The organism is Bacillus cereus, assembly GCF_002564555.1.
GTDB lineage: Bacteria > Bacillota > Bacilli > Bacillales > Bacillaceae_G > Bacillus_A > Bacillus_A cereus_K.
This window is the reverse complement of the sequence record NZ_NUVD01000013.1, coordinates 1-48395: the sequence shown is the minus strand read 5'-3', so window position 1 is coordinate 48395 and position 48395 is coordinate 1. Positions and strand designations below refer to the sequence as shown.

Here is a 48395-nt window from a genome sequence, read left to right as displayed (position 1 = left end):
GTTTTCAAAGAACTTGTCTGTCGCTCAGAAGCGACTTTATCAATATAACATTTCGTTATATTTTCGTCAACAACTTTTTTCAATAAGTTGTTTTTCGTTTGTTTCGTTTGTTACCTTTCGTGGCAACGAATATAAATATACCAGTTTGATTATTAAAATGCAATAGTTTTTCTAATAAAATTTTCAACTTAGTAAAAAAGCATAAAAACGGTACATTTCTTCTATATAAATATAATTTCCCACACTATCAAGGTCCACTCTCTCCAAGTAACTCAAATAAAAAAGCTTTGGAGAAATCTCCAAAGCTTAGTCTTGCTTATGACGCATAGCAGGGAATAATAGTACATCGCGAATAGATGGTGCATTTGTTAATAACATAACTAAACGATCAATACCGATTCCTAATCCGCCCGTAGGAGGCATACCGTACTCAAGAGCTTCGATATAATCATCATCCATCATGTGAGCTTCGTCATTACCTTGCTCGCGTTCTTTTAATTGAGCTTCAAAACGTTCTTTTTGATCGATTGGATCGTTTAACTCAGTGAATGCATTTGCATGTTCACGTGCAACGATAAATAACTCGAAACGATCTGTGAATCGTGGATCTTCGTCATTCTTTTTCGCAAGTGGCGAAATTTCTACCGGATGACCATAAATAAATGTTGGTTGGATTAATTTATCTTCTACCTTTTGTTCGAAGAACTCATTAATAATATGACCAACTTCCATTGTATCCTTAATTTCTACATTATGCTCTTTCGCAAGTTCACGCGCTTCTTCTACACTCATTGGATTCCAGAAATCCGCTCCAGAGTGTTGCTTAATTGCATCTACCATATGAAGACGTGTCCATGCTGGTTCTAGATTAATTTCATAATCACCATATTGGATTGTTGTTGTACCCAATACTTTTTTCGCAATATGAGCAACCATATTTTCTGTTAGTTTCATAATATCATTATAATCAGCATACGCTTCATATAATTCAATCATCGTAAACTCAGGGTTATGACGAGTTGATACACCCTCATTACGGAATACACGGCCAATCTCATAAACTTTTTCTAATCCACCAACAATAAGACGTTTTAAATGAAGTTCAATTGCGATACGCATGTATAATTCCATATCTAACGCATTATGGTGCGTTGTGAAAGGACGAGCAGATGCCCCACCTGCAATCGCGTGCATCATAGGCGTTTCTACTTCAAGATAACCGTTGTCATCTAAATATCTTCTCATCTCACGAATGATTTTACTACGAGTAACAAATGTTTCACGACTTTCCATACTTGTAATTAAATCTAAGTAACGTTGACGGTAGCGTTGTTCAACATCTTTTAATCCATGGTATTTATCCGGTAATGGACGAAGAGATTTCGTTAAAAGTGTAAACCCTGTTGCTTTTACCGAAAGTTCTCCAACGTTCGTTTTGAACACTTTACCTTCAATACCTACTAAGTCACCTAAATCTGCTGTCGTAAATAACTCGTACTCTTCATCTCCAACAGTATCTTTACGAACGTAAATTTGAACTTGTCCGTGTAAATCTTGAATGTGCGCGAATCCAGCTTTTCCTTTACCGCGTTTTGTCATAATACGACCAGCGATAGAAACAGTGATTTCTTTCTCTTCTAATTCTTCTTTAGAGAATTCTCCATATAGACTTACTAAGTCCGTTGTTGAATTTGTGCGTTCAAAACGTTTACCAAACGGATCGATTCCTTGCTCACGTAAGTTATGTAATTTTTCACGACGAACAAGCAATTGGTCATTTAATTCTTCGTGGTTCATGTTATCCATGATATTGATATCACTCCAGCTCTATTTAATTTTATAATATATACAGTATAGCATTTTCTATCCAACTAGAAAAACTGCCAGTTACTAACTGGCAGTTCTTCTTTCTTTCACGTAATTATAGGAAGTGAATAGAAGAATGTCAATCTTCTCTATCTACTATTAACCAACGTGAATTGTTTGTTGTTTTGCTTCGACTTCTTCTACAAATGCACCTAATACATTCGCAAGGTCTTCACGTGTGTTACAAGTATTGATACCATTACGCACACTCGCATTACCACGAACACCTTTTAAATACCAAGCTGCATGCTTTCTCATCTCTCTTACAGCAACATTTTCATTCTTTAAATCAATAAGGCGATCTAAATGCAACATACATACATCAATTTTCTCACGCACTGTTGGTTCCGGCATTAATTCACCTGTCTCTAAATACTTTACCGTACGATAAATCATCCACGGATCCCCAAGAGCAGCGCGACCAATCATAACACCATCTACACCGATTTCATCCAGCATACGTTTGGCATCTTGCGGCGTTTCGACATCACCATTTCCGATAACCGGGATATTTACAGCTTGTTTCACTTGTTTAATAATATCCCAATCCGCTTTCCCTTCATACATTTGCACTCTCGTACGGCCGTGAACCGCTACCGCTTGTCCACCAGCACGCTCTACAGCTCTAGCATTCTCAATCGCGAAAATATGATCTTCATCCCAACCAATACGCATTTTAACTGTAACTGGCTTTTCAACAGCGTCTACAACTGCCGCTACCATTTCATATATTTTATTTGGGTCTAAAAGCCACTTTGCTCCCGCATCACATTTAGTGATCTTCGGTACTGGACACCCCATATTAATATCAATAATGTCTGCTGTCGTATATTTATCTACGTATTTTGCAGCATCTACAAGAGTTTCTTTCTCTCCACCAAAAATTTGTAAACTTAATGGTTTTTCCCTCTCGTCGATATATAACATATCTAATGTTCTTTTGTTATTAAGTAATATCGCCTTATCACTTACCATTTCAGCACAAACTAAACCTGCACCAAATTCTTTGACTGTCAAACGGAATGCAGAGTTACACACTCCCGCCATCGGTGCTAATACAACCGGATTTTTCATCTCAATATTTGCAATCTTTAACAATCAACCTACTCCTTCCTTTACAGTCACTTTGGCATTAATTCATCGATCGAGATATTTAACGCTTTAGCAACTTCTATTACAAAATCTTGAGAAGGCGACCGATTCCCTCTCTCAACCTCACCTAAAACAGATACAGATACCCCTAATTCTTTTGCAAAACCTTCTTGTGTATAGCCTTTCAGCTTTCGAAAAGCACGAATGCGTCTTCCCCATTTTTCTGCTTCCATACCGTTACTCCCTCTCGCCTTTTCATTTCTTCTACTTGTGAACGTGAAATGTTTTGTTTTATATTTTGATTAATCTCTAACAACGGAACGATAACAAAAGCCCTTTCGAACATCCGTGGATGCGGAACAATAAGATTCTCTGCTTCAATATTCTCTTGATTATACAGTAAAATGTCAAGGTCGATAGTCCTCGGCCCCCACCTGATTTCCCTTTTTCTTCCTAAATCATTTTCTACTTTTTGTGTTACTTTCAATAATTCTTGTGGTGATAAATTGGTAGAAATTTTTATAACTAAATTTAAAAAACAACTTTGGTCAGTATAACCAACCGGTTCAGTTTCATATACCGATGAAATATCCTCAACTCGAATATAAGGTTTTTTGTTTAAAAACTGAATTGCTTCGGTTAGATACGTATAACGCTCTCCAATATTTGATCCTAATGCAATATACGCTATATTATTCATGGTCGTTCTCTCGTAATTTCTACTGCTACAGCACGATAGTGCCCCGGTATCGGTGGATCCGGTTTAATCACCTTAATTGTACATCGTGAAATACTCTCATATTGTTTCAATATATCTGTGGCAATATTTTCAGCGATACTCTCTACAAGCTTATACGTTCTATCCTCAACAACTTTTCTACATAGTTCGAAAAGCTCTCCATAATTGACCGAATGCTCTAAGTCATCACTTTCTCCTGCCTGTTTCAAATCCAATTCTACCGTTAAATCGACTTTAAATCTTTGACCTAATTTATTTTCCTCTGGGAATACACCATGATAACCGTAAAACTCCATATCATGGATATAAATTTTATCCAATTACTTTGCCCCCTTACCAATCATCGCATCCATCATTTTAGCCATACGCGCCATTTCCTTCACATCATGAACACGGACAAATTCACAGCCCTTTTCAATACCAAGACAAACGGTAGCTCCAGTTCCTTCAAGACGTTCCTCCACCGGTAAATCTAGCACATGTCCAATAAAGGACTTTCTTGAAGTACCTAAAAGAACCGGATAACCTAGTACATTTAACTGTTCTAAATTACGCATCGCTTCTAAGTTTTGTTCAGGCGTTTTAGCAAAACCAACGCCTGGGTCTAAAATAATATTCTCATCTCGCACACCAGCAGCTTTAGCAATTTTAATACTGTCATATAAATCAGCAATCATATCCGCCATTAAATTACGATAATTCATATTGTCGCGGTTATGCATTAAGATGATAGGTACATCATAATGCGCTGCAACTTCAGCAATTTTCGGTTCCGCCTTCGCTCCCCAAACATCATTAATAATATGAGCACCAGCCTCAATTGCTTGTTTTGCAACTTCAGCTTTATATGTATCGATAGATATAGGCAATTTTACTTCTTTTGACACTGCCTGAATCATGGGAACAACTCGTTTTATTTCTTCTTCTACTGATACTTTAGCAAAACCTGGGCGAGTAGACTCACCACCTATATCAATAATATGAGCACCTTCACCTTGCATTTCTTTTGCGTGACGTATCGCAGCATCTACCTCGTTGTAACTCCCACCATCCGAAAACGAATCTGGTGTTACATTTAAAATCCCCATAATTAATGTCTTTTCATTTAAATTCAATGTATATTCGCCGCAGCGTAAATCATAATCCCACTTCAAGCTACACATCTCCTCTTCGTAATTCATTTTTGCTCCACAATTTCTCTCTCTGCATTCCATAAAGATACATCAATCTTTTAGTAACCATCCCCTCTTTACCCGGGAAATCTCGCCCTTCTATACGATAAAGTGGAACAACTTCTTGAATGGAGTTTGTTACGAAGACTTCATCTGCTGCAAGTAATTCATCTTTGGTAAAGAAACCTTCCTTTACTTCTATACGAAGTTTCTCAGCAACCTTTATAATAAACGCACGAGTAATACCATTTAAAATCCCCGTTTTTAGCGAAGGCGTATACAAAACATTATCTTTCACAAAAAAGAGATTTGAAACAATACCCTCTGCAACATAACCTACCTCAGTAAGGAAAATACCTTCCTTATTCACAACATTTCCAATTTCGCGTTTCCCTAAAATGTTATTTAAATAATGATGGGACTTCAAGCGAAACGCACCCTCTGGTGTATTACGCACTTGTTTTAAAATAACCCCTTCTTTTTCCACTATATCCCCCGGGGCTGCTAAAGGTTTTATAAAAACAATAACAGATGGCTCTTCATACATTTCCGTTTGCAATCCTACTTCATCTATGCCCGCCGATACATTAAAGCGTACATATGCATGCTCCAATTCATTCTTAACGAGTAGATTTTTCAAAATAAACATTACATCATCTTTTGTCATTGTCCATTTGATTTGCAGCGTATCCAGCGCATCTGTTAAACGAGCATAATGATCATCCAACAAGAAAGGATGACCATTATAAATACGAAACGTCTCAAAAACTCCAAGACCATATAAATAGCCATGGTCATAAGGAGAAATTTTCGCTTCATTCGCTTCTACATACTCACCATTTACGTAAATTAACATGATGTCACACTTGGACTATATTTACGAATGAAATTCTGTAATAACTCTTTCCCATGAGAAGTCATAATAGATTCCGGATGGAACTGTACACCTTCAATCGGTAATGTTTTATGACGAAGCGCCATAATTTCCCCTTCCTCTGTCCAAGATGTTACCTCTAAGCAATCTGGTAACGTCTCTTTCTTAACAATAAGGGAATGATAACGCGTTGCAGTAAATGGATTCGGAATGTCCGAAAAAATCGTCTTTCCATCATGATGCATTGGCGACGTTTTCCCATGCATTAATCGCTCTGCTCGAACAACTTCTCCACCAAACACTTGCGCAATGGATTGATGCCCAAGACAAACTCCAAAAATCGGAATCTTTCCTGCGAAGTATTTAATAGCTTCCATACTAATTCCCGCTTCATTCGGACTACATGGACCTGGTGAAATCATTAAAAAATCTGGTTTCATATTCTCAATATCTGAAATAGTCATTTCATCATTACGCTTAATAACAAGCTCTTGTCCAAGTTCTCCAAGAAACTGTACTAAATTAAATGTAAAAGAATCATAATTATCAATCATTAATATCATTTCTCTCACCTAACCGTTTCTTCGCTACTTTCTTTTGCACGCCATAAAGCAATTGCCTTTTTTAACGACTCTTTATATTCATTTTCCGGATTTGAATCAATTACAATTCCCGCTCCTGCTTGCACATGTGCTCGTCCATCTTTGGCAAGAAGCGTTCTAATGACAATGTTCAATTCCGTATCTCCAGAATAACCAATCCAACCAATTGAACCCGTATAAATCCCTCGGCGAACAGGCTCTAATTCTTCAATAATCTCCATCGTACGTATTTTCGGAGCACCCGTAATTGTTCCACCAGGGAATACCGCCTTCACTAAGTCGAAAGCATCTTTATCTTCTTCTACCTCACCACGTACATTAGAAACAATATGCATAACATGTGAGTATTTTTCAATTACCATAAATTCATCCACTTCTACAGTGCCATATTTACAAACGCGCCCTAAATCATTTCGTTCTAAATCTACAAGCATTACATGCTCTGCTCTTTCCTTTTCGTTCTCAATTAATTCCCTTGCTAACTCTTCATCCTCTCGCTCATTCGCCCCGCGAGACCTTGTACCAGCAATTGGTCTTGTACTTACTTCTTGTCCTTGTTTTTTAATTAGCAATTCAGGCGAACCACTAACAATTTGAAAATCTCCAAGTTCCAAGTACCCCATATATGGAGATGGATTAATTTTACGAAGACTTGTATATATTTCTAGCGGATGTGTTTGCAAAGTTCTTTCTTGCCTTGTAGACAAGTTTACTTGAAACACATCACCCGCCCCAATATATTCTTGAATATGTTCAACAGCCTTCATAAAGCTTTCTTCTGTAAAAGCAACTGCTTCATTTTTCTTTTCAGGACGTTCAAACGGCATAGTCACTTCAGGCACTTCCTTCACCCAAAGATTCCTCCATTCATTTAATCGTTCTTCCGCCTCTTCAGGCTTATCTACATAATGTGTAATAATCCATAATACCTGTTCCTTTTGATCATACACAAACACATCGTCAAATAATAAAAAGAATATGTCAGGTATATTAATATCATCCTTCGCAAGAGAAGGGAGCTTTTCAATATAACGGATACAATCATAGCTAAAGTAGCCAATTGCTCCACCTTGAAAAGGCGGATACTCTGGATTATGGTCTGTTTTCCATTTCTCCATATATTCTTGCATTAAATCTAATGGATTCCCTCGCTTTATTGTTTCCTTACCACTTTCACTTATATGTAACGTTTCATCCTTCCCTCGGATTATCGCCACCGGGTCCAGTCCCACAATGTTATAACGGCCGCCACGCCCACTTTCTAATAAAATATGTTGTGGCTTATTCTGAGAAAGAAATTTATATTGCTTAAAAAAATCTAACTGATATGGAATAGAAAGCGCTAAAGATTTTCTTCGTTGCATATCAACACCCCGTCTTCTTTTATCCCACCCTCTTAGATTAACCACCTCAAACTACATACGTTCTTTATATAGAGAATGATTATACTCGAAGGCTAGTGAAAATAAATTAATTATACTACCTCTTATTTTACATGAAGTTTTCTAGTCATTCACTCTTTTCCTATTTCCAATCCAAAAAGAAAAAGCATCCTTTTTTCAAGGATGCTTTTTCACTTGCATTCAATTATGATTCAAATTGGTAAAGTGGTGTACTTAAATAACGTTCACCGTTACTTGGGATAATAACAAGTACCTTTTTCCCCTTACCTAATTTTTTCGCAACTTCTGTTGCTGCATAAACAACTGCTCCTGAAGAGATACCAACTAAAATACCTTCCTCTTTAGCCACTCTTCTCGCATATTCAAACGCTTGTTCTGTTTTTACTTGAATGATTTCATCATATACTTCTACATCCAATGTCTCTGGAACAAATCCCGCCCCAATTCCTTGGATTTTATGTGGACCTGGCTTTCCACCAGATAACACTGGTGAATCTGCAGGTTCTACTGCATAAATTTTAATATCTTTATACGCTTCCTTCAACACTTCACCAGCACCGGTAATTGTTCCACCTGTACCAATACCCGCAATAAATGCATCTAGTTGATCACCCATTTGTTCAACAATTTCTGGACCCGTTGTTAAACGATGAATTTCCGGATTCGATTGGTTTTTGAACTGTTGCGGTATAAAGTAGCCATGCTCTTTTGCTAATTCAGTAGCTTGACGAATCGCTCCGCCCATTCCTTCAGGCCCTGGAGTCAATACTAATTCAGCACCGTAAGCACGTAATAAGTTACGACGCTCAACACTCATTGTTTCTGGCATTACTAAAATTGCCTTATATCCTTTAGCAGCCGCTACCATCGCTAAACCAATTCCTGTGTTACCACTTGTTGGCTCAATGATTGTATCGCCTTCTTTTAATAATCCTTTCTTTTCAGCATCTTCAATCATAGCTAATGCAATACGATCTTTAACACTGCTTCCCGGATTCATAAATTCTAACTTTAAGTATATATCTGCGCTGTCTGATTCTACGATGCGGTTCAACTTAACGATCGGCGTTTTCCCGATTAATTCTGAAACTGATTGTGCCACTCGCATTCCTGTCACTCCTAACACCGAGTATTTTTATTGGTTTTATCTATATTTAGATTTTGTCAGAAAATTCCCTGTTTGTCAATCTGTTTAGAGAATCGTTTTCCTTAATCCCCTTATTATAAATTCTCAATTAAATTTGTAATATCTTCTTTAGAGAACTTATGTCGTTCATTACAGAAATGGCAATGAACTTCTGTCTCTTCTTCTTCTTCACGAATTTGCTCTAACTCTGTTTTACCTAAACTAATTAATACGCTCTCAATACGTTCGCGTGAGCACGTACAATTAAATTGAACATCCATCGTTTCTAATACTTTTACTTTATCTTCCCCAAGGACTGCATATAGTACCTCTTCTGGAGAAAGTCCCTGTTCAATCAATGTTGATACAGGAGGGATTTTTTGCAAACGATCTTCAATGAATGAGATTGTTTCCTCCTGTGCACCTGGCATAATTTGAAGAATAAATCCACCTGCTGCTAATATGCTGTCATCTCCATTTACAAGAACACCAACACCTACAGAAGAAGGTGTCTGCTCAGAAACTGCGAAATAATACGTGAAGTCTTCCCCTAATTCTCCTGAAACAATTGGAGATTGACCGATAAATGGTTCGCGCATACCAATATCTTTAATTACTGTTACAAACCCTTCTGTACCTACCGCTTGATATACACGTAATTTCCCTTGTTCTGTCCCCTCAAAGTCAACATGTGGATTTGTTACATAACCACGTACATCCCCATTTGCATGAGCATCTACTAAGATCGGGCCAATCGGACCGTTACCTTCTACCTTAATTGTTAACTTTTGGTCACCTTTTAACATCGCTCCCATTATTGTTCCGGCAGTTAACGAGCGACCAAGTGCTGCTGAAGCCGTTCTCCATGTATCATGACGTTTTTGCGCCTCACTTACCGTGTTTGTTGTACGCACACTATACGCACGTACTTCTCCATCAAATGCTAACGCTTTTACTAAATAATCTTTCATACTTGTTTATTCACCTTTCTCATGCTGCAAATTTGCATTACGTTCATATAACATATATAAACCTTTTAACGTTAAAAATGGATCTACAACATCAATCACATTCGATTCCTCTGAAATTAATTTCGCCAATCCACCTGTTGCAATAACTTTCGGTTCTTGTTTAGCTTCCTCTTTCATACGCTTAACAATACCTTCCACTTGTCCAACATACCCATAAAGGATACCAGATTGCATCGCACTTACTGTATTCTTTCCAACAACACTACTTGGTTTTGTAATTTCAATACGAGGAAGTTTTGCCGCTCTACTATATAAGGCCTCCGCTGAAATCATAATTCCCGGTGTAATAACGCCGCCCATGTAATGCTTCTCTTCATTAATATAACAATATGTAGTAGCCGTACCAAAATCGACAATAATAAGCGGACTTCCATATAAGTGGATTCCTGCTACTGCATTTACAATTCGGTCTGCGCCTACTTCACGTGGATTTTCATATTTAATATTTAGCCCTGTTTTTATTCCAGGCCCTACTACAAGCGGTTTAATTTTAAAATATTTTTCACACATACGCTCTAAAGCGAACATAATTGGCGGTACGACTGAAGACACAATAATGCCTTTCACATCTTCAAACGAAAGACCCTCATGCTCAAGCAACTGCTTTACAAGCATCCCATACTCATCTTCTGTCTTATGACGATCTGTTTCCATGCGCCAATGCTGACGAAGTTTCCCCTCTTCAAACACACCTAATACCGCATTTGTGTTCCCTACATCCAATACAAAAATCATATTCTCACCACTTATCTTATTTAATCTATATCTGTGCAGTATGTATACAACTTATAAAAACATCATATCACACATACTTATATAATCAGTTTTTCTATACTCATCATTGTACAAAAAGATTACTCTCTATTTCAATTTTTAATAATAGTTTTATTTAAATTCTTTTACCATTAAATTTATTCTACAAATAAAAAAGGAGTGACTATCGTCACCCCTTCATCTCTTACTTATCTTCTTTATCTTCATCGTCCTTCTTCATGTTGATGTTTACTTTCACATCATCTGAAGATGTTGGGCGCTCTGGTAATCTGCCGTAATCATATAAATGATTGATTTGCTCTGCATCTAACGTTTCTACTTCAAGTAACGTTTTCGCAATAATATCTAGCTTATCACGTTTTTCAGTAAGAATTTGTTTCGCACGAGCATAACAGTCTTTCATAATAGTTTGCATTTCCACATCGATTTCATGTGCAATTGCATCACTGTAATTTTGCTCTGAATGGAAGTCTCTTCCTAAGAACACTTGACCACCTTGCGAGCTACCGAATTGCATTGGTCCAAGCTTATCACTCATACCAAATTCTGTAACCATACGTCTCGCAATACCAGTCGCACGTTGGAAGTCGTTGTGAGCACCTGTACTTACTTCACCAAATACAATCTCCTCAGCTACTCGACCACCAAGTAAACCAGTGATTTTATCAAGTAACTCTGGTTTTGTCATGAAGTAACGATCTTCCTTCGGAAGCATTACCGCATATCCACCAGCTTGGCCACGAGGGACAATTGTTACTTTATGAACGATATCTGCTTCATCAAGGACAACACCAATTACAGTATGGCCAGCTTCATGGAATGCAACGATATTACGTTCTTTTTCAGAGATAACACGACTTTTCTTAGCTGGACCTGCAATAACACGATCCGTTGCTTCATCGATGTCACTCATATCAATTTTCTTCTTATCTTGACGCGCAGCTACTAATGCAGCTTCGTTTAATAAGTTTTCAAGATCGGCACCAGAGAATCCTGGTGTACGAGTTGCAATTGCTCTTAAATTGACATTCTCATCAAGCGGTTTATTACGAGCATGTACTTTCAGTACAGCTTCACGACCATTTACATCTGGACGATCTACTGTAATTTGACGGTCAAAACGACCTGGACGTAATAATGCTGGATCAAGAATATCAGGACGGTTTGTCGCAGCGATGATAATAATACCTTCGTTTGCACCGAATCCATCCATTTCAACAAGCAATTGGTTCAACGTTTGTTCACGCTCATCATGACCACCGCCAAGACCCGCGCCACGTTGACGTCCTACCGCATCAATTTCATCAATGAAAATGATACAAGGAGCATTTTTCTTTGCATTTTCAAATAAGTCACGTACACGGGATGCACCAACACCGACAAACATCTCTACGAAGTCAGAACCACTAATAGAGAAGAACGGAACGCCTGCTTCACCTGCAACAGCACGTGCTAATAAAGTTTTACCTGTACCTGGAGGTCCCACTAACAGAACACCCTTTGGAATACGGGCACCAACTTCAGCGAACTTACGAGGGTCTTTCAAGAATTCAACTACCTCAACAAGTTCTTGTTTCTCTTCATCCGCTCCAGCAACATCTCTGAAACGAATTTTTTTCTTTTCATCATTGTATAGCTTCGCCTTACTTTTCCCGAAGTTCATAACACGGCTACCGCCGCCCTGCGCTTGGTTTAATAAGAAGAAGAATAAAATGAAGATAATGACAAACGGAATGATTGAAGTAAAGAATGTTACCCAAGCACTTGTTTCTTCTGCTGGTTGATACTTAACTTCAGCACCTTGCGCTTTATCATTAATTTTCTTTTGTAATTCCTCAGTATTTGGTGCATAAGTAACAAATTGTTCTCCCTGGCTAGAGTTATTAAATTGTCCTTTTACTTCAAATACACCATTTTTCGGTTGAAGTTGCACATTACGCACTTCACCCTTTTCTAGTTTAGTAATGAATTTATCGTAGCTAACTGATGTCGTTTTTTGTGTCGAACCATTAAAATAGCTCACGATTCCAATTACTACTAAGAATATCAGTAAATAAAAGATGGTATTACGGAAGATACGATTCATTCCTAACCTCCTCTCACGGCATAAACACTATAGTAAATCGTAACATAGAAAAACTTTCCTATACAATTGTAACGCCTGTATTTAATTAATTTGAGTAAACACTTGGTTTTAATACACCTACATAAGGAAGATTACGGTACTGCTCTTTATAATCTAATCCATATCCTACAACAAATTCATGTGGAACAGTAAATCCAACATAATTCGCTTTCAGATCAACCTTACGGCCTGTAGGCTTATCTAATAACGTAACAATTTTTACAGACTTCGCTTTACGATACTTGAATAGGTCCACTAAGTAGCTTAGCGTAAGACCGCTATCAATAATATCTTCAACGATTAAAATATCGCGACCTTCTACAGAAGTATCAAGATCTTTTAAAATTTTCACTTCGCCTGTTGAAACTGTAGAGTGACCGTAGCTAGATACAGCCATAAAATCCATTTCAAGATATGTATCTGTTCTCTTTAATAAATCTGCCATGAATGGCATTGCGCCCTTTAATACACCAATTGCAAGAGGTACTGTGTTTTTATAATCCTCTGCAATAATTGCACCTAGTTCGCGCACCTTTTCTTGTATTTGTTCTTCAGAAATTAATACTTTTTCGATATCTTGATTCATCATTTCATTATCCTCCCGGAAGACTCCTTGCTTTTGTAGTGAATAATCATATATTTATCCTTCTTTGCTACTTCTTTCGAAATAGCAAATGCAGATCGCTTCAACAAGGGTACCCAAATAATGTTCCCACTTGCATCACAAACGACCGGCCATTCTTCCCTTTTTTCTTTTGGTACTTTCGCTTCGATAAAAATAGCTTTTATCTTTTTTGTGCCATCCATACCTTGTATTGACATGCGATCTCCATTTTTTCTAGAACGAATACGAAGTGGATAGGATATATCATTATACTTAGCAACAAATACTGTTTCATTCATGTTACTTGGTATATCTTCGCTCACCTCTGTTACAAGCTTATCTCCGTTCGACAATATAATGGTCCCGGGTACTGATAAATCTTGCGCCAAAGGAGAAACAATTTCTTGTTTAAATCTAAAGCTACACTCCTCGTATGTACGAACAATTTTCAAATCACCTGGGAAATCAAGTGAACCTGAAGGTTGTGTCCGCTTAAAAAACTCAATCACTTTGTCAATATGTATAGAAGAAAGAGAAGACGGAATCTTATATTCATAAAGATAGTTTAATATTAGTTGAATCCCTCTCCTTTGTAAAGGCATAGACATGGATTCAAAGGCAGGAATTGATAAGCTAATTTGTTTATCACTTTTTTTTGTAATTACTTTATTCATTTTCTCAAAAGCTAATTCCTGCAAATAAGCCTCATCCTCTTGCATTTGCACGCTAAATTTTTGAAATTTCTCATGCACCTGCGGATTTTCTTCTTTCAAATGAGGAAGGACATATTTACGCAATCGATTCCTTGTATATACTTCCTTTTTATTACTCGGATCGATACGCGGAATTACATTTAGCTTATTACAGTAATCAACAATTTCTTCCTTCGTCACTCCAAGTAACGGCCTAATTAAATACCCATTATGAAAAGGACGCTTCACTGCAATTCCTGCATATCCTTTCGGAGTACTCCCTCGTACAAGACGCATTAAAATCGTCTCTACTTGATCATCTCCATGATGTCCAAGAGCTACATATCTCGCATCATATTTCTTCATTATTCTTTCCAAAAATGCATATCTGCATTCCCTAGCAGCAACCTGTGCATTCATCCCGTATTGCTGTTGATATTGCGATACATTAATCCTTATCGTTTCACAAATAACTCCCAGCCTTTTACAAAGATCCTGCACAAACTGTAGATCCTCATGAGATTCATCGCCTCTAAACATATGATCTACATGTGCCACTACAATTTTCAACTGTTTTTCCGCTCTTTTTTCTAGCAAATAATATAAAAGAGCTAAAGAGTCAGGACCACCAGAAACTCCTGCAACAATTGTTGAACGTTCCTTTAATACATCATGCTGCTTTACAAAGTCATCTACCTTTTCAACAAATGTATCTTTCAACTTCGCAATCACCTTTCATTAAACAAGAACAGCAACGTTAGTTACCTTGTCTATAATGGTACAACTTTTACAAACATTGTGCAAAAAAAAGATATACAAAAATTACATTTTTATCTTACATCTTTCGTGCATATTCACAAAAATAATATTATTACCTTTTAAGGCAAAAAAACCTAGGCATCCACCTAGGTTTTTTTGTCGGAAATAGACCATATTAATCAGTGGCGGATGAATAGCCACTGATTAAATTAAAACTTTATTGTGCCTGCATTCCTACAATCGGAATCGTAGCCCACTTTGGCATATTTTTCTTTACTTTCGCTACAACAATGGTCATATCGTCATTTATATAACCATCACCAGAGCGAATCACTTCCTCCATAATAATATCTGCTATTTCTTGTGGGTCTTCGGTTTGTAATTCTTTAATTTTTCGTTTCATCCATAATTCATGATTCTCCACATGTTGCGCTCCCTCAAAAATTCCATCACTCATCATAATAAGAATATCTCCCGTTTTTAATTGCTCACCCACTACATCAACTTCCACATCTTCAATGATTCCCATCGGTAAATTACTTGCCTCAATTTTCAAAATATTATTCCCGCGTTTTACAAAACTTGGTGTTGATCCAATCTTTAAAAACTTAGCACTTGCATCACGTAAATCTACCATCGCTAAGTCCAGCGTCGTAAACATCTCTTCCGTTGTTCTTAAAGAAAGAATTGAATTGATCGACTTAATTGCTATTTCCTCATCAATACCTGATTGAAGTATCTTTTGTAATAATTTCACTGTTTCCTTACTCTCTATATGAGCTCTTTGCCCATTTCCCATACCGTCACTAATCGCAAGTGCATATTTACCAACACTTAAATCCATCATTGCATAAGAATCCCCCGAAACAAATCCTCCACCTTTTGCCGCCGTGGCCAAGCCCGTATCAAGAGAATATGTCTTCGCTGAACCAAATGATATTAAACTGTGACCATTCGGATAAGAAGATTTCTCTTCATGTTTAACAATAATATTTTCTTTTAGAATGTCTGAAAGCATTGGTGCAACCAACTTCTCGCATTCACCATGCTCATTAGACGCAGCTGGAATCAACATTTCAATATCAATGCTTCCTCTATCTAAACAATAAATATCAACATGCTCTACTTCGACACCAAAATCACGAAACGCTTGCAAAATCTGTTCTTCCTGTACTTGATGATTTTCTCGCTCTTTTTGTATTTCCTTAGCAAAATCCTCCATAACTTTTGATACACCTAATAATTGTTCGGCTACTATTCTACGATTTTCCTTCATTTGTTTTCGTAATTTCTGTCCCTCATAGAAGTGATCTAATTCACCTGCTACTAAATCCGTCACTTTTTTTCCTCTTACACAATGCTTGTCCCATTCACGAACTAACTTCCGATTATGTTGCAATGTCCCTTCTTCTGTTTCACTCATTATTTGTTTCATATAGTCGTACGTTTTGTCGAAATTAACCACCCAGCATTGGTCCTTTTTAAAACACGTTTGACATGTTTTTGCAGTAATTGTACTTAAGAACAAATCTGCTTCTGTCTCTTTATCTTCCTCTTCCACGTACCCATATACAGAAAAACTATTAGATAAAGCAGCAAACACATTTGCAAATTGATTGATTTTAGTCGCTGTAACATCACGCATTCTTCTTAAATATTGCTGTTGATCTTGCGAATGTTCCTGTGTACCTGGCATAAATTTAGCAATACGATCCATAACAAGTTTCGGTGTTAATAAGAAGAACACAATCGCCACACCAGATTCGATTAAAGTTGTTACAATATTTGTTTGCTTGTCTACATATAGCGTAATCAAACTTGTCCCAATTAATAAACCTAAACTAACGCCTAGACGTTTCCCTTCTTTTAACAACCCACCAAGCAATCCAGAAAAGGCAAGCAAACTGAGCTGAGACAAACTGGACACATTTGCTAAACTTAATATTAATCCAGTAACGACTCCTACTGTAGATCCTGTAGCAGCACCTGCAATAAATGCAAACACTAGCACCAAATACCTAGTAAAAATATGTTGGATAGAAGCATCATATACAAACCAATCTGTTGTACCTGTTAAAACAGATGCTAGTAATATAATCAAACAAACAATTTCTTCTGTCTCTAATGCTTGCTGTTTCCCTTTCCTTTCTACTAATAGCGGAACACTTTGTAAAAATATCATCGTTAATACGAAGCTAAGTCCTGCCTCAATCGTACTAACGAGCAAATCATACATGGTGACAGTTTGCTGTGCAAAATATACAACAACTAAATGTGCGGTTAATGCGGAGATAAATACTTGGAATGGAACAAGTCCAACAGTTTTACGTGTAAATCGACTAAAGAAGATATTATAAATGAAGAAAGTAAAAATAGATGCAAAAGTAAAAAATAAATTATCTATCGAAACTGAAAGTGCTCCCCCCATTAGAGCCAAGAACGCGAGCGGCATTTTATCCCGCTTCATAACATAAACAGCAGCAAAAAACGGCAGTGCAAACGGTAAAATGTTTGTTAATATATATGCTCGTCCCAAAAGAAAACCTATAACAACAATAATAAATCCCCATCTAAAGAAAACTTGCTCAAACTTCATTCGCAACTTACTCGTCCACTTTATTGCTCCAAGCTGACTTTCATTCATCGCCAATGCACTTGTATTCATAGTATTCCTTCCTGCTTTAGGCATATTTTTAACACCACCTGCATAGTTTAATTACTGTCATTATAAAAGATAATTATTGGGATTTTTGTCAAAACAACAGTTTTCACTTTTATAATCGTTCGACTTTTTATTCGAAATAACTCTACATATATACATGGTATGTAAGTTATTTCCGCTATTTTAATTGAACATTCAGAAAATATAGGGTATTTTTGTAGAAGTATTGTATGTTTTAATTTTTATTTAACAAAAAAAGATCATGCTAAGTTGCATGATCTTTTTAGATGACCCGTACGGGATTCGAACCCGTGTTACCGCCGTGAAAGGGCGGTGTCTTAACCACTTGACCAACGGGCCGTTAAATTAAATATAGCGGCGGAGGGGATCGAACCCCCGACCTCACGGGTATGAACCGTACGCTCTAGCCAGCTGAGCTACACCGCCATGTCGTCTTATTTAACGGACAATTAGTATCTTACATCAGATACAATTTAAAGTCAACACATCTTGAAAACTTTTTTAAAAATATATTTTAACATATAAAAAAGCACCCCGAGTCATTACTCTGGGTACCTCTCTATATGTTAAAAATTAAACGGCCTTATTATCCGCGACGTGCGCCACGGCCACCACGTTTAGACTCTGTGTTACGCTTTAAAGAAGTTAAACGATCTTCACTATCCTTTAAGAATCGTGCCATTTTTTGCTCAAATGTTTCTTTTGGAGCTCGGTCATTACCGCCACCGCGGTTATCTCTGTTGAAAGAACGATTATTACGTTGTGGACGTCCAGAACGTTGTTGATCGCCACCACGTTGTTGGTATTCACCACGCGGACGGTCTCCTTCTGTCTTCTCACGCTCTTTCGCTTTCTTAATAGATAGACCAATCTTGCCATCTTTTTCAACATTAATAACTTTTACTTCTACTTGGTCGCCCACTTTTAAGTGATCGTTAATATCTTTTACATAGTTATCAGCAACTTCACTAATATGAACAAGACCCGTTAATCCTTCTGGCAGCTCAACAAAAGCCCCAAAATTTGTAATACCTGTTACTTTACCCTGTAACTTGCTGCCTACCTCGATTGACATAAAAAAAATGCTCCTCCTTAGTGGTTAAAAAGTCAAATTTTACTTTATTATATATAATCCTAAAATATAGTGTCAATAAGACATACTCTACTTAGAAACAGGAAAAATTATCTCCCCTTTTCCAGAGAAGAAATAATCCCTTCTAGCAATCTTTAATACGTACTCTTCATCATTTAACTTTTGAACTTCGTCTTTTAGACTTTTTTCTTTATTCGTTAATGAATCCAGTTCTTTTTTCATGTCCTTAACTTTTGCTTCTTTTGCTTTAATGGAACTGTTTTGTTGATAAAACGTTACACTAATACTCGCAATAATTGTAAAAGCAAAGACAAGAAAAACCGCTAAACGGCGATAAAGTCGCTTCCTGTTCTCATCCGTTTGTATTATATGCTCTTTAACAGGATTTGGACTCTGTTTTTCGATTGTTCTTTGTCTCAGTTCCCTCATTTCCGAGGTCCCCCTAACTTCTTTTTTATACGCTCCCATAATCGGGAGATATGTCCCTTCAATTTTGCTATATATTGCAGGAACCCTACATACTTCGTTATAAAAAGTTTAACACGATTAGGGAGGAGTTTCCATATGAGCGAAGCAATAAATCGAACAGGCCAGAAAAAAACTTTCCATATGAAAAGTAATATCCAAATCACCATTCTCCATAACACATGTCCAATTGAAAGCAGTATACGAAATAAGAATAATATAAATGCAATAAATAGCTGCGCTATAATAATAACAGGTTTTATCATGAGTAGCTTTATAATTTGAACAAAAAAATGTGTTGTTTGCATAAAAATATAGATGAGAAAATTTAACAGCTTCATGTATAATGCTTTCAACAAGCTTTGATATGCCGCAAAACCACATAATAATGCCAAAAACACATATATACGTAGTTCAGCTTCATTCACAAGCAGTAATACATAAAAAACGAATAATGCTTGGACAATCCAAAATAGTATATCATGTATAAATACAAGCCAACGTTTACGTTCTGGACGCTTTAAAAACCGTTGATATGTATCTAACGACGCTCCAATCCAAGCACCCATCCCAATCATTGAAAGCATTGTATACAACTGAATTGTTAGGCTCATTTAAACAACTTACTAAAGAAGCCTTTAGTTTTCTCCCCTTGATTCTCATCAATATACAGCATCTCATGAACTTTCCCTTTAATCGATACAATACCTTTTTCTACATCTAAATTTTTCATTTGTAAATTTTGACCACGAATTGTTAAAAAGCCCATTACGGTCTCGAGTAAAAACTCTTCGCTATCAAAACTCTCTACCTGCTTTACACCCGTAATATCGATTACACGCCTGCCACGCATAATAATATCATGCTCTACAGAAACATTTTGTTGATTAGAAGACATAGGTGAGTAACCATTATTCACGTAAATCCCCCCATAGATTTATACTAGCTAATAGTAATGTATGAAGGGATAACCCATTTTAGAACAAGCCTTCTTCCGCTTTTACTTTTTCTTCACGAACTAAACTATACATATTTGCTGCATCTTCTTTTTTAGTCGTTTCTTTCAATTCATTTATTTTTACAGTTACTATTTTTTGACCAAAACGAATTGTTAATTCATCAGCCACTTTCACATCTGAACTCGCTTTTGCCACTTGACCATTAATCGCTATTCTTCCTTGGTCAGCTACTTCTTTCGCTAATGTTCTTCTTTTAATTAAACGTGACACTTTCAAAAACTTATCTAGACGCATATCAAATCCCCCTATTAACGCTCTGTTTTTTTTGCCTCTTCCCATAAAACATCTAACTGTTCTAATGATAAATCTTGCATCTCTTTATTCATTTCAGCTACTTTTGCCTCCATGTATAAAAAACGACCAGTAAATTTCTCATTAGTCGAGCGTACAGCCTCTTCTGGGTCTATTTTATAATGACGAGCTATATTAACAAACGCAAATAGTAAATCACCAAATTCGCCTAACATCTTTTCCTCATCCATGTTTGTAACTTCTCGTTGGAACTCTTGCCATTCTTCTACGGCTTTCTCTATCATTGGCTGCACATCAGCCCAATCGAATCCAACCTTGCCAGCTTTCTTCTGAATTTCATAAGCGCGTAGTAGCTGTGGTAAACTTTTTGGAATTCCATTTAAAACAGATTCTTTCACGAATCCTTTCTCTTGTTTTTTAATTTCTTCCCAATTAGCAATCACTTCTTCGGCATTATTTACATCCTTATTCCCGAATACATGTGGATGGCGACGAACCATTTTCTCAGATAGAGTTCGAATAATATCATCTATAGAGAACCAGCCTTCATCCTCCCCGATTTGAGCATGAAGCATAACTTGTAATAATATATCGCCTAGTTCTTCTACTAAGTGATCATCGTCCTCTTCATCAATTGCTTCCAACACTTCATAAGCTTCCTCAATTAAATACTTCTTTAAAGATTGATGTGTTTGTTTTTTATCCCACGGACAACCATCTGGTCCACGAAGGTCTGCAATAATTTCTCTAAGTACATCAAACTGTTGATACAAGGACGCACGTTCCTGAACTGGCGGTACATATACACTCGTTAAATTATTCAATTCTGTTTCATGATCTAACATGTACAACGGTACCTTTTTGACTTGTTCAAATGAAGTTCCTGCAGCTGTTACGATATACACTTCATAATCATCTGGCAACATTTCCATTAATGTTAACTTCACATCTGAAGCAACGAACGCATCATATACTTGGCAAAAGATTAAATGTTGACGTAATTCTAATTGCCCTCTTTCAAATGATGTAGCATCAATTAATTGGAATCCCTCAATCGGATCAATTTTTAAACTTGCGAACATCGGATCAAGGAAACTTTGTCCACCTTCAATTCGCACTTCAACATCTGCTACTTCACCTTTTTCCAACAGTAGCTGAACTGTTCTTTCTGCTACAAGCGGATGCCCTGGAACAGCGTAGATGATTTCTGCACCTTCAGCTTGTTCTAGCAATGTATTCGCAATTGTTTCATATACAATTTCAAATGTATCATGCGCTTCATATACATTGTCAAAAGCCGTATACTGTATACCTTCTTTCTCTAACTCTTCTATAACGGGATGTTCCTTCGTTCTTACAAACATATGATCCGCTTCTTTTATTTTTCGATACACACCCATTGTTAACTGGTCTAACTCACCAGCACCTAATCCTAAAATAGTAATGATTCCACTCACAACCTGCCACCTCTATCCACTCTTCTTCAATGAACCTTCTTTTTTCTCTTGTTTCATAACAGTTCCTAGTTCTTCTTTTGTAAATACACGTAATTTTAAAATTAAAAACAAATATGTTAACCCACCGATAGCTACACCTAACAATGCTTCAAGTGTCGCGATTTCTCTATGCCCCGTATCAATTACTAATCCAGACATTTGCAACACACGTATAAACATTACTAATACAAATCCCATACCGACACCACTAATAACTACACCTAACATATTCCGTTTATCGATAAGCGATTCTGATACAACTCGCATAAGTAACACACTATTTAGCACGGAAATTACAATTAGCGCAACTAAGGTTGCAATTGCAGCTCCCTTCACACCAAAATACGGCATTAGTATATAATTTAACGCTAACTTTAAACAACCTCCAAACACAACAAACATTGCTGGTTTTACTGTTTCTCCCAACCCCTGTAAGATAGCAGCGGTTGTAATTGATAATGAACTAAATAAAATAGATAAAGATAAAACGGCTAAAACATCTGATCCATCACTATTTTCAAACAACATAATATTCGTAGGTTGAATAATACAAGTTAATCCAATGGCCGCTGCAAATCCAATAACAAATGTTATTTTCATTGCTAACCTTACCTTTTCTTTAATAAAGGAAAGATCTCCTCTTTCTTTCGCTGCTGTAATAATCGGAATAAGTGACAACGAGAAAGAAGTTGTCACGACAGTGCCTAATTGCATAAGCGGGATACTTCTATCATAAACACCTTTTAATACCTTTGCGCTTTCAACTTGTTCTCCTGCCTCAATAAGTAAAGTATAGAAGGAAACAGAATCAGCCATTTGTATAAAAATAAGTACTAAGTTACTAACACAAATCGCCAATCCCTGCCAAAAAAGGATTTTAATTATCCTCCCTTTCCCCCTAATTCTCTTCAAACTTTTGAAGAATATAGAACGAAAATCATGACGCATATAAAGTAAAAGTACGATAATCCCAATAAGTCCACCTGCAATTGAACCTAACATAGCACCTGCGCCAACTGTATATAAATCGAATCCGTGAGCAATTAGGAATAGGGATAAAAATACAATAATAGAAACCCGAATCGTTTGTTCCATTACTTGCGAAACAGCCGTTGGCATCATATTATTGAACCCTTGAAAATACCCTCTTGCTACAGATAAAAACGGCATCAATATGAACGAAAACGAAATAACACGTAATAGCTTATCTAAGTGTATATCGCCCATAGCTATTGCAATTGTTTCGGCACCAAAAAATAATGTGAAAAAGCCTATGAAACCAATTCCTAATAAAAACCAAAAAGATACACAGATTATTTCTTCTGCTTCCTTTTGTTTTCCTTGCTCTAGTCTTTCTGCGACCATTTTTGAAATTATAATAGGGAACCCATAAGTAGCTAAAATTAAACAAAATCCATAAAACGGATAAATTTGTTGGTAAATATAAAAACCAATATCACCCGCTATGTTTTGATATGGAATACGGTAAAAAGCGCTTAATACTTTTGTAACAAAACTTGCAATCGTTAATATAATAGCCCCACGCCAAAAGGCTTGATACTTCTTCGCTTCCATTCAAGAAAACTCCTTTTCCTATTCTCACCCCTCGTATTATATCATAAAGAAAAAACAGGCTCCCTTACCTTCACGAGTAATAATGAGTTCGTGCAACATTAAAATGTTCAACGAAAAAAGGTAGCAAAACGCTACCCTCATTCAATATACATATATCTCCAAATAATTGATTTCTCAAAAAGAAATATCATAATTAGGAAAGATTGCTACTTCTAAAATTCGATATGACCTTACTGCTCCATTTGTTTCGCTAAAAAGCTTGCAGCTGTATTTACTGACTTATGCTCTACTTCACTTATAATAGCCTCTTTAGAGAAGATAATAACAGCTCCAATTGGATCCCCATTCGCAACAATCGGACCAATTGTATAAGAACTAACTTTTTCTGTTACTCCATCAATAATTGAAATTTCGCTTTCATCTGTCATAATTACAGATTTACGCTCTTCCATTGTCTTTTCAATTAAATCGCCAACACTTTTATTTAAGTATTCTTTTTTAGATATGCCTGCTACTGCGATAATTGAATCACGATCGCATACAAGCACATTATGTCCTAAGCTATCGTATAAAGCTTCCGTATATTCTTTTGCAAAATCACCTAGTTCACTAATCGGTGAATATTTTTTCAAAATTACTTCTCCATCGCGATCAACAAATATTTCTAGTGGGTCTCCTTCTCGAATACGTAAAGTTCTACGAATTTCCTTCGGGATTACTACCCTGCCTAAATCATCAATTCGACGTACGATTCCAGTTGCTTTCATTCTAATGCTGCCTCACTTTCTACTGATGATCAAAGTGGTGAATTTACCTGTTCATGTAAAAATCACCAACTGTTAGATATAGTATTTTACACATTAGTTCTTCTATGCACGTCGAATTGTATTTTTTATCTTATATTAGGCATTTATTACTTCTTTTTTTACATCTGGTAAGCCTTTTAATAAATTTTCAGCAATTGTTAACCACTTTGATGTCTCTAAGCCATTCGTTTTCATAACGATTTTCAATTGTGACCCTTCCATTCCAAGACCAATCATACGACCAAAACTATTTCCAAGCATGAATAATTTTCCACCATCAATATTTTGGCTTGCTTGTTCAGAGAACAGAATTGTTACTTCAAATTTATTTTGCTTAATCAACTCAATTCGTTCTTTCATTGCCAATACTTTAACATTTGCAATTTGTAATAAATAACCAACTTCTTGCGGATAATCACCGAATCTATCGATCATCTCTTCCTGTAATTCTTCAATATCCTCAATTGTAGAAACACCTCTAAATTGTTTATACATCATAATTTTTTGTTTACTATCTGAAATATAAGCATCTGGTAAATATGCATCTACTTCCAAGTCAATTTCAACATTAACTGTATTTTCAACTCCATCTGTGCCTCTGCGCTGTTCAATTGCATCTTTTAACATTTGAGAATATAGATCAAATCCGACAGAATCAATAAATCCATGTTGTTCTGCCCCCAACAAGTTACCCGCGCCACGAATTGATAAGTCCCTCATCGCAATTTTGAAACCAGATCCAAGCTCTGTAAACTCTTTAATCGCTTGCAGACGCTTCTCCGCAACTTCTGATAACACTTTATCTCGTTTGTATGCAAAGTATGCATACGCAACACGATTAGAACGTCCAACACGCCCACGAAGCTGATACAACTGAGATAATCCCATACGATCTGCATCAAATACAATTAATGTATTTACATTCGGAATATCTACACCTGTCTCAATAATTGTTGTACTTACAAGAACATCATGCTGTCCCTCTAAAAACGATAGCATAACAGATTCTAATTCACTTTCGTTCATTTTCCCATGTGCGTATGTCACACGAGCGTCTGGAACTAACATCGAAATTTCATCCGCTTTTCTTTCGATATCCTCCACGCGATTATATAGGAAGTAAATTTGTCCACCTCTTGCAAGCTCTCTCTCTATTGCTTCTCGCATTAATGCTGGATTATACTCCACTACATACGTTTGGACTGGGAAACGATTTTCTGGCGGTGTCTCAATAACGGATAAGTCACGCACACCAAGCATAGACATATGAAGTGTACGTGGAATCGGAGTTGCCGTTAATGTTAATACGTCAACATTTGCTTTCAATTGTTTAATTTTTTCTTTATGCGTCACACCAAATCTTTGTTCTTCATCAATAATAAGAAGCCCTAAATCTTTATAAGTAACATCTTTAGATAAAATACGATGCGTTCCGATTACAATATCTACCGTACCATCATTTAGGCCTTTAATTGTTTCATTTTGCTGTTTTCTCGTACGGAATCTACTTAATAACCCTATATTGATTGGATAATCTTGAAAACGCTCTCGGATTGTTTCATAGTGTTGCTGCGCAAGGATTGTTGTCGGTACTAAAATTGCAACTTGTTTTTCATCCATAATTGCTTTAAACGCCGCACGAATAGCTACTTCAGTCTTTCCATATCCTACATCACCGCAAAGAAGTCTATCCATCGGACGTCCACGTTCCATATCTTTCTTAATTTCCTCAATAGAGCGCAATTGATCCTCTGTCTCTTGATATGGGAAAGAAGATTCAAATTCTTGTTGTTCCGCCGTATCCGGTGTATATGCATAACCTTTTGAAGCCTCACGCTCAGCATATAACTTAATTAGATCATCTGCGATATCTTGTACAGATTTCTCAACTTTCGTTTTGACTTTTTTCCAATCGTTCCCGCCTAATTTATAAACTTTCGGATCCTTACCTTCAGACCCCACATATTTTTGTACTTGATCAATTTGTTCAATCGGAACGTATAACTTATCATTACCTTGATATTTAATATTCAAATAATCTTTATGAACACCATTAATCTCTAACGTCTCAATACCTAAAAATTTACCTATACCATGATTTACATGAACTACATAGTCTCCAACTTTTAATTCTGAATAGCTCTTAATACGTTCTGCATTAGATAACTTTTGCTTACGTTGAGATTTTTTAACCTTCTTATGGAAAAGCTCCTTTTCAGTAATAACAACAAGCTTTTGCATCGGCATTTCAAATCCTGCATGTAAATCACCCACAGCAATTTGCAATCTTCCAGGTAGTAAAATATCTGTGGACTCTACAATATCCGCATCGATATCATAATCACTCAAAATATGTTGTAACTTTTTCACACGCTCATCATCTGTTCCGAGTACAACAGTCGTAAAATGCCCTTCATTCCATCTATCAATTTCTGTTTTTAACAAGTTCATCTGTCCATGGAAATCTTGCATTGTTTTACATGTCACATTCACAATATTTTGCGGATGTGTGTGTGCAATATGACGTAAGAATAATGTCAAGTATACAAAACTTCTTTTCTTATGATGAAGAAACTCCTCAAATGAGTGAGAAAAAGATAAATCCTGAATAATTGTTCCTTCACCAAGAAGTGATATATACCATTCCGCTTCCTCTGTTTCAAGATGTGATGCTGTTTCTTGAATACGAGAAATTTCATCTAAAATTACAACACCGTCTTCTGGTAAATAATCTATCAGACTAGTAGGTTCTTTATAGAAAATAGATAAATATTTAAACATTTGTTCGATACTTTGCCCATTCTTCAACATTTCAATTTCATGGCTAACAGTCTCAAGTACCGCTGTCTTTAATTTATCATCGGAAAGCTTCTGCATCGTATTAGTTAACCCTTCTTCAAGACGCTTAATTCCCGATTTCAATTCTTCCTGTGAAAATAAAAATTCTGTTGCTGGACCGAATCTAACACTTTCTTTTTTATCTTGAGAGCGCTGTTCATCCACATCAAATAATCGAATAGAATCGACCTCTGTGTCGAAAAATTCAATACGAAATGGTAATTCTTCAGTTAATGGGTAAATATCTAATATTCCTCCGCGCAAACTGAATTCCCCTGGCGCTTCTACCATTGATTTACGTTCATAGCCAATTTGATGTAATGTATGCAGAAGCGCCTCTAAATCAATCTCTTGCCCTAGATTAATTTCAATTTGCTTTTGCTTCCATAATTCTTTAATTGGTAAAAACCTACGTAACCCCGCGACTGGCGCTACAATAATCCCATTCTCTCCTGCCGCTAAACGATTTAACACCTCTATGCGCTGCGCTTTTAACTCTGGACTTGCAACACCGATCTCTGATGCAATCAATTCATTTACTGGATATAGCCATACATCCTTTTCACCCAGCAATGCCACTAAATCCTCATGTACTTTTTGTGCTTGGTATAAATTGTGCGTCACAATCAGTTGCGATTTCTTTGTTTTTTTATATAAAGCTGCCATTAATAATGAACGAGAAGCTGTTGCCATACCTGATATAAGTTGTTCTTTTAGCCCATCCTCTAATCCACTAATAACCGATTGTATCTCTTCATTTTTATAAAATTGCTCTAATAAACCTATCATCTTCAAAACTCCTCTCAACATAAAGAGCAAGTCACTATATTTTATGCAAATATTTTGGAAAAAGAAAACAGAAAAATGCTTTGGACATGCCAAAGCGACAACATTTTATTGCAGAAATTTTTCATATTCATAATACTCAGGATAAGATGCGAGCGTTTCTTGGCACGATTCACAAATCGTTTTTATATATATATTTCCATTCTCATGAAAATGAATCATCTCTACTACTTCTTGCTCTGTTAGTTGAAATAAAACGTCGCTATATACTTTTTCTGCGTTAATGGAGCCTACATTGCTCTCGCAATGTCTGCAATAATAATACCCTTCCATACTAGCCTCCTAAAAATCCAATTACAACTAGTATGGGTAAAACAAAAGCAAAATATTCCCAATCAGATTCTTAACTATTGAATGTATTCATGATCTGAAGAAAAGGTTTATTTAACCACTCTTCACACGCGTCCGCTGCTTTTTCAATAGAATGATTGACATCAGGAATTTCTTCAGAAGTAAAGCGTCCTAATACGTAATCGACTACCTTCATCCCGTTTTTCGGACGATCAATTCCCATACGGATACGTTGAAATTCTTGTGTTCCTAAATGTGAAATCGTTGATTTTACGCCATTATGTCCACCAGCACTTCCTTTCATACGAAGACGTAATTTACCTACAGGGATGTCTAAATCATCGTACATAACAACAAAGTCCTCAACATCAATTTTATAATAATCCATGAGTGGACGAATGCTTTCCCCAGATAAATTCATATATGTAAGTGGCTTTAACAAGATTACTTTTTCTCCGTTGACAAAACCTGCCCCAAATACCCCTTTAAATTTTTGTTCATTCAAAGAAATGTTCCAACGCTTTGCAAGTTCATCAATCGCCATAAATCCAATATTATGCCTTGTTAATTCATATTCTCTACCTGGGTTCCCAAGTCCTACTATCAATTTCATTCTTGTACCACTACTTTCTTTTTTCGATACGAAAAGACGTAACCAAGCTTGGTTACGTCTCATTCTATCCAATTAATTGAATAATACACTTACAGATTCTTCTTCGTATACACGAATGATTGCTTCTCCGATTAATGGAGCCACTGAAAGTTCATGAATTTTGTCGATCTTCTTCTCTTCTGGTAATACGATAGAGTTCGTTACAACTAACTCTTTAATATTTGAATTTTGAATACGCTCAATTGCTGGACCAGATAATACTGGATGCGTACAGCAAGCATATACTTCAGAAGCACCGTTCTCTACAAGAGCGTTTGCTGCTAATGTAATTGTACCAGCTGTATCAATGATGTCATCAATTAAAATTGCTGTTTTACCTTCGATATTACCGATAATGTTCATAACCTCTGATACGTTCGGACGAGGACGACGCTTATCAATAATAGCGATTGGCGCTTTTAGACGGTCTGCCATCTTTCTAGCACGAGTTACACCACCGTGGTCAGGTGACACGATTACGATATCTTTAAGACCTTTTGTTTCAAAGTAATCTGAAAGAATTGGTACACCCATTAAGTGGTCGATTGGGATATCAAAGAATCCTTGAATTTGTGGAGCATGTAAATCTAGAGTGATTACACGAGTTGCACCTGCTGTTTCAAGCAAGTTTGCTACAAGTTTCGATGTAATTGGTTCACGAGAACGCGCTTTACGGTCTTGACGCGCATAACCATAGTAAGGAATAACAATATTAATTGTTTTCGCAGATGCACGCTTTAATGCATCAATCATAATAAGTAATTCCATGATATGTTCGTTTACTGGGAAGCTTGTAGATTGAATAATGAATACATCGCAACCACGAATACTTTCTTCAATGTTAATTTGAACTTCTCCATCACTAAAACGATCAACAGAACATTTTCCTAGTCCTACTCCAATATGCTTTGCAATTTGCTCAGCAAGTTCCTTATTAGAGTTTAAAGAGAATACTTTCAAATTAGAATTTAGATATTGAGTCGACATCTAGATTAACCCTCCACATTATGATTTTTTCTTATTCAGCAATTGATCAACATAGTCTTCTTTATTAATTTGACGTGCACGTGCTACCGATAATGCTTTCGATGGAACATTCTCTGTAATTGTAGAGCCTGCTGCCACATAAGCACCATCTTCAACTGTGACCGGCGCAACAAGGTTTGAATTACATCCAATAAACACTCCGTTACCAATCACGGTTTTGAACTTATTCTTGCCATCATAGTTCACCGTAATTGAACCACAACCAAGATTCACGTCTTCTCCAACTTGTGCATCCCCGATATAACTTAAGTGTGAAGCTTTACTTCTATTACCAAAAACAGTTTTTTTGATTTCTACGAAGTTTCCAACGCGTACTTCATCTCCAATAACTGAATCTGGGCGAATATGTGCAAATGGACCAACCGCTACTTCTGTACCAAGTTTGCTGTCATGTACAGTAGATTGACGAATTACCGTACGGTCTCCAATTTCACTATCGCGAATTACTGTATGAGGTCCAATTTCACAATCAGAACCAATTACAGTGTTACCCTCAATAACCGTTCCAGGATGAAGAATTGTATCACTACCAATAATTGCATCCGCAGAAATATATGTGTTACTTGGATCAATAATTGTAACACCATTTACCATGTTCTTTCGGTTGATACGGTTTTTCATAATAATTTCCGCTTGCGATAGAGCGACTCTGTCGTTAACACCTAACGTTTCATCGAAGTGCTCTGTTTGATAAGCTGATACGATATGACCTTCATTTTTTAAAATCTCAATAACATCTGGAAGGTAATATTCACCTTGTACGTTATCATTTGAAACTTTAGAAAGTGAAGCAAATAAAGCTTTATTATCAAAACAATACGTACCTGTATTGATTTCATTAATAGCTAATTCTTTCTCATTTGCATCCTTATGCTCAACAATTTTTTCAACATGACCATTCTCATTACGAACGATACGGCCATATCCAGCAGGTTCTTCTATGTAAGCTGTTAGCACCGTTGCCATTGCCCCTGCTTCTTTATGTTGCTGAAGCAATGCTTCCATTGTTTCAGCAGTTATTAGCGGCGTATCACCACAAATAACTAAAGTTGTTCCTTCTTCATTTGCAAGTACACTTGCAGCTTGATCTACAGCATGCGCTGTACCAAGTTGTTCTGCTTGTAATGCAAACTCACTTACGTTTCCTAGCTGTTCTTGTACCATTTCAGCACCATGTCCTACGACTGTTACAAGTTTCTGCAATCCTAATTGAGATACTTGATCGACAACATGTTGTACCATAGGTTTTCCACATACAGGATGAAGCACTTTGTATAGCTTAGACTTCATACGTGTGCCCTTACCTGCAGCTAGAATCACTGCAAATCTGTTTGACATATAGACCCTCCATCGCAACCTATTTATCCATTAACGATATTATCCTAAATCATCATATATTTCAAGAAACACATTTTAACTATTAAATTTTACCATAATTCTTATAAGATGTTTTACTCTTTAGTATCTTTTTTAAGAAATAAGCTATACTATTTAAAATGATTTTGAAAAAATTAGAAGTTTCTCCTCTTTATTTTAATACATTTTGAATTTTTCAGATACAAATTATATAAAGTAAAAAAAAACAAACCCCTGTAAATGCTTACAGGAGTTTGCTACAAAATTATAAGGCTTTCTTTCAAAAGCCCTTTTCATTCGAATTTTACGAAGCGCCCGCTTCTTCAAACTCAACCTCTTCTAACTCGCCTAAACGGTGATACTCTGTTAAAACCGCATCTTGAATTTTAGAGCGTGTATTAGAATTAATTGGATGTGCAATGTCACGGAATTCTCCATCCGGAGTACGTTTGCTTGGCATTGCTACAAATAATCCATTATTACCATCAATTACACGAATATCATGAACAACAAATTCATGGTCTAGAGTAATAGAGGCAATTGCTCTCATGCGGCCTTCTGTGTTTACGCGGCGTAATCTTACGTCAGTCACTTCCATCTTGTGTTCACCACCCTTTTCTAAATAAGCGATATATTTGTATAAATTCCACAAAATTTCTATTTTCCCTTTAATTTTTTAAAAATTTTTAAGATAAAAATTTTTAAAGTAATTGAATATAAGGATTAGTAGAGGATATCGCTTACAAAGAGTTACTTAACTAGGGCAATTACTTCGATCTCAACTGAAACATCTTTCGGTAACTTTGCTACTTGTACACAAGAACGCGCTGGTTTATGAATAGAGAAATAAGAGCCGTACACTTCATTAACAGCATTAAAATCGTCCATATCTTTTAAGAATACTGTTGTTTTTACTACCGTATCAAATGAAGCACCCGCTTCTTCTAATACTGCTTGTAAATTTTGAAATACTTGTTCTGTTTGGACTGTTACATCTCCTGCTACAAGCTCTCCACTTGCCGTTAATGGAATTTGTCCTGAACTATAAAACATATTATTTACAATAATCCCTTGCGAATATGGTCCAATTGCTTGTGGTGCCTTGCTTGTTTGAACAACTTTCATACTTTTCACCCTTTTATTATTTATTTTTACTCTTTAAAAATAGTCCACGAAAAGCAGTTTGTCCATCTATTTTAATATTTATAAATAGAATAAAAAAAAGATAAAGCTACCTGCTTTACCTTTTTACCCCGCTATTTGCGGGCAGTAAGACCCCCACCTCAAAATCCGGCTGGAGCAAAGAAGTTTGGTGGGAGTCGGGCTGACCGTAAAAGCCCAATTGGTGAAGGCTACTAATCAGTAGGGATGAACAAAACCCCCACTGAATAAAGCTTCACTTTATTCAGCTTCTACAAGCCCTTCATCAAATGGCGCAAGTGAATAATTTCCCTTTTCCACCTGAATCGCTTTTTCTTTCACATCAACTTCTGAAAGACGAATTAATGATACAAAATTATTAATAAGTCGTTCTTCAATATCTGTGGATTCTACTAATACACCAATCCCAACAACATTAGCCTTAAACTCTTCTAACATACTCATCATGCCTTGAATTGTTCCGCCTGCTTTCATGAAGTCATCAATAATTAAAACGTTCGATCCCTCTGGAAGGCTACGCTTCGCTAACGTCATTGTTTGGATTCTTTTAGAAGAACCTGATACATAATTAATACTAACAGTCGGGCCTTCTGTTACTTTATTATCTTTCCTCGCAATTACTACCGGTACATCTAAGTAATTCGCCACTGCATAAGCAAGTGGAATCCCCTTCGTTGCCACAGTCATAACTGCATCAATTGGTTGCCTAGCAAAAACAGAAGCAAACAAACGACCTGCGCCATTAATCTGGCGGGGATTACTCAAAAGATCTGTCATATATAAGTAGCCACCAGGCAAAATGCGATCTGGATTTTCAAACAAGCTACAAAGCTCATCGATAATTAGATCCGCCTCTTCTTCACTTATATATGGTATATATTTCACTCCTCCTGCTGCTCCTGGTATCGTTTGCAATGTGCCGACCCCTTGTTGTTCAAACGTTTGCTTAATAATAACTAAATCTTCACTAATGGAAGATTTAGCTGATTGATACCTTTCAGCAAAAAAAGTGAGAGAAACTAGCTGACGAGGGTTTTGTAACAAGTAATACGTCATATCGACTAATCTTGTACTTCGTCTAATTTTCATACTCTCACCTCAAATCACGAATATTTTAAACAAATCATAACGTATTATACGTCTTTATTCAAGCGTTTCTCGCTCTCCTAGTAAACGTACCGCATATACTTGTTCGCAAAATCCTTTTAATCCGTTATAAATGCGATGCATTCGTGAATCATGGTGTACAAGACCAAATACAGTTGGACCACTTCCACTCATTAATACAGCATCTGCTCCAAATCGTTTCATCTGTGCCTTAATACGGGCAACTTCAGGATGCATCTTAAATGTTACGTCTTCTAAAACGTTGCCAACAGTATCACAGATCCCTCTGTAATCTCCAGCATTTATGACATCAACCATTTGATCTACATTTGGATGTGTAACTCGATTTAATTTTAAATTTCCATATACATCAGCAGTAGATACACCAATATGCGGCTTCGCCAAAATAACCCAACAAGAAGGTGGAGTCTTTATATGCTCAATTTTCTCTCCTCTTCCAGTGGCAATTGCTGTTCCACCGTATACACAGAACGATACATCTGATCCAATTTCTGCGCCAAGCTCTGCTAATTCGTCAATTGTAAGCCCTAAATCCCATAATTTATTAAGGCCACGTAATGTCGCTGCTGCATCACTACTTCCACCTGCTAGTCCAGCTGCTACTGGAATCGTTTTTTCAATAGTAATAGATACACCTTTTTTTACATTAAACTTCTCTTTTAATAATTTCGCTGCTTGATAAGCTAAATTTCGTTGGTCGTCTGGGACATACCGATTATGGGATAAAATTTCAATACGGTCCTCTGCTAATTCTGTTAGTTCTAACCGATCTGCTAAATCAATTGTTGTCATAATCATTTTCACTTCATGATATCCGTCTTGTCTTTTTCCCAGTACATCTAACGACAGATTAATCTTTGCTGGTGCTTTCACTAGTAGCTTCAATCTATTCACCCACTCTATGTACTCAATCTTTTATCGTTTATTTTACCATAAATTTATAGTAAGACGATGACACTTCCCTAATTATAACGAAAAGCATTCAGAATGAAACTACTTATGCAAAATGATGGCACTTTTTAGAGTACAAAAAGCCGAGGAATCTCTCCTCGGCTACCGTAGCATAGAAAGTATCTTACAACTACTGGTTTTGCTTCATTAATTGCTGTTCTGCAATTTCTATAGCACGTTTCACCATGTTACCAGCATCTTTCGCACGAATTCCGCCCCATCCCTCTTTCTGAACAACATCATAAAAGCCCAGCTCTTTTGCTAGCTCTTCTTTAAATTGGTTTGACATGACACCTCTTCGTCTACTCAATGCAGAGTCCCTCCTTATTTTGCTACGGTATAGTTAGTATGCAAAATAATATAGCTTTTCATTTATGGGAATATATGTAACGTTACATGAATTATAAAATGACTTCATTATGGGGTTCGCCATAAAATGTTAACTCTACCGTCTCTGTTAAAACATCTGCATAACTATAAGATACACGCTGTAATGCATCTTCTTGTTGATCCAATTGTACAACAAAAACAGAACGGTACGTTTCTGCAAGTACACCTGATTGTTCCACAGTCTTTCTTCTTCCACTATTTGCCTTTAACATAAGTCGCTGTCCAAGATGGTGATCTAATTCGCTTTTAATTTCATCTAAACGTTTTGACATATACTTCGCTACACCTCGCTGTAATTTAGATTGAACACTTAAAGCACGATATATATATCTATCCCAATCATTAACCGCAATTCACAGCTAATATCATCCTGCGTTTGAATAGATAGAAGAAATACTATATTGTAACAGTATTATTACGTAGTCTGTACGTTCTTGTCCCTTTTTATCCAAATTCATTTAGACCCTTCCACACAAAAAGGCAAGATACATATGTACCCTGCCTACTCTTCATAATGTTGAAAAGGTAATCCAGTTCGTAGAATCCCTCTCGTTTCAATCCCACCTAATCCTTTTTCACCAGTAATTGTATTCCTCACAACATCCCATACATTTACTCTCTCCATAAATGAGGTAAAACTAATTTTACCAACCACATATACAGGATCTAGTGCATGAATATTAATTCTAGACGGTGAACTAGCAAAATTGGCGCCTGCTCGAATTAGTGCCTCAAAGTGTGATTGACATGCCCCAGCAAAAATAACGAGTTGATCCAATGATGGATATTTTTTTCGTACTTCTCGAACAGCCTGTACAAAATGTCTTGAATGCCTATATGCCGCTAAATCTCCCTTTACTCCTTTTGATTTTGTATAAGCATCATGCCCTGTAATAACTAGAATGTCTGGACGAAAATGATCTATTAAATCCACTACCTTTTCATGCATCTCTGTTTCCTTACAATGAATCCCTTGTACAGGAACACCAATTTTGTTATATAAATCTAAGCATTTTCGCAAATATAAAGGGTCCCCATCTATATGCAATACACGCCCTGGCATTTGAAAATAATTCACTTCACTTGTATACCCACCAGTTGAAGTGTGTTCATGCCTTTGTTTCATCAATACATAATCTTGTTGAAATAAACGGTACGTACGCTCCATTGTTTCTTTTTCACGCTTCACTCTTTTTTTATGTTCTCGTTGATCTATGCTAATTAAATCTTCAAGCGGCGCATCCGCCACAAGTCTAATTTCCTCCCCAAACAATATCGCTATCTCGCCTTTTATTTCTATAATACGAAAAAGAATATCCCTATTATGAGAATATCGTTCCACTAATTCTCCAACATGTAAAGCCATTCTCCTACCTCCAAACTCATTAGGCCATCTTACCTGTTTTTAAAGTATGAATTTAGGAAAAGAAAGGTGACAAAAGGGACAGCTCAAGTTGAGCTGTCCCTTTATATTCTTATGATAATTTATGAAGAACTAATGCATTACTTAATGTCGCAAACTCTTCGATAGATAGCGTTTCGCCTCTTCGCTTTGGATCAATTCCTACTTCTGTTAAAATTCGATCCAACAGCTCTTTATCTTTCGGGAAACCATTTAAATTATTTGATAAATTGTTCATTAAAGTTTTACGACGCTGTGCGAAACTTGCTCGTACTACTTCAAAGAAGAAAGTCTCATCTGTCACTTCTACAACTGGTTTCGGACGCTTTAGAAGACGAATAATCGCAGAATCAACATTTGGTTGTGGTACAAACACTGTACGTGGTACAGTCATAACTGTTTCTACCTCTGTATAATACTGAATGGCAATTGATAAAGAACCATACTCTTTCGTTCCAGGTTTAGCAGCTAGACGATCTCCAACTTCTTTTTGCATCATAACAACAAATCCACGAACCGGTAATTTTTCTTCAAGCAATTTAAATAGAATTGGCGTTGTAATATAGTATGGTAAGTTAGCTACTACCATTACATCTTGTCCTTCTTCAAATTGCTCACTAAATACTTCGTGTACATCTGCTTTTAGTACATCTTTATTTATAACTGTAACGTTGCTATATGGAGCTAACGTCTCGTCTAAAATCGGTAATAATCTCTGGTCAATTTCAAAAGCCACTACTTTTTTAGCGCGCTTCGCTAATTGCTCTGTTAACGCACCGATACCTGGTCCAATTTCAATTGCACCACTTTCTGAACCGATGTCTGCGTGATCAACAATACGATTCAATACATTTGTATCAATTAAGAAATTCTGTCCTAAACTTTTTTTGAATGAGAATCCATACTTTTCAACAATGTCTTTCGTACGATTCGGCGTTGCGATATCTTTCATTTCTTTTCCTCCTGTATTACTTGTTTATAAGCTTGTGCAAACGTCTCTTTTGAAACTTGAAACATCTGTAAACGTTTATGTAACTGTTTTGCATTTGTATAACCAATCTTTAATAGCTTACCCATTCTTTCTCTGCGACTCTTTGCCATTTCTCCGCCCACTAAGCCTGCATCGACTAAATCGCTCCAACTAATTTCACTTGTATAAGCTTCCATTTCTTCATGTATATTCTCTAAAGCACGGCGAATCGATTCATTAGAAGCGTGTTCAATTCCAACACCTTTTTTTCTTTTAGCAAGTGCTTCTTCCTTCGGTAAAAAAGCATGTTTACATCCAGGCACTTTATCAGAAATAATCTTTCGAATACGTTCTCCAGGATAATCCGGATCCGTGAAAATAATAACGCCTCGTTTTTGCAGCGCTAATTTAACTTGTTCAATAACATGATCACCGATTGCTGAGCCGTTCGTTTCAATTGTATCCGCATCAACAGCACGCTTAATTGCAACTGTATCATCTTTACCTTCTACAACGATAATCTCTTTAATTTTCATGCTTGCCTCCACACTCATTTCGTCTCTACTTAGTAAAACAAAAAAATGACGACTTTTCCATTATTATTTTCCCCATTCTTACATTTTAAAAAATAGAATGGCACAAACTTTGTTCTCTCCTCTTATTGTAACACTTCTTCATTCATATTTATTTTCTCCATCACTTCTACTAGTTTTTTCTCAAAGCAAAAAAGAATGGGTTTCCCCATTCCTTTTTATTCAACACCAAATAAGGATTTTGCATTTTTGGTTGTTATTTCTGCTACTTCCTCATAAGAAATTCCCTTTAAATTCGCGATTTCTTCTGCTACGAGTTTTACATAGCTCGGTTCATTTCTTTTCCCGCGAAATGGGTGTGGTGTTAAATAAGGACAATCTGTCTCAATTAACAGTTTCTCTAATGGAATCTCTACAGCAACTTCTTTCGGTTTCTTAGCATTCTTAAATGTAACGGGCCCGCCTAATGAAATTAAGAAGTTCATATCAACACATCGCTGTGCCACCTCTACACTACCGCTAAAGCAATGCATAATTCCTCCTACTTCAGCCGCATCCTCTTCCTCTAGAATATCAACAATATCTTGAGTTGCATCACGGTTATGTATAATGATTGGTAATTTCACCTTTTTAGCTAATGCAATTTGTTTACGGAATACTTCCTTCTGTATTTCTTTTGGGGACTTATCCCAATGATAATCTAGTCCCATTTCTCCAATTGCAACTACTTTAGGATGAGAAGCTAATTCTTCTAACCAAGCTAAATGTTCTTCTTTCATGTCGATGGCATCCACAGGATGCCATCCAACCGCAGCGTAAATAAAATCATAGGCTTCCGCTAATTCAATCGCTTTTTTTATCGTTACTTCATCAAATCCAACAACAACTGTATATGTAACTCCCGCTTCTTTCATCCTTGCAATAACTTCTTGTAAATCTTCTTCAAATTGCTCTGCGTTCAAATGTGAATGTGTATCAAACAACATAATAAATAACTCCTTTATATTGAAATCAAGTTTATTCTACAAAAATAAGCTCTTAAATAACTTAACGATAACAATACTACAATTTTAATGCAAAAATAGAGAGTGTAAAAAGAAAAAAGACGCTTCACACATGTTACACGTGAAACATCTCTTTTCTTGTCTTAATTACTTGATTTTTGTACCATTTGGAAGATTTTGATCAATTGTTGCTAATGACAATACGCCATTCTCTTCCCCTGCTAAAATCATACCTTGTGATAATTCACCGCGTAATTTTACAGGCTTTAAGTTTGTTACACAAATAACCTTTTTACCTTTTAGGTCTTCTGGAGAATAGAATTTTGCAATCCCTGAAACAACTTGACGCTTTTCTGTACCTAAATCAAGCTGAATTTTTAACAACTTATCTGCTTTTTTCACAGGTTCCGCCGATATTACTTCAGCTACTCGTAATTCTACTTTGAAGAAATCATCAATTGTAATTTCTTCTGCTTTCGGTTCTTCTTCTTTTTTCTCCTCAACTTTCGGAGCAGAACCTTTCATTTGTTCTTTAATATACTCTACTTCTACTTCCATTTCTAAACGTGGGAAAATCGGTTGTCCTTTTTCTACTTTTGTTCCAGCTGGAATACAGCCAATTGCAGATAGACTTTCCCAAGATTTATGCGCTTCATCAGTAAGGCCTAGTTGAGCAAACATTTTGCTTGGTGCTACTGTTAAGAACGGCATAAGCATAATACCTGTTTGACGAAGAACTTCTGCTAAATGAGCCATTACAGAAGCTAATTTCTCACGATCATTCTCATCTTTCGCTAGTACCCATGGTTGTGTCTCATCAATATATTTATTCGTACGGCTAACCAATTGCCAAATTGAGCTTAGCGCTACAGAGAATTCCATATTCTCCATTGCTTCTTCTACTTTTTTCAATGTATCTTTTGCAAACGTTACTAACGTTTCATCAAACTCCGTTACATTTGCTTTATATGCAGGGATTTCTCCGTTAAAGTACTTATCAATCATAGCTACTGTACGATTTAACAAGTTACCTAAGTCATTTGCTAAATCAAAGTTAATACGTTCAACAAATCCTTCTGGTGTGAATACTCCATCAGATCCGAATGGAACTTCGCGAAGTAAGTAATAACGTAATGCATCTAATCCGTAACGATCAATTAATGTAACTGGATCTACTACGTTTCCTTTTGACTTACTCATTTTTCCATCCTTCATTAAAATCCAACCATGAGCAAAGACTTTTTTCGGAAGAGGTAAATCTAACGCCATTAAAATTATCGGCCAATAAATTGTATGGAAACGAACAATTTCTTTTCCAACTAAATGTACATCTGCCGGCCAGAATTGCTTATACTTCTCTTCATTTGCTGTTCCGTATCCTAATGCAGTAATATAGTTAGATAATGCATCAACCCATACGTAAATAACGTGTTTGGGGTTACCTGGAACACGAACTCCCCAGTCAAATGAAGTACGAGAAACTGCTAAATCTTCTAATCCCGGTTTAATGAAGTTATTAATCATTTCATTCTTACGAGACTCTGGCTGAATGAAATGTGGATTCTCTTCATAGAACTTTAATAGTCTGTCGACATATTTACCCATTCTAAAGAAATATGATTCTTCACGAACAAGTTCTACATCATGACCACTATCTGGGCTTTTTCCTCCAACTACTTTGTCACCTTCCATAATTGGATCTACTAATTGATGCGCTGTATAGAATGTTTCATCTTGTACAGAATACCAACCTTCATATTCATCAAGATAAATATCACCTTGGTCTACTAGTTGCTTGAAGATCTTTTCAACAACATCTTTATGACGATCTTCTGTTGTGCGAATAAAATCATCATAAGATATATCCATTTTTTCCCAAAGTTCTTTAATTCCTGAAACAATGTTATCCACATACGCTTGTGGCGTAACATTTAATTCTTCTGCTTTCTTTTGGATCTTCTGTCCATGCTCATCAGTTCCTGTTAAATAATGAACATTATATCCTTGCATACGCTTATATCGTGCCATCGCATCTCCTGCTACCGTCGTATAAGCATGTCCAATGTGTAATTTTCCACTTGGATAATAAATTGGGGTAGTAATATAAAAGGACTTATTTTCCTCTGTCATTGTTTTGGACCTCCCGGATAACCTCATATGTATTTATAAACAGTATATCAAAAACTCATATATAAAGTGAAACTTTAATCAGTAGGAGGTTTTGCTCATCTCCCACTAAATTATTAGCCCACATCTATCGAGTTGTTCACAAATAGTTTGATAAAAACGAGTTAATGCTCGATATCTTTATCATCTATTGCTCATATTTCAAAAAAATATTCAACTCTCACTTAAAAATTTCAGAAAATAAAGTTAAATGATTATAGAAATTACTCCCATTCTATTATATGAGAAGTAAGAAACCTATAAATCTTTTTAAAAAATATAGAATTTAAGAATTGACGGAAATGTAAATGATTGGTATCATATGTCCATAGGGTATTTTGTCGAAAAATGACGAATCAAAAAATAGACTCGAAACTTATAAACTATTTTATTTAGGAGGAAAAGAATTATGAAATCTACTGGTATCGTTCGTAAAGTTGATGAATTAGGTCGTGTAGTAATCCCAATCGAATTACGCCGTACTTTAGGTATTGCAGAAAAGGATGCTCTTGAAATCTATGTTGATGACGAAAAAATCATCTTAAAAAAATATAAACCAAACATGACTTGCCAAGTAACTGGTGAAGTATCTGATGGTAACCTTTCTTTAGCTGAAGGTAAAATTATCTTAAGCAAAGAAGGCGCTGAGCAAATCTTAAACGAACTTCAAGATTATATCGAAACAGCAAAATAAGCTTCTCAATTATGAGAGGCTTATTTTTTATCGACATGATAGATTTGGTATACATCCCTTTTCGACAAATCTCGATCTTTAGCGACTGTTTTAATCGCTTCTTTTGAATTCATACCTTTTTCATTTATATAATGTTCAATATGATCGTATACTGAAATAGATTCCCACCATTGTTCTTCTGGAGTCGCTTCTTCCGTTGAACCAGCTACTAAAATACAAAACTCACCACGAACTTCATTTTGTTTTGTCCATTCAATCGCTTCCTCGACTGTCCCTCTAATAAATTCTTCAAATTTCTTCGTTAACTCTCGACATAATACAATTTCTCTGTTCCCCAATACTTCTTGCATTGAGATTAAAGTATCATCCAGACGGTGAGGTGCCTCATAAAACATCATTGTAGTTTGTACATATCGAAGTTTTTCTAATTCCAGTTTTCTTTCCTTTTTATTTCTTTGTAAAAAACCATAGAAATAAAACTGTTTTGTTTCAAGTCCTGATGCAATCAATGCTGTAAGAGCTGCATTTGCCCCAGGAAGCGGAATTACGTGATATTGTTCAGCTACTGCCTCAACAACAATATCATAGCCTGGATCGGAAATACACGGCATACCAGCATCACTTACGATGGCTACAGTCTTGCCCTCTTCTAACTTATCTAAAATTTTCCGTCCACTTACTGCTTTATTATGCTCATGATAACTCATAACTGGTGTTTCAATTTCAAAATAATTACAAAGCTTCTTCGTTTGCCTTGTATCTTCCGCTGCAATAACATCTGCCTCTTTTAAAATTCGAATCGCACGGAATGTCATATCTTCTAAGTTTCCAATTGGAGTAGGTACTAGATATAACATCCCTTTTTCATTTTGCTGAAAGCTTTTTTGCTGCCACATAGCGTTCTCCTTTTTGCATATATTCTTCTTTTTGTTTCCTCGTTAACTGCTTAAAACGATATTCAGCTTGCATAGCTGTTCGTTTATCCTCGTAATTCTCTACATACCTTAAAACAACTGGAAGTCTAGCACGTGTATATCTAGCGCCTTTTCCACTATTATGAGTCTGAATCCGTTTTTCTATATGATTTGTATATCCAGCATAATAGCTGCCATCAGAACATTCCACCACATAAAAACAATGCTTATTCTTCTCCATATAAAATTGAACGAATCTCCTTCGTATATTCATTATTTTCATCATATACAAAAAGTGGTGGAAGAATTTTTAAGTCTGCTTTTCCATCCTTAATTCCTTCAATTAATAACGTATTCGCCTCTTTGCCTGCTTTAGGATAAACAAATTGTACACGTTTTGGCTCAATTTTGTATTTACGCATTAATGTGACGATGTCGAGTAAACGGCCAGGACGATGCACAAATGCTACTTTTCCGCCTTGTTTTACTAGCTTACTACTTGCAGATACAACATCTTCTAATGTGCACATAATTTCATGACGAGCTATCGCTAAATGTTCATTCATATTTTTCTCAGAGGTTTGAGGTGTTTGAAAATAAGGGGGATTACATGTAACAACATCATATTGATGACGCCCAAGTTTCTCCGGCATATCTTTCAAATCCCCATTTATTAAGTGAATTCTTTCTTCTAACTTATTGTATTGAACACTTCTTATTCCCATATCATATAAACGTTCCTGAATTTCCACACCCGTAATATTCCCTTTTGTTCTTGTGCTTAATAAAAGGGGAACAACCGCGTTACCTGTACACAAATCAAGTAAATTACCTTTTTGAATTGGCACCCAAGCAAACTCTGCAAGTAAAACGGCATCTAAAGAAAAATTAAAAACTGATGGGCTTTGTATAATTTTCATATCTTGCGCTAATAAGTAATCTAAACGTTCATCTTCATATAAATTCATATATTACTCCTTTTTCTTACACTTAACCTACCCTATTTCATCCTCTACTAATAAAAAATACATTTCATTCTATTCTCATGTATAAAAAATTACCTTTCCAATTATAATTGGAAAGGTAATTTCATTTTTTATTTAAAAATGACAGACAGAATAAACAATCTCCCTCTTTACGTACACTTCCATAATGTAGATTGCAGATATGAAAACCTTCTTGATATAGTCTTGCTAAATTATCATAGCCCTCACCAATATCCGTCTTCGGCTTCACTTCTTTACGCTTTTGAGTTTTTTGTTTTTCTTTACTCTGCACTTCTTCAAAACGGTGTCGCAAATTTTCATTTTCCATTTTTATATGTTGGTTTTCTTCCAACAACTCTGCAAGATGTTGTTTTAATTCTCCCAACTGTTTATATAAATGTCCAATTTGCTCTTCCATACTAGAAACCGATGCAAAAATATCTTTTTTCTCCACAAGCACCCACCTCATTAATCTGTGGTTTGACTCGAAACGACCCCTTTATTCACTAACTCATCTAACGTATATTCTACTATCCGTTCCTTGTCTACTAGTTCCACTTGAATTAATCTTTCTAAAATATTTAATCCGATAACACGACCAGTACCATGCGGGGTTTGTATACGTTGATCTAAATCAGGAAGTTGTTCCTTTGCTGCCTCATATTCATCATTCTCATATTTTAAGCAACACATTAAGCGACCACATAAACCAGAGATTTTTGCAGGATTTAATGATAAATTTTGATCCTTTGCCATTTTAATGGATACAGGTTCAAAATCTCCTAAAAAAGTAGAACAACAAAGCATACGACCACATGGACCAATACCACCAAGCATTTTTGCTTCATCACGAACACCAATTTGTCTTAGTTCAATTCTTGTCCTAAAAATTGCCGCTAAGTCTTTCACTAGTTCGCGGAAATCAATCCGACCATCCGCAGTAAAGTAGAAAATAATCTTATTACGGTCGAACGTATACTCTACATCTACAAGTTTCATATCAAGATTATGCTCTACTACCTTTTGTTGACAAACTTGATATGCTTCTTTTGCAGCATGTTTGTTTTCTTCAACAATGGTACGATCATTTTCATTTGCAATACGAATAACCTTTTTTAGCGGTAATACAACGTCGTTTTCATCAACTTTCTTTTTGGTGATAACTACTTTTCCGTATTCAATACCTCTTACCGTTTCTACAATTGCAAACTCATTTTCAGAGATATCGAACTGATTCGGATCAAAGTAATATACCTTTCCGGCCTTCTTAAAGCGAACACCTACTACATCATACAAAACGGTCATCCCTCCTGCAACCGCAACACTAACTGTTCGAACACAAGCTGCGCATTTACATTAGCGTTGATTCTATTTTTTGCCTCTAATATATTAAAGAGAGCTGATACAATGCGCTTCTGAGCATAGGAGAAAGATTCAAACATCTCTTTCTGCTCATGAAAAACAAGACGATCTTCTTCTCCAAGTTGAACATATAATAAATCCTTATAAATAAGGAGTAACATATCTAAACCTTGCTGTAATTGTTCTTTCTCTCCAAAGTGTTTTCCCCATTTTTCTTGTACAAAAAAAATAGAGGCTTTATCTTTTTCGAGCGCTTCACATAATTTTATCACTAAAGTTCGTGCTTGTGCAAACCATTCATCATTACATAAAGCTAAAGCTTCATCAAAACTATTCGTAAGTTGTGCAGCAAGAGTCGATAATGAGGACGTAATGCCTTCATCCTGTAATCTTCTAATTAAAGACTCCGTAGGTAACGGTCTAAATGTAACAACTTGGCAGCGTGATAAAATCGTATTTAAAATTTGATGACTTTGTTCGGTAAGTAGAATGGCTGTTGTATCACTACTTGGTTCTTCTAAAAATTTCAAAAGTGTATTCGCAGCATTTGCCGTCATACGATCTGCATGCTCAATAATATATACTTTTTTATTTGCCTCTAATCCTGTTTTTGAAAACTCTTCCTGTAAATCATGAATTTGCTGCTTTTTAATAGATAATCCGTCTGGTTTTACAATATGTAGGTTAGGGTGGTTACCTGAATCAATTCGTTTGCAATTTGTACATATATGACAGGGCTCTACCCCATTCCTTTGAGAACAGAGAAAACTCTTTGCCATTTGAATTGCTGTCGCAAACTTCCCTGTCCCTTTCCCTCCCTCTAACAAGTAGGCGTGGGATATACGCTCTTTTGCAATGCTATTCATCAACATTTTTACACCGATGGGCTGTATAGCAGAAAGCTGCTCCCACGTCTTCGTCATAATACATACCTCACTTATTTCATTCTTTCCTTCTATTATAACAATTTCTCTTCTATAATCTGAACAACTTCTTCGATAAGTTTTTCCATTGGTTGATCAGCATTTACTAATACAATACGATCAGCAAAACGTTCTACAACTTGTAAATACCCTTCACGTACACGTTTATGGAAAGAGATATCTTCCATATCTAATCGATTCACTTCGCGCCCTGCATCTTTTTCAATTCGTGCTAAACCTACCTCTGGCTCAATATCTAAATAAATTGTTAAACTAGGCATACAGTCTTCTGTTGCGAAGCGATTTATTTCAAATACTTTATCCATCCCTAAGCCTCTTGCATATCCTTGATATGCTAAAGAGCTATCTATAAAGCGATCACATAATACAAGATAATTCTCATTAAGCGCTGGCATAACTTTTTCCACTAAATGTTGTCTACGTGCAGCAGCATACAGAAGCGCCTCTGTACGTGCTTCCATCATCGTATATTCCTGTTTATGTAGAATTGTTCTAATATCCTCAGAAATTGCAATACCACCTGGTTCTCTCGTCGCCATTACCTTTTGTCCCTTTTGTTCAAAGTACGGTAATAATTTTTTAATTAATGTTGTTTTACCCGAACCTTCTGGGCCTTCAATTGTTACAAATAATCCCTTCATCCTAAAACCTACTTTCTATATCATACACTTTCATATATTTCGTATTACCTTGAAAACGAGCTCCCGTTTTCTCTAAATACATAATCTGTTCTTTATGTTCTGGAGTAATTTTTTCTCCATACATAATCAATGGAATTCCAGGTGGATACGGAATTACCATTTCCCCTGCTATCATTCCAACCGCTTCTTCTATAGATACTACCTTCGTTTCGTATTTTTCTAGTTGTTTATACGTATACGGCAAAGGAGAAATTTCCCCTTTATAAGTATAACGAATAGATTCACTCTTGTCTTTCACCTCATAATGCTGCAAGGCCATTCGGATCATCTCTATAGCCTTCATATAACCTTCATTTACTTGCAACGGCAAAATAAATAGGACATTATATGGGTCTGCCATTTCTGTATATATACCGACTTCTTCAAACACAGACTGTAATTCATATCCTGATAACTGACAACGAGTTTGCACCGTAACCTTTAACTCATCTTGCAATGGATATTGTAAAATAGCTATTTGTGGAATAGAACACAATTCTTCTTTAAATCCACGTAAAAACTCAATGATTTTGTCATAGCCCTTTTCTTTTATGCTCGCTATTGTAAACCGTGCGATATCAAGCGAAGCCATAATTGGATACGATGGACTACTAGATTGTAGCATGCTCAAATACGTGGATACTTTCCCTTCATTAACTAAATGACTATTTATATGTAAATAGGATCCCATTGTCATCGCAGGTAATGTTTTATGAGCAGAATGAACCACAATATCTGCACCATATGCTAATGCTGATTTTGGAAATGGTTCCCCTATACAAAAGTGTGCCCCATGCGCTTCGTCTACTAAAACAGGGATTTTATGGGCATGTGCGTAAGCAATGCTTGCCTCCAAATCCATTCCCATACCATAATAATTCGGATGTGTTAAAATAAGTGCTTTAGCATTCGGATATCTTTCAATTGCTTCCCTAATAACTTCGTCATGAATTCCCACTGGTACATTATATGCTTCATCAATCCATGGATCTAAAAAAATGGGATTCGCCCCCGCTAATTTCAAACCATTAATGATTGATTTATGACAATTTCTTTGCACAAGGACAATATCATGTTCCCCACAACAAGACAAGATCATTGCAAGATTTCCTACGGTTGAACCATTAATTAAAAAATAACTTTTTTTTGCACCATATACATCAGCCAATAACTGTTGTGCTTCATCTATGCATTCAAACGGACTATGTAAATCATCTAAACCTGTTAACTCAGTTACATCAATGGATAGTATGTCTTTAAACGCCCCTATAGCTTCCTGAGGGAAGTTTAAACCATTCTTATGACCTGGAACATGGAAAGATAGCGGACCTCTTTCTTTAAACTCTATTAATGTCTCATATAAAGGCAAACGTTTTTGATTCATATATATCTCTTCCTTATTATTCATTCTTTATCTATTATACAAAACAAAAAAAATAATAGGCATATGCCTATTTAAAAATATGATACTTCTAATTTTCGAAGTTGTTTTAAATAATGTATATACTTCGGATCATTAGTCTCCGTGTTCACCATATCTCTTTCGCATTCATAACATATCAAGTTATTATAAACGTATATGCCTTCTTTTCTTTTTGTCTCACAAACAATGCAAATTTCGCTTTGTAATTTCATATCCTTTCCTCCCTATTCAAATAAATATATTTTATACTCCTATTCCTTAACAATTTACAGAAAAATATACATCCATCTCTTATATAATATGATTTACTCTTGGGCAACGTGTTTGTATTACTGTTACTTCTTTCACGCACTGTTTGACAATACAAAAAAACACGAATCAAATGATTCGTGTTTTAGCTTGCTTGGCG

Annotated in this window: 50 protein-coding genes and 2 tRNA genes; 1 reads left to right on the top strand and 51 read right to left on the bottom strand. The window is 36.1% G+C overall.

Annotation, left to right across the window (positions count from 1 at the left end; genetic code table 11):
- Positions 1–306: 306 nt before the first annotated feature.
- The 42 genes from lysS to metG form a co-directional block, all read right to left on the bottom strand.
- Complete coding sequence (lysS, locus tag COI75_RS06205) at positions 307–1806, bottom strand: lysine--tRNA ligase (RefSeq protein WP_000369681.1); 1500 nt, start codon at positions 1804–1806, stop codon at positions 307–309.
- Between the two features lie 159 nt (positions 1807–1965).
- Positions 1966–2964 carry a tRNA dihydrouridine synthase DusB gene (gene dusB, locus COI75_RS06200; RefSeq protein ID WP_000912238.1) on the bottom strand — a complete coding sequence of 333 codons (999 nt, stop codon included), beginning with the start codon at positions 2962–2964 and terminating at the stop codon, positions 1966–1968.
- 23 nt (positions 2965–2987) lie between these two features.
- Complete coding sequence (locus COI75_RS06195; protein WP_000387025.1) at positions 2988–3191, bottom strand: helix-turn-helix domain-containing protein; 204 nt, start codon at positions 3189–3191, stop codon at positions 2988–2990.
- Positions 3143–3658, bottom strand: a complete 516-nt coding sequence (gene folK / locus COI75_RS06190) for a 2-amino-4-hydroxy-6-hydroxymethyldihydropteridine diphosphokinase (RefSeq protein ID WP_001059443.1) — start codon at positions 3656–3658, stop codon at positions 3143–3145. Before folK ends, COI75_RS06195 begins: the two co-directional genes overlap by 49 nt.
- On the bottom strand, positions 3655–4017 hold the full coding sequence (gene folB, locus COI75_RS06185) for a dihydroneopterin aldolase (protein ID WP_000358059.1): 363 nt from the start codon (positions 4015–4017) through the stop codon (positions 3655–3657). Before folB ends, folK begins: the two co-directional genes overlap by 4 nt.
- The gene (folP, locus tag COI75_RS06180) at positions 4018–4878 is read right to left on the bottom strand and encodes a dihydropteroate synthase (RefSeq protein ID WP_141535084.1); all 861 of its coding nucleotides are present in this window, start codon (positions 4876–4878) and stop codon (positions 4018–4020) included.
- Positions 4853–5725, bottom strand: a complete 873-nt coding sequence (gene pabC / locus COI75_RS06175; protein ID WP_098448258.1) for an aminodeoxychorismate lyase — start codon at positions 5723–5725, stop codon at positions 4853–4855. Before pabC ends, folP begins: the two co-directional genes overlap by 26 nt.
- Positions 5719–6306: an aminodeoxychorismate/anthranilate synthase component II gene (pabA, locus tag COI75_RS06170; RefSeq protein ID WP_000602278.1), complete on the bottom strand. Its 588-nt coding sequence runs from the start codon at positions 6304–6306 to the stop codon at positions 5719–5721. The genes pabC and pabA overlap by 7 nt, the downstream gene beginning before the upstream one ends.
- 5 nt (positions 6307–6311) lie before the next feature.
- Entirely contained in the window at positions 6312–7709 is a 1398-nt protein-coding gene (gene pabB, locus COI75_RS06165) for an aminodeoxychorismate synthase component I (RefSeq protein WP_001189729.1), read from the bottom strand.
- A gap of 223 nt (positions 7710–7932) precedes the next feature.
- Entirely contained in the window at positions 7933–8856 is a 924-nt protein-coding gene (gene cysK / locus COI75_RS06160) for a cysteine synthase A (protein ID WP_001261710.1), read from the bottom strand.
- A gap of 113 nt (positions 8857–8969) precedes the next feature.
- Entirely contained in the window at positions 8970–9845 is an 876-nt protein-coding gene (gene hslO, locus COI75_RS06155; RefSeq protein ID WP_000656362.1) for a redox-regulated molecular chaperone HslO, read from the bottom strand.
- A gap of 6 nt (positions 9846–9851) precedes the next feature.
- A complete protein-coding gene (locus COI75_RS06150; RefSeq protein ID WP_000578371.1) occupies positions 9852–10640 on the bottom strand; it encodes a type III pantothenate kinase in 789 nt (262 codons plus the stop codon).
- Between the two features lie 223 nt (positions 10641–10863).
- Entirely contained in the window at positions 10864–12765 is a 1902-nt protein-coding gene (ftsH, locus tag COI75_RS06145) for an ATP-dependent zinc metalloprotease FtsH (protein WP_001079656.1), read from the bottom strand.
- 85 nt (positions 12766–12850) lie between these two features.
- Positions 12851–13393, bottom strand: a complete 543-nt coding sequence (gene hpt, locus COI75_RS06140) for a hypoxanthine phosphoribosyltransferase (RefSeq protein ID WP_000981843.1) — start codon at positions 13391–13393, stop codon at positions 12851–12853.
- Complete coding sequence (gene tilS, locus COI75_RS06135; RefSeq protein ID WP_098448257.1) at positions 13390–14820, bottom strand: tRNA lysidine(34) synthetase TilS; 1431 nt, start codon at positions 14818–14820, stop codon at positions 13390–13392. Before tilS ends, hpt begins: the two co-directional genes overlap by 4 nt.
- A gap of 256 nt (positions 14821–15076) precedes the next feature.
- Complete coding sequence (gene spoIIE, locus COI75_RS06130) at positions 15077–17548, bottom strand: stage II sporulation protein E (RefSeq protein WP_001123542.1); 2472 nt, start codon at positions 17546–17548, stop codon at positions 15077–15079.
- A gap of 261 nt (positions 17549–17809) precedes the next feature.
- Positions 17810–17881, bottom strand: a tRNA-Glu gene (locus COI75_RS06125).
- Positions 17882–17894: 13 nt separating this feature from the next.
- A tRNA-Met gene (locus COI75_RS06120) sits at positions 17895–17968 on the bottom strand.
- 160 nt (positions 17969–18128) lie between these two features.
- On the bottom strand, positions 18129–18617 hold the full coding sequence (locus tag COI75_RS06115; RefSeq protein WP_000021449.1) for a S1 domain-containing RNA-binding protein: 489 nt from the start codon (positions 18615–18617) through the stop codon (positions 18129–18131).
- A gap of 87 nt (positions 18618–18704) precedes the next feature.
- A complete protein-coding gene (gene divIC / locus COI75_RS06110; protein ID WP_001208736.1) occupies positions 18705–19064 on the bottom strand; it encodes a cell division protein DivIC in 360 nt (119 codons plus the stop codon).
- Positions 19061–19714, bottom strand: a complete 654-nt coding sequence (gene yabQ, locus COI75_RS06105) for a spore cortex biosynthesis protein YabQ (protein ID WP_000059757.1) — start codon at positions 19712–19714, stop codon at positions 19061–19063. The genes divIC and yabQ overlap by 4 nt, the downstream gene beginning before the upstream one ends.
- Entirely contained in the window at positions 19711–19998 is a 288-nt protein-coding gene (gene yabP, locus COI75_RS06100; RefSeq protein WP_003186823.1) for a sporulation protein YabP, read from the bottom strand. The genes yabQ and yabP overlap by 4 nt, the downstream gene beginning before the upstream one ends.
- 79 nt (positions 19999–20077) lie before the next feature.
- Positions 20078–20353 carry an RNA-binding S4 domain-containing protein gene (locus COI75_RS06095; protein ID WP_001234875.1) on the bottom strand — a complete coding sequence of 92 codons (276 nt, stop codon included), beginning with the start codon at positions 20351–20353 and terminating at the stop codon, positions 20078–20080.
- 14 nt (positions 20354–20367) lie between these two features.
- Complete coding sequence (mazG, locus tag COI75_RS06090; RefSeq protein WP_000014258.1) at positions 20368–21828, bottom strand: nucleoside triphosphate pyrophosphohydrolase; 1461 nt, start codon at positions 21826–21828, stop codon at positions 20368–20370.
- Positions 21829–21840: 12 nt separating this feature from the next.
- Positions 21841–23442, bottom strand: coding sequence for a putative polysaccharide biosynthesis protein (locus COI75_RS06085; RefSeq protein ID WP_000387570.1), 1602 nt, complete (start codon positions 23440–23442; stop codon positions 21841–21843).
- Positions 23443–23672: 230 nt separating this feature from the next.
- Positions 23673–24209 (bottom strand): stage V sporulation protein T, encoded by a 537-nt coding sequence (gene spoVT / locus COI75_RS06080; protein WP_000648310.1) that lies wholly within the window; start codon positions 24207–24209, stop codon positions 23673–23675.
- 135 nt (positions 24210–24344) lie between these two features.
- Positions 24345–27875, bottom strand: coding sequence for a transcription-repair coupling factor (gene mfd, locus COI75_RS06075; protein ID WP_000579719.1), 3531 nt, complete (start codon positions 27873–27875; stop codon positions 24345–24347).
- Between the two features lie 105 nt (positions 27876–27980).
- On the bottom strand, positions 27981–28205 hold the full coding sequence (locus tag COI75_RS06070; protein WP_000399436.1) for an anti-sigma-F factor Fin: 225 nt from the start codon (positions 28203–28205) through the stop codon (positions 27981–27983).
- 70 nt (positions 28206–28275) lie between these two features.
- A complete protein-coding gene (gene pth, locus COI75_RS06065) occupies positions 28276–28836 on the bottom strand; it encodes an aminoacyl-tRNA hydrolase (RefSeq protein WP_000767702.1) in 561 nt (186 codons plus the stop codon).
- Between the two features lie 72 nt (positions 28837–28908).
- On the bottom strand, positions 28909–29862 hold the full coding sequence (locus COI75_RS06060; protein WP_000107419.1) for a ribose-phosphate diphosphokinase: 954 nt from the start codon (positions 29860–29862) through the stop codon (positions 28909–28911).
- An 18-nt stretch (positions 29863–29880) separates the two neighbouring features.
- Positions 29881–31260, bottom strand: coding sequence for a bifunctional UDP-N-acetylglucosamine diphosphorylase/glucosamine-1-phosphate N-acetyltransferase GlmU (glmU, locus tag COI75_RS06055; RefSeq protein ID WP_000071042.1), 1380 nt, complete (start codon positions 31258–31260; stop codon positions 29881–29883).
- 322 nt (positions 31261–31582) lie between these two features.
- Positions 31583–31876 carry a septation regulator SpoVG gene (gene spoVG / locus COI75_RS06050; RefSeq protein ID WP_000454042.1) on the bottom strand — a complete coding sequence of 98 codons (294 nt, stop codon included), beginning with the start codon at positions 31874–31876 and terminating at the stop codon, positions 31583–31585.
- A 152-nt stretch (positions 31877–32028) separates the two neighbouring features.
- Complete coding sequence (locus COI75_RS06045; protein ID WP_000869817.1) at positions 32029–32403, bottom strand: RidA family protein; 375 nt, start codon at positions 32401–32403, stop codon at positions 32029–32031.
- A 276-nt stretch (positions 32404–32679) separates the two neighbouring features.
- Positions 32680–33528: a pur operon repressor gene (gene purR, locus COI75_RS06040; protein WP_000702469.1), complete on the bottom strand. Its 849-nt coding sequence runs from the start codon at positions 33526–33528 to the stop codon at positions 32680–32682.
- A gap of 54 nt (positions 33529–33582) precedes the next feature.
- The gene (gene ispE, locus COI75_RS06035) at positions 33583–34452 is read right to left on the bottom strand and encodes a 4-(cytidine 5'-diphospho)-2-C-methyl-D-erythritol kinase (protein WP_000772100.1); all 870 of its coding nucleotides are present in this window, start codon (positions 34450–34452) and stop codon (positions 33583–33585) included.
- Between the two features lie 196 nt (positions 34453–34648).
- Complete coding sequence (gene sspF, locus COI75_RS06030) at positions 34649–34828, bottom strand: acid-soluble spore protein SspF (RefSeq protein WP_001985066.1); 180 nt, start codon at positions 34826–34828, stop codon at positions 34649–34651.
- Positions 34829–34919: 91 nt separating this feature from the next.
- Positions 34920–35180: a biofilm formation stimulator Veg gene (gene veg / locus COI75_RS06025; protein ID WP_000044349.1), complete on the bottom strand. Its 261-nt coding sequence runs from the start codon at positions 35178–35180 to the stop codon at positions 34920–34922.
- Positions 35181–35410: 230 nt separating this feature from the next.
- On the bottom strand, positions 35411–36274 hold the full coding sequence (gene yabG, locus COI75_RS06020; protein ID WP_001173739.1) for a sporulation peptidase YabG: 864 nt from the start codon (positions 36272–36274) through the stop codon (positions 35411–35413).
- Between the two features lie 109 nt (positions 36275–36383).
- Positions 36384–37262 carry a 16S rRNA (adenine(1518)-N(6)/adenine(1519)-N(6))-dimethyltransferase RsmA gene (rsmA, locus tag COI75_RS06015; protein WP_000651544.1) on the bottom strand — a complete coding sequence of 293 codons (879 nt, stop codon included), beginning with the start codon at positions 37260–37262 and terminating at the stop codon, positions 36384–36386.
- Entirely contained in the window at positions 37259–37816 is a 558-nt protein-coding gene (rnmV, locus tag COI75_RS06010; RefSeq protein WP_000692831.1) for a ribonuclease M5, read from the bottom strand. The genes rsmA and rnmV overlap by 4 nt, the downstream gene beginning before the upstream one ends.
- A 215-nt stretch (positions 37817–38031) precedes the next feature.
- The gene (locus tag COI75_RS06005) at positions 38032–38799 is read right to left on the bottom strand and encodes a TatD family hydrolase (RefSeq protein ID WP_000895827.1); all 768 of its coding nucleotides are present in this window, start codon (positions 38797–38799) and stop codon (positions 38032–38034) included.
- Between the two features lie 165 nt (positions 38800–38964).
- Entirely contained in the window at positions 38965–40947 is a 1983-nt protein-coding gene (gene metG, locus COI75_RS06000) for a methionine--tRNA ligase (RefSeq protein ID WP_000134156.1), read from the bottom strand.
- A 445-nt stretch (positions 40948–41392) separates the two neighbouring features.
- On the opposite strand from metG, the gene COI75_RS05995 reads away from it, so the two are divergent.
- Positions 41393–41677 carry an AbrB/MazE/SpoVT family DNA-binding domain-containing protein gene (locus COI75_RS05995; RefSeq protein ID WP_000843036.1) on the top strand — a complete coding sequence of 95 codons (285 nt, stop codon included), beginning with the start codon at positions 41393–41395 and terminating at the stop codon, positions 41675–41677.
- A 20-nt stretch (positions 41678–41697) separates the two neighbouring features.
- Here the strand turns inward: COI75_RS05995 and rsmI are convergent, their stop codons facing one another.
- The 9 genes from rsmI to COI75_RS05950 form a co-directional block, all read right to left on the bottom strand.
- Complete coding sequence (gene rsmI, locus COI75_RS05990; RefSeq protein ID WP_000267795.1) at positions 41698–42573, bottom strand: 16S rRNA (cytidine(1402)-2'-O)-methyltransferase; 876 nt, start codon at positions 42571–42573, stop codon at positions 41698–41700.
- Complete coding sequence (locus COI75_RS05985; protein ID WP_000414347.1) at positions 42542–42832, bottom strand: GIY-YIG nuclease family protein; 291 nt, start codon at positions 42830–42832, stop codon at positions 42542–42544. The genes rsmI and COI75_RS05985 overlap by 32 nt, the downstream gene beginning before the upstream one ends.
- Complete coding sequence (locus tag COI75_RS05980; RefSeq protein WP_001055371.1) at positions 42819–43559, bottom strand: tRNA1(Val) (adenine(37)-N6)-methyltransferase; 741 nt, start codon at positions 43557–43559, stop codon at positions 42819–42821. Before COI75_RS05980 ends, COI75_RS05985 begins: the two co-directional genes overlap by 14 nt.
- Positions 43560–43680: 121 nt before the next feature.
- Positions 43681–44031: a DNA replication initiation control protein YabA gene (yabA, locus tag COI75_RS05975; protein ID WP_000412060.1), complete on the bottom strand. Its 351-nt coding sequence runs from the start codon at positions 44029–44031 to the stop codon at positions 43681–43683.
- Positions 44032–44045: 14 nt separating this feature from the next.
- Entirely contained in the window at positions 44046–44873 is an 828-nt protein-coding gene (locus COI75_RS05970) for a PSP1 domain-containing protein (protein ID WP_002096149.1), read from the bottom strand.
- 5 nt (positions 44874–44878) lie between these two features.
- The gene (holB, locus tag COI75_RS05965) at positions 44879–45862 is read right to left on the bottom strand and encodes a DNA polymerase III subunit delta' (RefSeq protein ID WP_000169568.1); all 984 of its coding nucleotides are present in this window, start codon (positions 45860–45862) and stop codon (positions 44879–44881) included.
- Positions 45863–45897: 35 nt separating this feature from the next.
- Positions 45898–46524: a dTMP kinase gene (tmk, locus tag COI75_RS05960; RefSeq protein WP_098448256.1), complete on the bottom strand. Its 627-nt coding sequence runs from the start codon at positions 46522–46524 to the stop codon at positions 45898–45900.
- A gap of 1 nt (position 46525) precedes the next feature.
- Entirely contained in the window at positions 46526–47947 is a 1422-nt protein-coding gene (locus COI75_RS05955; RefSeq protein ID WP_001072280.1) for an aminotransferase class I/II-fold pyridoxal phosphate-dependent enzyme, read from the bottom strand.
- 71 nt (positions 47948–48018) lie between these two features.
- Positions 48019–48198, bottom strand: a complete 180-nt coding sequence (locus COI75_RS05950) for a sigma factor G inhibitor Gin (RefSeq protein WP_000776277.1) — start codon at positions 48196–48198, stop codon at positions 48019–48021.
- Between the last annotated feature and the right edge of the window lie 197 nt (positions 48199–48395).

What these genes read in the sequence shown, in the direction of transcription:
- mfd (WP_000579719.1), bottom strand. Translation starts at nt 27,875, where the DNA reads ATGATAGGTTTATTAGAGCAATTTTATAAAAATGAAGAGATACAATCG.
- COI75_RS06060 (WP_000107419.1), bottom strand. Translation starts at nt 29,862, where the DNA reads ATGTCGACTCAATATCTAAATTCTAATTTGAAAGTATTCTCTTTAAAC.
- glmU (WP_000071042.1), bottom strand. Translation starts at nt 31,260, where the DNA reads ATGTCAAACAGATTTGCAGTGATTCTAGCTGCAGGTAAGGGCACACGT.
- lysS (WP_000369681.1), bottom strand. Translation starts at nt 1,806, where the DNA reads ATGGATAACATGAACCACGAAGAATTAAATGACCAATTGCTTGTTCGT.
- COI75_RS06005 (WP_000895827.1), bottom strand. Translation starts at nt 38,799, where the DNA reads ATGTTGTTTGATACACATTCACATTTGAACGCAGAGCAATTTGAAGAA.
- holB (WP_000169568.1), bottom strand. Translation starts at nt 45,862, where the DNA reads ATGACGAAGACGTGGGAGCAGCTTTCTGCTATACAGCCCATCGGTGTA.
- spoVT (WP_000648310.1), bottom strand. Translation starts at nt 24,209, where the DNA reads ATGAAAGCAACTGGAATCGTACGTCGAATTGATGATTTAGGCAGGGTA.
- yabP (WP_003186823.1), bottom strand. Translation starts at nt 19,998, where the DNA reads ATGTCTTCTAATCAACAAAATGTTTCTGTAGAGCATGATATTATTATG.
- divIC (WP_001208736.1), bottom strand. Translation starts at nt 19,064, where the DNA reads ATGAGGGAACTGAGACAAAGAACAATCGAAAAACAGAGTCCAAATCCT.
- COI75_RS06045 (WP_000869817.1), bottom strand. Translation starts at nt 32,403, where the DNA reads ATGAAAGTTGTTCAAACAAGCAAGGCACCACAAGCAATTGGACCATAT.
- hpt (WP_000981843.1), bottom strand. Translation starts at nt 13,393, where the DNA reads ATGATGAATCAAGATATCGAAAAAGTATTAATTTCTGAAGAACAAATA.
- folK (WP_001059443.1), bottom strand. Translation starts at nt 3,658, where the DNA reads ATGAATAATATAGCGTATATTGCATTAGGATCAAATATTGGAGAGCGT.
- yabG (WP_001173739.1), bottom strand. Translation starts at nt 36,274, where the DNA reads ATGGCTTTACATGTTGGAGAATTAGTGGAACGATATTCTCATAATAGG.
- COI75_RS06195 (WP_000387025.1), bottom strand. Translation starts at nt 3,191, where the DNA reads ATGGAAGCAGAAAAATGGGGAAGACGCATTCGTGCTTTTCGAAAGCTG.
- COI75_RS05995 (WP_000843036.1), top strand. Translation starts at nt 41,393, where the DNA reads ATGAAATCTACTGGTATCGTTCGTAAAGTTGATGAATTAGGTCGTGTA.
- COI75_RS05985 (WP_000414347.1), bottom strand. Translation starts at nt 42,832, where the DNA reads ATGGAGAAGAATAAGCATTGTTTTTATGTGGTGGAATGTTCTGATGGC.
- COI75_RS05955 (WP_001072280.1), bottom strand. Translation starts at nt 47,947, where the DNA reads ATGAATCAAAAACGTTTGCCTTTATATGAGACATTAATAGAGTTTAAA.
- metG (WP_000134156.1), bottom strand. Translation starts at nt 40,947, where the DNA reads ATGACAGAGGAAAATAAGTCCTTTTATATTACTACCCCAATTTATTAT.
- rnmV (WP_000692831.1), bottom strand. Translation starts at nt 37,816, where the DNA reads ATGAAAATTAAAGAGATTATCGTTGTAGAAGGTAAAGATGATACAGTT.
- folP (WP_141535084.1), bottom strand. Translation starts at nt 4,878, where the DNA reads ATGAATTACGAAGAGGAGATGTGTAGCTTGAAGTGGGATTATGATTTA.
- spoIIE (WP_001123542.1), bottom strand. Translation starts at nt 17,548, where the DNA reads ATGCCTAAAGCAGGAAGGAATACTATGAATACAAGTGCATTGGCGATG.
- COI75_RS06085 (WP_000387570.1), bottom strand. Translation starts at nt 23,442, where the DNA reads ATGGAAGCGAAGAAGTATCAAGCCTTTTGGCGTGGGGCTATTATATTA.
- pabA (WP_000602278.1), bottom strand. Translation starts at nt 6,306, where the DNA reads ATGATATTAATGATTGATAATTATGATTCTTTTACATTTAATTTAGTA.
- yabQ (WP_000059757.1), bottom strand. Translation starts at nt 19,714, where the DNA reads ATGAGCCTAACAATTCAGTTGTATACAATGCTTTCAATGATTGGGATG.
- purR (WP_000702469.1), bottom strand. Translation starts at nt 33,528, where the DNA reads ATGAAAATTAGACGAAGTACAAGATTAGTCGATATGACGTATTACTTG.
- COI75_RS06150 (WP_000578371.1), bottom strand. Translation starts at nt 10,640, where the DNA reads ATGATTTTTGTATTGGATGTAGGGAACACAAATGCGGTATTAGGTGTG.
- COI75_RS05980 (WP_001055371.1), bottom strand. Translation starts at nt 43,559, where the DNA reads ATGAATTTATATGAAGATGAACGTTTAGATTACTTATTAGCGCAAGAT.
- pabB (WP_001189729.1), bottom strand. Translation starts at nt 7,709, where the DNA reads ATGCAACGAAGAAAATCTTTAGCGCTTTCTATTCCATATCAGTTAGAT.
- pabC (WP_098448258.1), bottom strand. Translation starts at nt 5,725, where the DNA reads ATGTTAATTTACGTAAATGGTGAGTATGTAGAAGCGAATGAAGCGAAA.
- COI75_RS06070 (WP_000399436.1), bottom strand. Translation starts at nt 28,205, where the DNA reads ATGGAAGGGTATTATTATTGCAGACATTGCGAGAGCAATGTAGGCTCC.
- veg (WP_000044349.1), bottom strand. Translation starts at nt 35,180, where the DNA reads ATGTCAAAACGTTTAGATGAAATTAAAAGCGAATTAGATCACCATCTT.
- spoVG (WP_000454042.1), bottom strand. Translation starts at nt 31,876, where the DNA reads ATGGAAGTGACTGACGTAAGATTACGCCGCGTAAACACAGAAGGCCGC.
- COI75_RS06095 (WP_001234875.1), bottom strand. Translation starts at nt 20,353, where the DNA reads ATGCGTCTAGATAAGTTTTTGAAAGTGTCACGTTTAATTAAAAGAAGA.
- pth (WP_000767702.1), bottom strand. Translation starts at nt 28,836, where the DNA reads ATGAAATTGATAGTAGGACTTGGGAACCCAGGTAGAGAATATGAATTA.
- tmk (WP_098448256.1), bottom strand. Translation starts at nt 46,524, where the DNA reads ATGAAGGGATTATTTGTAACAATTGAAGGCCCAGAAGGTTCGGGTAAA.
- ftsH (WP_001079656.1), bottom strand. Translation starts at nt 12,765, where the DNA reads ATGAATCGTATCTTCCGTAATACCATCTTTTATTTACTGATATTCTTA.
- rsmA (WP_000651544.1), bottom strand. Translation starts at nt 37,262, where the DNA reads ATGAAAGATATCGCAACGCCGAATCGTACGAAAGACATTGTTGAAAAG.
- COI75_RS05950 (WP_000776277.1), bottom strand. Translation starts at nt 48,198, where the DNA reads ATGAAATTACAAAGCGAAATTTGCATTGTTTGTGAGACAAAAAGAAAA.
- hslO (WP_000656362.1), bottom strand. Translation starts at nt 9,845, where the DNA reads ATGAAAGATTATTTAGTAAAAGCGTTAGCATTTGATGGAGAAGTACGT.
- rsmI (WP_000267795.1), bottom strand. Translation starts at nt 42,573, where the DNA reads ATGTGGCAGCAAAAAAGCTTTCAGCAAAATGAAAAAGGGATGTTATAT.
- cysK (WP_001261710.1), bottom strand. Translation starts at nt 8,856, where the DNA reads ATGCGAGTGGCACAATCAGTTTCAGAATTAATCGGGAAAACGCCGATC.
- COI75_RS06115 (WP_000021449.1), bottom strand. Translation starts at nt 18,617, where the DNA reads ATGTCAATCGAGGTAGGCAGCAAGTTACAGGGTAAAGTAACAGGTATT.